The organism is Staphylococcus sp. GDH8C109P (assembly GCF_017893405.1).
In the GTDB taxonomy this organism is placed as follows: Bacteria; Bacillota; Bacilli; order Staphylococcales; family Staphylococcaceae; genus Staphylococcus; species Staphylococcus cohnii.
The window spans coordinates 1-57,671 of the sequence record NZ_JAESMX010000027.1; the positions used below are offsets into that span (position 1 = coordinate 1).

Below are 57,671 nucleotides of genomic sequence, written 5' to 3' on the forward strand. Positions count from 1 at the left end.
GAGAGGTCTCTTTTTTTATGTCAAAAGAAGCTTAACTTCCAGTTCGAAGTGCTGAAACATGAGTTAATACGCATGCATAAGTACCACTAGCTTAATAAATTGAGTTAGTGGTACTTTATTATTCTGAAATTTTAGTCAGTAGTAAACCTAGCAAAGAAATTCATACTAGACCGTTAATGATTTAATCAGTGCATCTGTATGTGTTTTGAGTTGTGATATCGGGATGCCACCGAAGCCTAGTATGAATTTAACTTTGCTTTGATCACTATCATATTTGTTAAAAGGGATTATTTTTAAATCGTTTGCCTTTGCACGTTCTAAGCATTGCTTCATAGTCAAATGATTTTTGACAGTGAGTGTAAAATGCATACCCGCTAAAGCACCATCTATTGTTAATTGTGATTGATAGGGTGCTAATGCATTTAAAATTGTTGTTAATTTATGACGATAAACATTTCTCATTTTATTGAGATGCCTTTCAAAACTACCTGATTTCATAAAGTGCGAAACTATTTTTTGTGTATGCGCAGGTACTGTATTTCCTTCTTTGTTTTCTAACTTGTCATATTTTGATAGTAAATTATTTGGTAAAACTAAATATGCAATTCGACAGCTTGGAAATAAAGATTTGGAAAAGGTACTTATATATATTACTTTGTCTTTAGTATCAAGGCTTTGTAAAGCAGGAATGGGTTTGCCGAAGTAGCGAAATTCAGAATCATAATCATCTTCAATGATATATCTATCAGGGCTTTGTTGTGCCCAAGTGATAAGTTGAGTTCTTTTTTTTAAACTCATGACATAGCCTGTTGGAAATTGGTGTGATGGCGTGACATATGCGATATTATTATTTGATTTCTCAAAGTAATCTATTTCTATACCTGTACTATTTACTGGTACTTGAAGATAAGCAATTTGCTTTTTATCTAATACCTGCTTAATAGGTGGGTAGCTAGGATTTTCTATTAAAAATCGACCATCATTTAAAATGTCAGTTAAAAGGTTTATAAGCTGTTCTGTTGAAGAGCCAATGATAATTTGTTCAGGTCGACAGTTAACGCCACGACTATTAAATAAGTAATGCGCAATTTCTTGTCTTAATGATATTTCTCCCTTTAAATTAGCATGTTGTAGTAAATTAATTTCTTCATCTTCAAAGGCATCTTTTGCATATTTTCTAAATTGTTTCATAGGAAAATATTCAGCATCAATTTCAGATAAATTAAATGCTAATGAATAGTTTGACTGTACTGCATCGTGATTATTTTTTGAGTGATTATGTACATAGAATTGATCTGGGTTTCTTGTGACAATAGGAAGCGTTTCTATATCTGAAACAAAATAACCCGAACGTGGTTTAGAATATATATATCCTTCATCTAATAGTAGCTGATATGCGTGTTCTATTGTCGTGTTACTTACAGATAAATGTTGTCCTAACACACGTTTAGATGGAAATTTGTCTTCAGACTCATATTGTCCTTCAATGATTTGTTGTTTTAAATTTTCGTATAAATTGATATAAAGATGATTTTTAGACAATAAACTGACCTCCTAAATTATTTCAAAAGTGTACCTTTTTAAATACCAGTTTATCTTTTAAAATGAATTTAATCAACTAAGTAAAGGGGTAAATAAAATGTCTAAATTTACTGGATCAGAAAGAGTTAAAAGAGGAATGGCTGAAATGCAAAAAGGCGGCGTCATCATGGACGTTGTCAATGCTGAACAAGCGAAAATCGCGGAAGAAGCAGGAGCAGTTGCTGTAATGGCATTAGAACGTGTTCCTTCAGATATTAGAGCGGCGGGTGGCGTTGCTAGAATGGCCAATCCTAAAATTGTTGAAGAAGTAATGAATGCTGTTTCTATACCTGTAATGGCAAAAGGACGTATTGGTCATATAACAGAAGCACGTGTACTAGAAGCAATGGGTGTTGACTATATTGATGAATCAGAAGTTTTAACGCCTGCTGATGAAGAGTTTCACTTACGCAAAGATACTTTTACAGTACCATTTGTTTGTGGTTGTCGTAATTTAGGTGAAGCAGCACGTCGTATAGGCGAAGGAGCGGCAATGTTACGTACAAAAGGTGAACCTGGGACTGGTAATATTGTTGAAGCTGTTAGACATATTAGACAAGTTAATAGTGAAGTAAGCCGTATAACAGTAATGAATGATGATGAGATTATGACAGAAGCTAAAAATATAGGTGCACCTTTTGATGTATTAAAATCAATTAAAGAAAATGGCAAGTTACCAGTTGTGAATTTTGCAGCGGGTGGTGTAGCAACACCACAAGATGCTGCTTTGATGATGGAATTAGGTGCAGATGGCGTATTTGTTGGTTCTGGTATTTTTAAATCAGAAGATCCTGAAAAATTTGCAAAAGCAATTGTACAGGCTACGACACATTATCAAGATTATGAATTGATTGGTAGATTAGCTAAAGAGTTAGGAACAGCAATGAAAGGTTTAGACATTAATGATTTATCACTAGAAGAACGTATGCAAGAGCGTGGTTGGTAATATGAAAATAGGTGTTTTAGCTTTACAGGGTGCCGTGAGAGAACATTTGAAGCATATTGAATTAAGTGGCCACGAAGGTATTGCCATTAAACATGTGGAACAATTAGACGAAATTGATGGACTTATACTTCCAGGTGGTGAATCGACAACGTTACGCCGTTTAATGCATTTATATGGGTTTAAAGAAGCATTACAACAATCTGAATTACCTATGTTCGGAACTTGCGCAGGACTTATAGTTATGGCAAAGGATATTGTTGAAGAAGAAGGATATCTTAATAAATTAGATATTACAGTTCAACGAAATTCGTTTGGAAGACAAGTGGATAGTTTTGAAAGTCATTTAAATATTTCTGGTATAGCAGATGATATAGAAGGTGTGTTTATCAGAGCACCACATATTGTAGAAGTACATGGCAATGCTACGATATTGAGCACAGTTAGTGAGAAAATTGTAGCAGTTCAAGAAGGCCGTTATTTAGGTGTATCTTTCCATCCGGAATTAACAGAAGATTATCGCGTAACGCAATATTTCATTGAACATATTGTAGCACCTACGAGAATTGAGCAAGTTTAGTACAACGCAAGAAAAACAGGTCAACTCCAAAATGGATTGACCTGTTTTTTCTTATTTTCAATTTAATTAGATAAAGAAACCTGCGATTGCTGCTGAGATAAATGATACAAGTGTTGCACCAAATAAAAGTTTCAAACCAAAGCGAGCTACCATATCACCTTTTTCATTGTTAAGTGATTTGATTGCACCGGATATAATACCAATAGAACTAAAGTTAGCAAAAGAAACCACAAATACAGAGATTACACCTTTAGCGTGGTCACTGATATTTTTAACTTCATTTAAACTTTGCATGGCCACAAATTCATTAGATAGTAATTTTGTTGCCATAATCGAACCAGCTTGAACAGCATCGTCCCAAGGTACTCCAATTAAAAATGCTAATGGTGCAAAAATAAATCCAATCAAAGTTTGGAAATCCCATGTAATACTTCCACCAGAAATTCCAGTGAAAATTGCACTCACAACACCGTTTAACAAAGCGATAATTGCTATATAACCGATAAGCATCGCACCTACAATTACAGCAACTTTAAACCCATCTAAAATATATTCCCCTAACATTTCGAAGAAGGATTGTTTTTCTGTTTCACTTTCTTCAACAATTAATTTATCTTCTTTTGCATCTACTTTATATGGATTGATAATAGAAGCAATGATAAACCCACCAAATAAGTTTAATACTACAGCTGTAACTACATATCTGGGTTCAATTAATGTGAAATAAGCACCTATAATAGAAGCTGATACTGTAGACATCGCGGAAGCAGTTAATGTATAAAGACGTTGTTTAGGGATAAGTGCTAATTCTTTTTTGAGCGAAATGAAAACTTCTGATTGTCCCAAAATTGCCGCTGCCACCGCATTATATGATTCTAAGCGCCCCATACCGTTTACTTTAGAAATAGCTAAACCTAAATAATTAATAATGAACGGCAATATTTTTGTGTACTGTAAGATACCAATTAATGCTGAAATAAAAACAATTGGTAATAATACATTAAAGAAGAATGGGGGATTTTCAGGATCTACAAATTCAAATCCACCAAATACAAAATTGACACCTTCAGCAGCTTTAGCTAATAAATAATTAAAGCCATCTGAAATGCCACCAATGACCGTAATACCAAATTTTGTTTTTAATAATATAAACGCAAATACAAGTTGTATTACGAGTAATAACCCAATGTATTGCCAGCGAATATTTTTTCTGTCAGAACTAAAGAGGAAAGCTAACCCAATAAACACAGCAATACCAATTAAACCGATAATAATATGCATAATAATTCATCCCTTTAAATTTTTTCTTAATTCCTATAATACAATAAACAAGTGCTTACTTACATCTAAAAACGAAAAATTTTAAAACATATTGGTTGAAAAAGGTCAAAGTTGGTCATATAATATAGTCAAAGAAGGTCAAAAGAGGTGATAATCATGCATAACATGTCCGACATCATAGAACAGTACATTAAAAAATTATTTGAAGACACCAATGAAGACGTTGTTGAAATTCAACGTGCCAATATTGCACAGCGATTTGACTGTGTGCCTTCTCAACTAAACTATGTAATCAAAACACGTTTTACAAATGAACATGGTTATGAAATAGAAAGTAAAAGAGGTGGCGGTGGTTATATTCGAATCACTAAAATTGAAAACAAAGATGAAACAGGTTACATTAATCATTTACTTCAACTCATCGGGCCATCTATTTCACAACAGCAAGCATATTACATCATAGATGGTTTGTTAGATAAAGCTTATATTAGTGAGCGCGAAGCAAAAATGATTTACGCTGTAATTGATAGAGAAACTTTGAAAATGGATGTATTATCAAGAGATATTATACGTGCTAATATAGTGAAACGAATATTACATGTAATAAATTATTATTAAAGAAATTAAGAGAGGTGTTTAGTCGTGCTGTGCGAAAATTGTCATTTAAATGAAGCAGAAGTAAAGTTAGCAGTTAAAGGACAAGACGGTGTACATGAAAAATGGGTTTGTGCTACATGCGCACAAGGCGGTAACCCGTGGACCCAAAACCAACAAATGCAGTCACAAGATGACATTGAAGGGGCGTTTGTTGTAAAACAAATATTACAACATTTAGCAGCGAAACACGGTATTGATTTCGATGAAATTGCATTTAAAGAAGAGAAGAGATGTCCTACTTGTCAAATGACTTTAAAAGATATTGCGCATGTTGGTAAATTTGGCTGTGCAGACTGCTACGCAACTTTTAAAGATGACATTGTCGATATTGTACGACGTGTACAAGGTGGTCAAATCGAACACACTGGAAAAACACCGCGCTCTTCACATAGAAAGTTAGCTTTAAAAAAACAAATAGAAGAGAAAACATCTTATTTAAATCAGTTGATTGAAGAACAAAATTTTGAAGAAGCTGCTGTTGTTAGAGATGAAATTAAAGCATTAAAAGAAGACAGCGAGGTGAAACATGATGAGTAAAAATGATATCAGCACGCACATTAGTGAGTGGATGAGAGACGAAGCAGAAAGTCCAATCGTAATGTCTTCGAGATTGCGTTTAGCCAGAAATTTAGAAAATCATGTACACCCTTTGATGTTTGCGTCAGAACAAGATGGTAATAGAGTGATAAACGAAGTTCAAGATGCGCTTCCTAACATGTTTATACAGAGATTAGACACGATGGATCAGCAGAGCAAATATAAACTTGTAGCGAAACATCTTATTAGTCCTGAGTTAATAAAGAGACCTGCTGCTGCAGTACTTTTAAATGAAGATGAATCTTTAAGCGTTATGGTTAATGAAGAGGATCATATACGAATTCAAGCCATGGGTAATGATTTATCATTACAAACACTATACGAAAGAGCCTCAGCATTGGATGACACACTAGACAGTGAATTAGATGTGAGTTTTGATGAAACACTTGGTTATTTAACTACATGTCCGACAAATATTGGTACTGGTATGAGAGCAAGCGTAATGTTACATTTACCTGGACTTACGATTATGAAGCGGATGAATAGAATCGCTCAAACGATAAATCGTTTTGGATTCACGATAAGAGGTATCTATGGTGAAGGTTCTCAAGTATATGGTCACATTTATCAAATTTCCAATCAACTGACGCTTGGAAAAACAGAAGAAGAAATTATTGAAAGTTTAACTGAAGTAGTACAACAAATTATTAATGAAGAGATGCAAATTCGCGAACGACTAAGCAAGCATAATAAAATTGAAACTTTAGATAGAGTATATCGTTCGTTAGGTATCTTAAAATATAGTAGACTAATATCTATGGAAGAAGCATCATTTAGATTAAGTGAAGTAAAATTAGGGATAGACTTAGACTATATTGATTTAGAAGACTTCAAATTTAATGAGTTGATGGTTGCAATTCAATCGCCATTCTTATTAGATGATGAAGATGATAGAACAGTTAACGAAAAAAGAGCAGATATATTAAGAGAACATATAAATTAGGAGGTCATGCTATGTTATTTGGTAGACTGACAGAACGTGCACAACGTGTATTGGCACACGCTCAAGAAGAAGCAATTCGCTTAAATCATTCAAATATAGGAACAGAACACTTACTTTTAGGTTTAATGAAGGAACCAGAAGGTATTGCAGCAAAAGTGTTGGAATCTTTTGATATTACTGAAGAAAAAGTAGTAACAGAAGTTGAAAAATTAATTGGCCACGGTCAAGAACAAATGGGTGCGTTACATTACACACCTCGTGCTAAAAAAGTTATTGAGTTATCAATGGATGAAGCAAGAAAACTACACCATAACTTCGTCGGCACAGAGCATATATTACTTGGCTTAATTAGAGAAAATGAAGGTGTGGCTGCACGTGTTTTTGCTAATTTAGACTTAAACATTACTAAAGCACGCGCTCAAGTAGTGAAAGCTTTAGGAAGTCCTGAAATGAGTAATAAAAATGCGCAGGCAAATAAATCTAATAATACGCCAACATTAGATAGTCTTGCACGTGATTTAACAGTAATTGCTAATGACGGCACACTAGATCCTGTCATTGGTAGAGATAAAGAAATTACGCGTGTAATCGAGGTATTAAGCAGACGTACTAAGAACAACCCAGTATTAATTGGGGAACCGGGTGTAGGTAAAACAGCAATTGCTGAAGGTTTAGCACTTGCAATTGTTAATAATGAAGTACCTGAAACACTTAAAGGTAAACGTGTGATGTCATTAGATATGGGAACAGTCGTTGCTGGTACGAAATATCGTGGTGAATTTGAAGAACGTCTGAAAAAAGTTATGGAAGAAATTCACCAAGCAGGTAACGTCATTCTTTTCATTGATGAGCTACACACATTAGTTGGTGCGGGTGGTGCAGAAGGTGCTATCGATGCATCAAATATCTTAAAACCAGCATTGGCACGTGGTGAACTACAATGTATCGGTGCGACTACATTAGATGAATACCGTAAAAACATTGAAAAAGATGCAGCGTTAGAACGTCGTTTCCAACCTGTTCAAGTAGATGAACCAACTGTTGAAGATACAATTGAAATCTTAAAAGGTTTACGTGATCGCTATGAAGCACATCATCGCATTAACATCTCTGATGAAGCTTTAGAATCAGCAGCGAAATTAAGTCATCGCTATGTGTCTGATCGTTTCTTACCAGATAAAGCTATCGACTTAATTGATGAAGCAAGTTCAAAAGTAAGACTAAAAAGTCATACTACACCACCAAACTTAAAAGAGTTGGAACAAGAAATTGAACAAGTGAAAAATGAAAAAGATGCAGCAGTACACGCACAAGAATTTGAAAATGCAGCTAATTTACGTGATAAACAAACTAAATTAGAAAAACAATACGAAGAAGCAAACAATAATTGGAAAAATAGCCAAAACGGTGCGAACACATCCTTATCTGAAGATGATATTGGTGAAGTGATTGCTGGTTGGACTGGTATTCCGTTAACAAAAATTAATGAAACAGAATCTGATCGCTTGCTTAACTTGGAAGATACCTTGCATAAACGTGTTATTGGTCAAAAAGAAGCAGTGACATCAATCAGTAAAGCAGTGAGACGTGCAAGAGCTGGATTGAAAGATCCTAAGAGACCAATTGGTAGCTTTATATTCTTAGGACCTACAGGTGTCGGTAAAACAGAATTAGCACGTGCATTAGCAGAAACAATGTTTGGTGAAGATGATGCAATGATTCGTGTAGACATGAGTGAGTTCATGGAAAAACATGCTGTCAGCCGTTTAGTAGGAGCACCTCCAGGCTATGTTGGTCATGATGATGGCGGTCAATTAACTGAAAAAGTAAGACGTAAACCATATTCAGTTATATTATTTGATGAAATCGAAAAAGCGCACCCTGATGTATTTAATATCTTGTTACAAGTATTAGATGACGGACATCTAACAGATACAAAAGGTCGTCAAGTAGATTTCCGTAATACTGTGATTATTATGACATCTAACGTTGGTGCTCAAGAATTACAAGATCAACGTTTTGCAGGATTTGGTGGCGCATCTGAAGGACAAGATTATGAATCAATCCGTAAGACAATGATGAAAGAATTGAAAAATGCTTTCCGTCCAGAGTTCTTAAACCGTGTAGATGACATCATTGTATTCCACAAACTTTCTGAAGATGAATTGAAAGAAATTGTGACGATGATGGTAAATAAACTTACAGATCGTTTATCAGAACAAGATATCGATATTATCGTGTCTGATGCAGCTAAAGAACGCATCGCTAAAGAAGGATATGACCCAGAATATGGTGCAAGACCACTGATTCGAGAAATTCAAAAAACAATTGAAGATAACTTGAGTGAGTTAATCTTAGACGGCAACCAAATCGAAGGTAAAAATGTTTATATCGATCATGACGGTAAAGAATATAAATATGATATTAAAGATAGAACAGAAGAGAAAAAAGAAAAAGAAACTTCTGAATCATAAAATTAGATAAATATAGGTAATAGTGCCAAAGCGTTTCTCAAGCATTTATATATAGCTTGAGAAACGCTTTTTTAATTAAGTAAATGTGATACAGTATGATGAAGAAATATGATATTAGCTTGTATCTCGTTTGGCTATCAATAAAGTATATCTTTTTGATGGTGCTATAGACATAATAGTGTTATTTTAAAAAAATAGATTTTTGCAATATATTCATTTATATATTACAATATAAAGCTATTTATTTAGCATATAAAATATCAAAATAAATCATTTGTAAATAAAATTTGTTTTTACATAAACATAGGTATAAAATAGATTTGTTCAATAAAGATGGAGGTGCAGTTTTGGCCAAAAAGAAAGTGGTTTTTGAATGTATGGCATGTGGTTACCAGTCGCCTAAATGGATGGGGAAATGTCCTAACTGTGGTGGATGGAATCAAATGGAAGAAATCATAGAACAGAAAACGACAAGCCCAAAACATGGTGTGCGTAGTCGTGAAAATACTGCCAAAGTACAGAAGTTAAATGATATCAAGCATGAGACAACACCACGTATTAAAACGAATTCAGCAGAATTTAATCGCGTGCTTGGTGGCGGAATTGTAAATGGTTCTCTTGTGTTAATTGGTGGCGATCCAGGTATCGGTAAATCAACACTATTGTTACAAATATGTGCTGCATTATCACAAGATAAAAATGTTTTATATATAACTGGTGAAGAATCATTAAACCAAACAAAATTAAGAGCGGATCGATTAGATGAAGACTCAAGTAATTTAAATGTATTTGCAGAAACAGATTTAGAAGTGATACATGAGACAGTTAAACAGTTGAAGCCTGATTTGCTCGTTGTAGATTCTATACAGACTATTTTTCACCCTGAAATCAGCTCTGCGCCCGGTTCAGTATCTCAGGTGAGGGAGAGTACACAGAGCTTGATGAATATAGCTAAACAACTAAATATTGCCACTTTTATTGTTGGTCATGTAACGAAAGAAGGTCAGATTGCAGGGCCTCGTCTGTTAGAACATATGGTAGATACGGTACTTTATTTTGAAGGTGATGAGCATCATGCTTATCGTATTTTAAGAGCGGTGAAAAACCGTTTTGGCTCTACGAATGAAATGGGTATTTTTGAAATGAAGCAGAGTGGATTGAAAGGTGTTAAAAACCCTTCAGAAATGTTTTTAGAAGAACGTTCTACAAATGTTCCAGGTTCGACTATCGTGTCTACTATGGAAGGTACAAGACCGTTATTAATTGAAGTTCAAGCTTTAGTAACGCCAACAACCTTTAATAACCCTAGACGTATGGCTACAGGAATAGATCACAACCGTTTAAGTTTGTTGATGGCTGTATTAGAAAAAAAAGAGAATTATTTACTGCAACAACAGGATGCTTATATTAAAGTGGCTGGTGGCGTAAGGTTAACAGAACCTGCTGTCGATTTAGGAATCATTGTTGCTACAGCCTCAAGTTTTAAAGATCTAACTGTAGATGGATTAGATTGTTTTATTGGTGAGGTTGGTTTAACTGGAGAAGTGAGACGTGTTTCACGCATTGAACAACGTGTACAAGAAGCGGAAAAACTAGGTTTTAAACGTATTATTATTCCTGAATCTAATATAGGAGGCTGGGAATTTCCTAGCAATATTAAAGTCATTGGTGTGACAAATGTGCACGAGGCATTAAAATATGCCTTAACAAAACATTAATCAACAACATATATTTAAATGATTACATGGCTCATGTAATCAAAATAGCTTTCATGCGAAAGGAGCGTTAGCATTTGAACATGATAAGACTCATTGTAATCTTGTGCTATATTATATTGGGTGCAAGTTTAGGCGTGTATCTTATTCCAGAAATTATTGCAGATGCTGGTTTGAGTCATTTCATGCTACTTACAAATAATTATTTCAATGGGCTATTAGGGATTATACTATTTTTTGTAATCTTTGGATGGTTTATTAAAAAGGTAACTTTAGCAATGAAAGATCTAGAACAAATGATTATGCGTCAAAGTGCGATAGAAATATTGTTTGCTACAATTGGACTCATTATAGGGTTGCTTATTTCCGTAATGATATCATTTATTTTCCAAATTATTGGCAACAATGTGTTAAATCATTTTGTACCAATCATTGTTACAATTATATTGGGATATTTAGGTTTTCAATTTGGTTTACGTAAGCGTGATGAAATGCTTTTGTTTTTGCCAGAAAACATGACGCGTTCTATGGCTATGAACACACGTAATGCGATGCCAAAAGTGATTGATACGAGTGCAATTATAGATGGACGTATTTTAGATGTTTTGGAATGTGGTTTTGTAGATGGAGAAATCCTAATTCCGCAAGGTGTGATTAATGAACTGCAAGTCATTGCAGATGCGAACGATAGCGTGAAGAGAGAAAAAGGGCAAAGAGGTTTAGATATGCTAAATGCATTACATGATGCACAACACCCTACACGTATTATACAACCGACAAAATCACATAGTGATATAGATGCAATGTTAATTAAAATAGCGCTCCATTATAGAGCTCAAATTATTACTACAGATTTTAATTTAAATAAAGTTTGTCATATACAGGGTATTCAAGTACTTAATGTCAATGATTTATCAGAAGCCATTAAGCCAACGGTTCATCAAGGTGATCGACTTAACTTATTGTTAACTAAGATGGGTAAAGAAGCCGGACAAGCAGTGGGTTACTTAGAAGATGGTACTATGGTTGTCGTAGATAATGCTAAAAAACATATTGGTGAGCACGTTGATTTAGAAGTCGTCAGTTTATTACAAACATCTTCTGGACGCATTATTTTCGCGAAAAAAATATATTGATATTGAAGTGAAGGTTTCATTTGAAATGTAGCAACAACAGTTACAGTTTCACATGAAACCTTTTTTAGCGTAAAACACTAAATAGAGAAGATGTAAAAGAATTCTTATATAAGCAATTAAATTTAAGCGCGGTAATATCATAATCAGCTTTAAAGTGCTACAATAGATAGCGAAATTGTATTACTATATTTAGATTATACTGTAGAATTTAAAAACAAAGAAATGTTTGATTTTAATATAGTAATGCTTTAAAAAATGATGAGCTATGATATTATAAGTAAGCGAACAAGCAATATACTTTAAATGCTGAAACCTTATTTTTTAATATGAACTTCATTGGATTCGTGTTGACATAAGCGTTGTTTATTTTATGGGAAAACACAGTTAAGATGAAAAAATAAAATTAAATCGTAAAAATTTTAAACAGGAGTGAACATAATGAGTAATCGTGTAAGAGTTAGATATGCGCCAAGTCCAACAGGCTATTTGCATATTGGTAATGCAAGAACTGCATTATTTAACTATTTATTTGCTAAACATTATGATGGAGATTTTGTAATACGTATAGAAGATACGGATAGCAAACGTAATTTAGAAGACGGAGAATCATCACAATTCGATAACTTAAAATGGTTAGGCATTGATTGGGACGAATCAGTAGATAAGGATAAAGGTTATGGTCCTTATCGTCAGTCAGAACGCGCTGAAATATATAATCCACTTATCCAACAATTATTAGATGAAGATAAAGCATATAAATGTTATATGACAGAAGAAGAGTTAGAAGCAGAACGTGAACAACAAATTGCGCGTGGTGAAATGCCACGTTATGGCGGTAAGCATGCACATTTAACTGAAGAAGAACATCAACAATTTGAAGCAGAAGGACGTAAACCATCGATTCGTTTTCGCGTTCCAAAAGATACAACTTATAAATTCGATGATATGGTTAAAGGTGAAATTTCATTTGACTCAAATAATATGGGAGATTGGGTAATTGTCAAAAAAGACGGTATACCAACATATAACTTTGCTGTAGCTGTTGATGATCATTACATGGAAATTTCAGACGTTATACGTGGTGACGACCATATCTCTAATACACCAAAACAATTAATGATTTATGACACGTTTGGCTGGGAACCACCAAGATTTGCGCATATGTCATTGATTGTAAATGAAGAACGCAAAAAATTAAGTAAACGTGATGGCCAAATACTTCAATTTATTGAACAGTATAGAGACTTAGGCTACTTACCTGAGGCATTATTTAACTTTATTACGTTGTTAGGTTGGTCTCCTGAAGGCGAAGATGAAATCTATTCTAAAGAAGAATTTATCAAAATCTTCGACGAAAAACGTTTATCTAAATCACCTGCATTTTTTGATAAACAAAAATTAGCTTGGATTAACAACCAATATATGAAGCAAAAAGATACTGAAACAGTATTTGAACTTGCTTTTCCACATTTAGTTAAAGCGGAATTATTACCTGAAAACCCTTCTGAAGAAGATAAAGCATGGGGTCGTAAACTGATTGCACTTTATCAGAAAGAAATGAGTTATGCTGGAGAAATTGTTCCGTTATCTGAAATTTTCTTCAGAGATGAACAAACATTAGGTGAAGATGAGCAAGAAGTTGTTGATGGTGAACAAGTTCCTGAACTTATGAACCATTTATATGGCAAATTAGAAGCTTTAGAACCTTTTGAAGCTGCTGAAATTAAAAAAACAATTAAAGAAGTTCAGAAAGAAACAGGCATCAAAGGCAAACAATTGTTTATGCCGATACGTGTAGCTGTAACTGGACAAATGCATGGACCAGAGCTACCAAATACAATTGAAGTTTTAGGTAAAGACAAAGTGTTGAACCGTTTGAAAAAATACCTTTAATGCATAGTGTGAATAAAAAGGCTTAAAGATATAACACTTGAAAAATTACAATTTACCAACTATTATAATATGTGAATTGGCTAAAGGATTAGTATGCAATGGTATGTGTCAAGAGAGTGTGCGGTCGCTGTGAGCACAACACAAACATTGTTGAATGCACCTTTAGTTTGATGAATTAAATAATGTAAATGAGTTAATATAAGTTGTATTGCTACGTGATTGAGGAATCAACTTATTAAAAAAGAGTGGAACCGTGCAAAGCACCTCTAACAATATGATGTTGGAGGTGCTTTTTTAATAAGGAGGTCGCAACCTTGTTTGAAATTTTGAAAAGAATCAAAGATGATGTAAATATGGTGTTTGAGCAAGACCCAGCAGCACGTACGACATTAGAAGTGGTTACATCTTATGCCGGAGTACATGCAGTGTGGAGTCATTTAATTGCACATGCTTTATATAAAAAGAAAAAATATGTGTTAGCAAGATTGATTTCTCAAATTACACGCTTCTTTACAGGGATAGAAATACATCCAGGCGCTCAAATTGGCAAGCGTTTATTTATTGATCACGGTATGGGCGTAGTAATAGGTGAAACATGTAGGATTGGTGATAATGTCACAATTTATCAAGGTGTTACTTTAGGTGGAACTGGTAAAGAAAAAGGAAAGCGTCATCCTGACATTGGAGACAACGTACTAATTGCAGCTGGAGCAAAAGTACTGGGTAATATTAAAATTAATTCAAATGTTAATATTGGTGCGAATTCCGTAGTGTTGAACTCGGTACCTAGCTATTCTACAGTAGTCGGCATACCAGGACATATCGTAAAACAAGACGGAAGAAGAATTGGTAAAACATTTGATCATCGTAATTTACCTGACCCAATTTATGAGCAATTAAAACAATTAGAGAAACAACTTGAGAAAACAAGAAATGGAGAGATTCAAGATGATTACATTATATAATACACTTACGCGTCAAAAAGAAACGTTTAAGTCAATAGAACCAGGTAAGGTTAAGATGTATGTTTGTGGACCAACGGTATATAATTACATTCATATTGGGAACGCAAGACCTGCAATTAACTATGATGTTGTTAGAAGATATCTTGAGTACCAAGGTTATGAAGTGATTTATGTTTCAAACTTTACGGACGTAGATGATAAATTAATAAAACGTTCCAAAGAATTAAATGAACCAGTAAATACAATAGCTAATCGCTATATCGATGCATTTTATGAAGATGTGGGTGCATTAAATGTTAAAAAAGCAACTTCAAATCCAAGAGTCATGAATCATATGGACGATATTATTAAATTTATAAAAGAACTTATAGAAGAAGGCTACGCATATGAAAGTGGTGGCGACGTTTATTTCAGAACACGTAAATTTGAAGATTATGGTAAATTAAGTCATCAGTCGTTGAATGATTTAAAAGTAGGCGCACGTATTGAACAAGGGGAACAAAAAGAAGATGCACTAGATTTTACATTATGGAAACAGGCGAAACCAGATGAAATTAGTTGGGATAGTCCATTTGGCAAAGGTAGACCAGGGTGGCATATTGAGTGTTCAGTGATGGCTTATCACGAGTTAGGTGCAACAATTGATATCCATGCAGGTGGTACAGACTTACAATTTCCACACCATGAAAATGAAATTGCTCAATCAGAAGCACATAACCATGCGCCATTCGCAAACTATTGGATGCACAATGGTTTCATCAATATAGATAATGAAAAAATGAGTAAGTCATTGGGCAACTTTGTCTTAGTGCATGACATTATTAAAGAAATCGACCCAGATGTCTTACGCTTTTTCATGATTAGTGTACATTATAGAAGTCCGATTAACTATAACATGGAGCTTGTTGGGGCAGCTAAAAGTGGATTAGAACGTATTCGTAATAGTTATCAATCCCTTGAAGAGCGAGAAGCAATTGCAACTAATATTGAAGCGCAAGACCAATATATTGATGAAATCAATCAAATATTAGATCAGTTCGAAACAGTCATGAACGATGATTTCAATACTGCTAATGCCATCACAGCTTGGTATGATTTATCAAAACTAGCGAATAAATACGTCTTGGAAAATACGACATCTACCAAAGTGATTGCACGTTTTAAAGAAGTTTATCAAATATTTAGTGATGTTTTAGGTGTTCCTTTAAAAGCATCAAACAATGATGAATTATTAGATGAAGATGTCGAAGCGCTCATTGAAGAACGAAATCATGCGCGAAAAAATAAAGATTTTGCACGTGCAGACGCAATTCGTGACCAGTTAAAAGAACAAAATATTATTTTAGAAGATACGCCACAAGGTGTGAGATTCAAACGTGGGTAACATGAATAATAAGTTATTAAATCCATTAACTTTAGCATATATGGGTGACGCCGTTTTAGATCAATTTGTAAGAGAATACATTATATTGAAGTTAAAAGCGAAACCTAATCGTCTACATCAAGAAGCTAAGCGTTATGTGTCGGCAAAAAGTCAGGCACAATCGCTTGAGTACTTATTAGAAAATAACTGGTTTACAGCTGAAGAATTAGATATCGTGCGTCGAGGTAGAAATGCAAAGAGCTATACTAAGGCCAAAAACACAGATATTCAAACCTATCGAAAAAGTTCAGGTTTAGAAGCAATCCTCGGATTTTTATATCTAGAAAAAAATCAAGAACGACTCAACTCGTTACTTGAATGCATCGTAAAAAATGTAGATGAAAGGTAGTGAGACTTTGGAAGAGATTGTAATCGTAGGTCGTCATGCCGTAAAAGAAGCGATTGTTTCCGGGCATACAATTAATAAGATTTTAATTCAGGATACAGTAAAAAAAGGACAAATCAATGATATTTTAAAAAAGGCAAATAGTAACAAAATCATTGTACAAGCAGTGCCAAAATCAAAATTAGATGGTTTGTCTGATGCACCTCACCAAGGTGTCGCTGCATACATTGCACCATATGAATATGCAGATTTTGATGCGTTTTTAGCACAACAAAAGGAAAACGAAAAACTATCCACTGTTTTAATTTTGGATGGCTTAGAAGATCCCCATAATTTAGGATCGATTTTAAGAACTGCTGACGCTTCAGGTGTGGATGGCATCATTATTCCTAAAAGGCGATCGGTTGCACTCACACAGACAGTTGCAAAAGCATCTACAGGTGCGATTGAACATGTGCCTGTCATGCGTGTTACAAACTTAGCGAATACTATTGAAACATTAAAAGAGCATGGTTACTGGGTAGTTGGTACTGAAGCGGAAAATTCAACAGATTATCGTGAAATGGATGCTGGTATGCCATTAGCAATCGTTATCGGAAGTGAAGGGCAAGGTATGAGCCGACTTACTAAAGATAAATGCGACTTTTATATAAACATTCCGATGGTAGGGCATGTAAATAGTTTAAATGCCTCTGTTGCGGCAAGTTTAATGATGTATGAAGTCTACCGTAAACGTAATCAGATTGGAGAAAAATCATGAAGGATCGTTTCTTGATTATTGACGGTTATAATATGATTGGCCAATCACAAGATTTAAGTCAAATAGCCCAAGAAAATTTGGAAGAAGCACGTGATCAGCTACTAACTGCGATTGCAAATTATAATGCAGTCATAGCTGATGAGGTGGTTTGTGTGTTTGACGCTTACGAACAATCGGGCATGTCGTCAGAATATATGTATCATGGTGTGAAGATTGTCTTTACTAAAGAAAAAGAAACAGCAGACAGTTTTATAGAAAAATATGTGTATGATTTATATGACAAACATACAAGACACATCACAGTGGTAACAAGTGATATGAGTGAACAACATGCCATATTTGGTGCGGGTGCTTATCGTATCTCGTCAAGAGAGATGTGGAGGGATTTGAGAGAAAATGAAGTTTCGGTTTCAAAAAAGCTTGAAGGATTCAATGAGCAGAAACCACGGACGCGTATAGAGCTGTCCAATGAAATTTTGGAAGAATTTGAAAAAATCAGAAGGGGTAACAATCATAAATAAGAAGATTGTCCCCTTGCTTTTTTTACAGAGTACTTTGTATGCTAACTTTAACCTAATGAAAGGATTTTAAAGTATGCTGCAAAGAACAAACCATCAAGAACCAACACCAGTCTCAAAAAGCAAATGGCAAGATATTTATTTCTTAATCGATTTACTAGAGAAATTACAACCTTATATTTTGAAATGTTTGAATCATTTTTCAATACATCCAGATGACAAAGAAGATCTACAACAAGAAATACTTTTTAAATTATTCAAAGCGTTAAGACAATTCGATTTTTCGAAAGAAATCCCATTAGCACATTATGTAAATCGCACTATCAAAAATACCAAAAATGATTATATAAGAAAAAAATTAGCTGATTTAAGGCGTCAAAGATTGTTAGAAAACGAAATGTTAATTAGTGTCCAAATGTTAAGGCAAGCGCGCCAAACGGATGAAATTATTTTAAGAAAAGAAACACTGGCTATGCTGCATCAAAGCATTGAAAAACTAACAGAGCTAGAACAAGGCATTATAAATTATATTTTAAATGACTATAAACCATCTGAAATTGCCTATACCTTAAATCTAAATGTTAAAATCGTTTACAATACGATACATAGATGTAAACTGAAATTGAAGCGTGCACTTAACCCAAAGTGTTCGAATTAAAATCAGTGATAGATAGGTATTAATTGATTTTTGGGTTAATAGAAAGCAATGGTGGAAGATTGACAATTGACAGAGATGTTATGTATAGTAGATTGGTATTATAATGAGTAAGGTGAAGTAAAATGAAAAAAGTGCCATTAAGTTGTGAAACGTGTGGAAATAGAAATTATAATGTTCCTAAGCAAAGTAACCTTACATCAAGATTGACATTGAAGAAGTATTGTCCAAGATGTAACGCACATACAGTTCATAAAGAAGCAAAATAATGTCGGTATATTAGATTAAGTAATTGAGTAAATATAACCTTCCAATTTAGTTGTGAGTATTGTATTTGCTTAATTTGTCGTATGTATAAGCAAATGAGAAAATCGAATTAATACGGAGGTATTGCTAATGGCTAAAAAAGAAAATTTCTTTCAAGGCGTAAAGTCAGAAATGGAAAAGACAAGTTGGCCAACGAAAGAAGAATTATTTAAATATACTGTAATCGTTGTGGCAACGGTAGTATTTTTCTTAGCCTTCTTCTATGTCTTAGATTTAGGTATTGGTAGAGTTATAGAGTTAATTAAATAGATAGGAGTGACGACATGTCTGAGGAAGTTGGCGCAAAGCGTTGGTATGCTGTGCATACTTATTCTGGTTATGAGAACAAAGTTAAAAAGAATTTAGAAAAACGTGTGGAATCTATGAATATGACTGAACTGATATTCAGAGTGGTTATACCTGAAGAGGAAGAAACACAAGTTAAAGATGGCAAAGCTAAAACATTAACTAAAAAAACATTTCCTGGCTATGTATTAGTTGAATTAATCATGACTGATGAATCATGGTACATTGTCAGAAATACACCAGGTGTTACAGGATTTGTTGGTTCAGCAGGTGCTGGATCAAAACCGAATCCATTATTGCCTGAAGAAGCACGTTTCATCTTGAAACAAATGGGCATGAAAGAAAAAACAATTGATGTTGAATTAGATTTAGGTGAACAAGTCAAAATCAAATCAGGTCCATTTGCGAATCAAGTTGGTGAAGTTCAAGAAATTGAAGCGGATAAATTTAAATTGACAGTTCTTGTAGACATGTTTGGTAGAGAAACACCTGTTGAAGTAGAATTCGATCAAATTGAAAAATTATAATCATATGATATAGGTTGAATGGTCCGTGTGTGCATAGACCATTGAGACTGAATGATTTAGTTAGAGGATTATTTGAGTGAATGCAAGTGCATGAGTAAGAAATGTTACTTTATATGCATTAAACGCCCCAATCACTAAAGTAATTTAAATGAAAGAGTAACTGGGGTGAAGCTTATGTATTAAGAACTCCTAATCACTAAAATGATTCAGTGTAAGGAATACCTGAGCTAAGGCTCATGCATTAAGAACCCCTAATCATTAAAATGATAAGGGGTTCTATAAAAAAAGTTACACTTTACTCTTGCTTTATGATTTAAATAGATGTTATAATACTGTGGTCGCGCTCATAGAGCGTTCATTTCGTCACGAAATGTAGAAGAGTGGGAGGACAAAACTGAGTCCTGTGACCACATCACGATATCAAGGAGGTGCACATCGTGGCTAAAAAAGTAGAAAAAGTTGTTAAATTACAAATTCCTGCAGGTAAAGCAAACCCAGCACCACCAGTTGGTCCAGCATTAGGTCAAGCAGGTGTGAACATTATGGGATTCTGTAAGGAATTCAACGCACGTACACAAGAAGATGCAGGTTTAATTATTCCGGTAGAAATCAGTGTTTATGAAGATCGTTCATTTACATTCATTACAAAAACTCCACCGGCTCCAGTATTACTTAAAAAAGCAGCTGGCGTTGAAAAAGGTTCTGGTGAACCTAATAAAAACAAAGTTGCTACAGTAACTAAAGATCAAGTACGTGAAATTGCAAACCAAAAAATGCAAGATTTAAACGCTGCAGACGAAGAAGCAGCTATGCGTATTATCGAAGGTACTGCACGTAGTATGGGTATCACTGTTCAATAATATTAAAATTAACTGAAAACATAGATTGACGATAAAGCAGATGACAGAAATGACAAACAGGATCAAAGTGTTCAATATTGTCGTAATAAGAGGGAAATTGTCATTTATTTAGGAAGTGTTTCCTTGAGATGAAATACGATTAAAACCTCTCTGTTATCTGCTCTTAACTTGCAAATGCGAGTAAATGTGGGAGGAAATTCCGCTAAAACCACTAAAGGAGGACATGAAATGGCTAAGAAAAGTAAAAGATTTCAAGAAGTAGCTAATAAAATTGACCGCCAAAAACACTATAGTGTTGAAGAAGCAGTTGAATTAGCTAAAGAAACAAGTATCGCTAACTTTGACGCATCAGTTGAAGTAGCATTCCGTTTAGGAATTGATACACGTAAAAATGATCAACAAATCCGTGGTGCAGTTGTACTTCCAAATGGTACAGGTAAATCACAACGTGTATTGGTATTCGCAAAAGGAGACAAAGCAGCTGAAGCAGAAGCAGCAGGTGCTGATTTCGTTGGTGAAGGTGAATATGTTCAACAAATTCAACAAGGTTGGTTTGATTTTGACGTAGTAGTAGCTACACCAGATATGATGGGCGAAGTTGGTAAACTTGGTCGTGTATTAGGACCTAAAGGTTTAATGCCAAACCCTAAAACTGGTACTGTGACAATGGATGTTACAAAAGCAGTTGAAGAAATCAAAGCAGGTAAAGTAGAATATCGTGCTGAAAAAGCTGGTATTGTACATGCTTCAATTGGTAAAGTATCATTTGATACTGACAAACTTGTTGAAAACTTCAAAACTTTACAAGATGTGTTAACTAAAGCGAAACCATCTTCAGCTAAAGGTACTTACTTCAAATCTGTTGCTGTTACAACAACAATGGGTCCTGGAGTAAAAGTCGATACTTCTAGCTTCAAACTTTAATCTTAAATATAAATGCTGATAAGACTGAATAGATTGATTCAGTCTTATCTTTAAAAATATATTGACATACTGCATTTAACCAGTTATATTGGTTAATGTATTATTTTACCTAAGACAGTAGGAGTTAGTGATAACTTAAAAATAATCCTACCGAGGCTAAAATTGACTTGAACGTGAAGATTTTTAGATCTTTCAAGCACTTTTTGCCGCGGGTAGAAAGTGCTTTTTTTATTGAGATAAAGTTGTTAATTCATGTAATTAGCAGTTGTAATCAAGATTAAAAGCACCAAATAAAAAACTATGGAGGTGTCTAAATGTCTGCTATCATCGAAGCTAAAAAACAACAAGTTGATGTAATTGCTGAATCATTGAAAAATTCAGTATCTACTGTAATTGTTGACTATCGTGGTCTAACTGTTTCAGAAGTAACTGAATTACGTTCACAATTACGTGAAGCTGGCGTTGAATTCAAAGTATTAAAAAATACAATGGTTCGTCGTGCTGCTGATCAAGTTGGTTTAGAAGGTTTAAATGAACATTTAGTAGGTCCTACTGCAGTTGCTACTTCAACAGAAGATGTTGTTGCTCCAGCAAAAGTATTAGCAGGATTTGCTAAAGAACATAAAGCTTTAGAAATTAAAGTAGGTGTTATGGAAGGCAGTGTTATTTCTGCTGAAGAAGTTAACACAGTTGGTACATTACCATCACACGACGGTCTTGTTTCTATGCTTTTATCAGTACTACAAGCTCCAGTACGCAATTTCGCTTATGCAGTTAAAGCTGTTGGAGAAGATAAAGAACAAAACGAAGAAAGCGCTGAATAATTGCGCATAATAAACTAATAAAAATTAATGGAGGAATATTAAAATGGCTAATCAAGAACAAATCATTGAAGCAATTAAAGAAATGTCAGTTTTAGAATTAAACGACTTAGTAAAAGCAATTGAAGAAGAATTTGGTGTAACTGCAGCAGCTCCAGTAGCAGCAGCAGGTGCAGCAGGTGGCGGAGACGCTGCTGAAGAAAAAACAGAATTTGATGTTGAATTAACATCAGCTGGATCATCTAAAATCAAAGTCGTTAAAGCTGTTAAAGAAGCTACTGGCTTAGGATTAAAAGATGCTAAAGAATTAGTTGACGGAGCTCCTAAAGTAATCAAAGAAGCTTTACCAACTGAAGAAGCTGAAAAACTTAAAGAAGCATTAGAAGAAGTTGGCGCTACAGTAGAATTAAAATAATTCTAGCTGGCTAACAGTTCATAATTATATATTGAAGGTTGTCCAAGCAGCTTAACACATTAGCTATTTCGATACGCTAATCTTAAATGTAATATGGATAGTCTGAAATCTTTGAGAAATGAAAACCCCGTTATCGATATAACGGGGTTTTATCTTATTTGACCTATCCTGAATAAAATTTTTGTTATTGCAAAAATTTGTTGAGGGTATAGTATTAATCTAAGATAAATTAGATTAAAAGAGGTGTAGTCATGAGTCATTATTATGATGAAAATCCTGAAGTAGAAAGCGACGAACTTCCTTTTACGTATTCCTACAAAAACTATGATTTAAAATTAGTTACTGATTCAGGTGTGTTTTCTAAAGGGAAAATAGACTTTGGTTCAGATTTATTAATCAATACTTTTTTAAACGAAAATCCCCCGGGTCCTACTAAAAAAATTATAGATGTTGGTTGTGGTTATGGGCCGATTGGTTTGATGATTGCAAAAGTGTCTCCACACCATGAAATTACAATGGTTGATGTAAATCAGCGTGCACTTTCTTTATCGATTAAAAATAAAAAGCAAAATTATCTAGAGCATGTTGAAATCAAGGAAAGTGATGGATTATCACAGGTAGAGGATGATGCTTTTGATTTTGTGCTAACTAATCCACCGATTAGAGCAGGAAAAAAGGTAGTTCACAGCATCTTAGTTGATGCGTATGATAAATTAAAAGTGAATGGCGCCCTTTATGTTGTTATTCAAAAAAAACAAGGTATGCCATCCGCGAAGAAAAAAATGGAAGATATATTTGGTAACGTAGAAGTATTAGAAAAACGCAAAGGCTATTACATATTAAGAAGTGTAAAAGGTTGATTAAAAACCACTGTTCTGATATAGTAATAGAATGTAAAAAAATTATGTTCAATAAGTGTGTACTTTTACGTATAAATTAACAAAGTATATAAGATGAAATAGAAAATGGTGTCATGAGTTATGCTACCGTTTTCTTTTTGTCTAATTATATTTGCTAGTTTAGTAAAAGTAAACACGCAATTTTTGAGGGGTGAATCTGTTTGGCAGGTCAATTTGTCCAATATGGAAGACATCGTAAACGTAGAAACTATGCGAGAATTTCAGAGGTATTAGAATTACCGAATTTAATTGAGATTCAAACTAAGTCTTACGAGTGGTTCTTAGAAGAAGGTTTATATGAAATGTTTAGAGACATTTCACCGATTGAAGATTTCACAGGTAATCTGTCTTTAGAGTTTGTTGATTACAGACTTGGAGAATCAAAATATGATTTAGAAGAATCGAAAAACCGTGATACGACGTATTCTGCACCTCTACGTGTAAAAGTACATCTAATCATTAAAGAAACAGGCGAAGTGAAAGAGCAAGAAGTGTTTATGGGTGATTTCCCATTAATGACAGATACAGGTACATTTGTGATTAATGGTGCTGAACGTGTTATCGTATCACAATTAGTTCGTTCACCATCCGTTTACTTTAATGAAAAATTAGATAAAAATGGTCGCACAAACTATGATGCAACAATTATTCCTAACCGTGGTGCATGGTTAGAGTATGAAACTGATGCTAAAGATGTAGTTTATGTACGAATTGATAGAACAAGAAAATTACCACTAACAGTATTATTAAGAGCTTTAGGCTTCTCAACGGATCAAGAAATTATTGATCTTTTAGGAGATAATGAGTACTTACGTAATACTTTAGAAAAAGATGGTACAGAAAATACTGATCAAGCATTATTAGAAATTTATGAGCGTTTACGCCCAGGTGAACCGCCTACAGTAGAAAATGCAAAAAGCTTATTATACTCTCGTTTCTTTGATCCGAAACGTTATGACTTAGCGAGTGTAGGTCGTTATAAAGCGAATAAAAAACTTCATTTAAAACACCGTTTATTCAATCAAAAATTAGCAGAACCAATTGTTAATGCTGAAACAGGTGAAATTGTAGCTGAAGAAGGTACTGTCTTAGATCGTCGTAATTTAGATGAAATCATGGATGTATTGGAATCTAATGCTAACAGTGAAGTTTTTGAACTTGAAGGTACTGTGATTGATGAACCAGTAGAAATTCAATCTATTAAAGTATATGTTCCTAATGATGAAGAAGGACGCACAACGACAGTTATTGGTAATGCATTCCCTGATTCAGAAGTGAAATGTATTACACCAGCTGACATCATCGCATCAATGTCATATTTCTTTAATTTACTAAGCGGTATTGGATTCACAGATGATATTGACCATTTAGGTAATCGTCGTCTACGTTCAGTAGGGGAATTACTACAAAACCAATTCCGTATTGGTTTATCAAGAATGGAACGTGTGGTACGTGAAAGAATGTCTATCCAAGATACAGATTCTATTACACCACAACAATTAATCAATATTCGTCCAGTTATTGCGTCAATTAAAGAATTCTTTGGTAGTTCTCAATTGTCACAATTCATGGACCAAGCCAACCCATTAGCAGAGTTGACACATAAACGTCGTCTATCAGCATTAGGACCTGGTGGTTTAACGCGTGAACGTGCTCAAATGGAAGTGCGTGACGTTCACTACTCTCACTATGGTCGTATGTGTCCCATCGAAACACCAGAGGGACCAAACATTGGTTTGATTAACTCATTATCAAGTTATGCACGTGTAAATGAATTTGGTTTCATTGAAACTCCATATCGTAAAGTAGATCTTGAAACAAATAGTATCACAGATCAAATTGATTATTTAACAGCTGACGAAGAAGATAGCTATGTAGTAGCACAAGCAAATTCTAAGTTAGATGAAAATGGTCGCTTCTTAGATGATGAAGTTGTTTGTCGTTTCCGTGGTAATAACACAGTTATGGCAAAAGAAAAAATGGATTACATGGATGTATCTCCTAAACAGGTTGTTTCTGCAGCAACAGCATGTATTCCATTCTTAGAAAACGATGACTCTAACCGTGCATTAATGGGTGCGAACATGCAACGTCAAGCAGTCCCATTGATGAATCCAGAATCACCTTTCGTAGGTACTGGTATGGAACACGTAGCAGCTCGTGACTCTGGTGCAGCAATTGTTGCTAAACACAAAGGCCGTGTTGAACACGTTGAATCTAATGAAATCCTTGTACGTCAACTTATCGAAGAAGATGGACAAGAATACGAAGGCGAAATCGATCGCTATCCATTAGCTAAATTCAAACGTTCAAACACAGGTACTTGTTATAACCAAAGACCAATCGTTGCTACAGGTGATGTCGTAACGAAAGGTGAAATTTTAGCCGATGGTCCTTCAATGGAACTTGGTGAAATGGCGTTAGGTAGAAACGTAGTTGTTGGTTTCATGACATGGGACGGTTACAACTATGAAGATGCTGTAATTATGAGTGAACGCCTAGTGAAAGATGACGTATATACTTCTATTCATATTGAAGAATATGAATCAGAAGCACGTGATACAAAACTAGGACCTGAAGAAATTACACGTGATATTCCTAACGTTTCAGATAGTGCGCTTAAAAACTTAGATGACCGTGGTATTGTATATGTAGGTGCTGAAGTTAATGATGGAGACATTTTAGTAGGTAAAGTAACGCCTAAAGGTGTAACAGAATTAACAGCAGAAGAACGCTTATTACATGCAATATTCGGTGAAAAAGCACGTGAAGTACGTGACACATCATTACGTGTACCTCATGGTGCAGGCGGTATTGTTCTAGACGTTAAAGTCTTCAACCGTGAAGAAGGAGATGACACATTATCTCCAGGTGTAAACCAATTAGTACGTGTTTATATCGTTCAAAAACGTAAAATACATGTTGGTGACAAAATGTGTGGTCGTCACGGTAACAAAGGTGTTATTTCTAAGTTAGTTCCTGAAGAAGATATGCCTTATTTACCAGACGGTACACCAATTGACATCATGTTGAATCCATTAGGTGTTCCATCACGTATGAATATCGGACAAGTATTAGAGTTACATTTAGGTATGGCTGCTAAAAACTTAGGTATTCATGTTGCATCACCAGTATTTGATGGTGCGAGTGACGAAGATGTATGGTCAACAATTGAAGAAGCAGGTATGGCACGTGATGGTAAGACAGTATTATATGATGGACGTACGGGTGAACCATTCGATAATAGAATCTCAGTCGGCGTTATGTATATGCTGAAACTTGCACACATGGTTGATGATAAATTACATGCGCGTTCAACTGGACCATACTCACTTGTTACGCAACAACCACTAGGTGGTAAAGCACAATTTGGTGGACAACGTTTCGGTGAGATGGAGGTATGGGCACTTGAAGCTTATGGTGCTGCCTACACACTTCAAGAAATCTTAACTTATAAATCTGATGACACAGTAGGTCGTGTTAAAACTTACGAATCTATTGTCAAAGGTGAAAATATTACTAAACCTGGCGTTCCTGAATCATTCAGAGTATTGATGAAAGAACTTCAAAGTTTAGGATTAGATGTTAAGATTATGGATGAGCATGACAATGAAATTGACATGCAAGATAACGAAGATGAAGATGCAGTAGAACGTAAAGTGGACCTTCAACAAAAAGAAGCGCCACAATCACAAAAAGAAATTACTGACTAATACAGATCGCATTTAAGTTTATAAAGAGATATACCGTATTGAGGTGGAGTCGTCGTACTTGCCTCATTATGGGTTTATCTAATATTGATAAAGAGCAATCAATCAATTTGCACAGCTAATCTAAATTGAAGGAGGTAGGCTCCTTGATTGATGTAAATAATTTCCATTATATGAAAATAGGACTTGCTTCACCTGAAAAAATCCGTTCATGGTCTTTTGGTGAGGTTAAAAAGCCAGAAACAATTAACTATCGTACTTTAAAACCAGAAAAAGATGGTCTATTCTGTGAGAGAATTTTCGGACCTACAAAAGACTGGGAATGTAGTTGTGGTAAATACAAACGTGTACGCTATAAAGGTATGGTTTGTGATAGATGTGGAGTAGAAGTAACTAAATCTAAAGTGCGCCGTGAAAGAATGGGACACATTGAATTAGCTGCGCCAGTTTCACATATTTGGTACTTCAAAGGTATTCCAAGCCGCATGGGACTATTATTAGACATGTCACCAAGAGCATTAGAAGAAGTGATTTACTTTGCTTCTTATGTTGTTGTAAATCCAGGACCAACTGGTTTAGAGAAAAAGACATTACTATCTGAAGCAGAATTCAGAGAGTACTATGATAAATTCCCTGGTCAATTTACAGCTAAAATGGGTGCTGAAGGTATCAAAGAATTATTAGATGAAATTGATTTGGATACAGAATTAAAAGAATTACGTGATGAGTTAGAGTCTGCAACAGGACAAAGACTTACACGTGCGATTAAACGTTTAGAAGTAGTTGAATCATTCAGACATTCTGGTAACAATCCAGCTTGGATGGTATTAGATGTACTTCCAATTATTCCACCAGAGATCAGACCAATGGTTCAATTAGACGGTGGACGTTTTGCAACAAGTGATTTAAACGACTTATATCGTCGTGTTATCAACCGTAACAACCGTTTAAAACGTTTATTAGATTTAGGTGCGCCTGGCATCATCGTACAAAACGAAAAACGTATGCTACAAGAAGCAGTTGATGCACTCATCGATAATGGTCGTCGTGGTCGTCCAGTAACTGGTCCAGGTAACCGTCCATTAAAATCACTTTCACATATGCTTAAAGGTAAACAAGGTCGTTTCCGTCAAAACTTATTAGGTAAACGTGTTGACTATTCAGGTCGTTCAGTTATCGCTGTTGGACCTAGCTTGAAGATGTATCAATGTGGTCTGCCTAAAGAAATGGCTTTAGAACTATTTAAACCTTTCATCATGAAAGAATTAGTTCAACGTGAAATTGCGACAAACATTAAAAATGCTAAAAGCAAGATTGAACGTATGGATGATGAAGTATGGGATGTCTTAGAAGACGTAATTAAAGAACATCCAGTTCTTTTAAACCGTGCACCAACGCTGCATAGATTAGGTATTCAGGCATTTGAACCTACACTTGTAGAAGGCCGTGCCATTCGTCTACACCCACTTGCAACAACAGCTTATAACGCTGACTTTGATGGTGACCAAATGGCTGTTCACGTACCATTATCTAAAGAAGCACAAGCAGAAGCACGCATGCTCATGCTTGCAGCACAAAACATCTTAAACCCTAAAGATGGTAAACCTGTTGTTACACCATCACAAGATATGGTATTAGGTAACTATTACCTTACTTTAGAACGTAAAGATGCTGTAAATACTGGTACAATTTATAATGATACAAACGAAGTGTTAAAAGCATACGCAAATGGCTATGTACATTTACACACACGTATAGGTGTGCATGCAAGTTCATTTAATAACCCAACATTTACAGAAGCGCAAAATCAAAAAATCTTAACAACATCTGTTGGTAAAGTTATCTTCAATGAAATCATTCCTGATTCATTTGCATACATTAACGAACCAACAAAATATAACCTTGAAAACAGTACGCCAGACAAATACTTTGTTTCTGCTACTGAATTAGGTGAAGGTGGATTAAAAGCATATTTTGATGAGCAACCACTTAGCGAACCATTCAACAAGAATTTCTTAGGAAATATCATTGCAGAAGTCTTCAATCGATTCAGCATCACAGATACATCTATGATGTTAGATAGAATGAAAGACTTAGGCTTCAAATTCTCTTCTAAAGCGGGTATCACTGTTGGTGTATCTGACATTGTGGTTTTACCAGATAAACAACAAATTTTAGATGAGCATGAAAAACTAGTTGATAAAGTTCAAAAACAATTCAACCGTGGTTTAATAACAGAATTTGAACGTTACAATGCAGTTGTTGAAATTTGGACTGATGCTAAAGACCAAATTCAAAACGAATTAATGGGTTCACTTGAAAAAACAAACCCAATCTTTATGATGAGTGACTCTGGTGCCCGTGGTAACGCATCTAACTTTACACAGTTAGCTGGTATGCGTGGACTTATGGCCGCACCATCAGGTAAGATTATTGAATTACCAATCACTTCATCATTCCGTGAAGGTTTAACAGTGTTAGAATACTTTATCTCTACACATGGTGCGCGTAAAGGTCTTGCCGATACAGCACTTAAAACAGCGGACTCTGGTTATCTTACTCGTCGTCTGGTTGATGTGGCACAAGATGTTATCGTTCGTGAAGAAGACTGTGGTACTGACCGTGGTTTACTAGTATCTGATATTAAAGAAGGTACTGAAATGATCGAACCATTTAGCGAACGTATTGAAGGTCGTTATTCTAAAGAAACGATTCGTCACCCAGAAACAGATGAAGTTATCGTTCGTCCAGATGAGTTAGTAACAGCAGAAATTGCTAAGAAAATCACAGACGCTGGCATAGAAGAAATGTATATCCGTTCAGCATTCACATGTAACACACGTCATGGTGTATGTGAAAAATGTTATGGTAAAAACCTTGCTACTGGTGAAAAAGTTGAAGTTGGTGAAGCAGTTGGTACAATTGCTGCCCAATCAATCGGTGAACCAGGTACACAGCTTACAATGCGTACATTCCACACAGGTGGTGTAGCAGGTAGTGACATCACGCAAGGTCTTCCTCGTATCCAAGAGATTTTCGAGGCGCGTAACCCTAAAGGTCAAGCAGTCGTTACCGAAATTGAAGGTGTCGTAGATGACATTAGTGTTGCCAAAGATCGTCAACAAGAAATCGTCATCAAAGGTGCAAATGAAACGAAATCTTACTTGGCTTCAGGTACTTCAAGATTAAAAGTTGAAGTTGGCCAAAGTGTTGAACGTGGTGAAGCACTTACAGAAGGTTCTATTGAACCTAAGAACTTCTTATCTATATCTGGTTTAAATGCTACAGAAAGCTATTTATTAAAAGAAGTTCAAAAAGTTTACCGTATGCAAGGTGTTGAAATTGATGATAAACACGCTGAAGTTATGGTAAGACAAATGTTACGTAAAGTACGTATCATTGAAGCTGGCGATACGAAATTACTTCCAGGTGCACTTGTAGATATTCATAACTTTACAGATGCTAACCGTGAAGCATTCAAAGAACGTAAACGTCCAGCAACATCTAAACCTGTATTGCTAGGTATAACAAAAGCTTCTCTTGAAACAGAAAGCTTCTTATCAGCAGCATCATTCCAAGAAACAACACGTGTTCTTACAGATGCAGCTATCAAAGGTAAACGTGATAACTTACTTGGACTTAAAGAGAATGTTATTATCGGTAAGCTTATTCCAGCTGGTACAGGTATGAGACGTTACAGTGATGTACAGTATGATAAAGCGACACCTGAAACAGTCGTTGAAGAAATTCAACCAACTGAAATCTAGTATAGCTTTTGAAATTTAAAATGGTTTATCATTCATTTGAAGTTGTATAAACATAGAGACATGTGTTGAGGTTGTATGACTTCATCACATGCCATATGTTTTAAGTGATTGACCATTTGAGCTCGAGCGAAATAAAAGATTTGATGGAAACATTTAATCTTTATTTCGCTCTCTTATTTTTTTGTATATTTTCTGCAAAAAATGTTAATTAAAGTTGACTTTGCAGTAATTTTGATGTTATTATTATTAAGGTTGATGCAAGCAGAACTTTGGAGGATATTTAGATGTCTAATGAAAAAGTTGCACGCTTTAACAAACAACACTATGTTATTGGTCTTAAACAAACGCTGAAAGCTTTGAATAAAGATCAAGTGACATCATTGATTATCGCTGAAGACGTTGAAGTTCATCTGATGACTCGCGTGTTAAGTCAAATCAATCACAAAAACATATCTATCTCATTTTTCGAGAGCAAACAAGCTTTAGGAAAGTATGTAGGTATAAACGTTAATGCGACTGTTGTTGCATTATTGAAATGAGATTAGTAAGATTTTTTCTTACTAAATTTTATTTACCTTTAAAATGAACCACCTGGATGTGTGGGATTATAAAAGAAGAGAGGAGGACATATTTCATGCCAACTATTAATCAATTAGTACGTAAACCAAGACAAAGCAAATCAAAAAACTATGATTCACCAGCATTGAACAGAAACTACAACAGTAAAAAGAAAAAGTACACTAGCTTAAACTCACCACAAAAACGTGGTGTTTGTACACGTGTAGGTACTATGACACCTAAAAAACCTAACTCTGCGTTACGTAAATATGCTCGTGTGCGTTTGTCTAACAATATCGAAATCAACGCTTATATTCCTGGTATCGGACACAACTTACAAGAACACAGTGTTGTACTTGTACGTGGTGGACGTGTAAAAGACTTACCTGGTGTGCGTTACCACATCGTACGTGGTGCACTTGATACTTCAGGTGTTGACGGTCGTAGACAAGGTCGTTCATTATACGGAACTAAAAAACCTAAAAAATAAGGTTAAGATTGCGTAAATTTTCGTTATAAATAATGGAAATATATTATAATTAGGAAGGGAGGATTTATATTATGCCTCGTAAAGGATCAGTACCAAAAAGAGACGTATTACCAGATCCAATTCATAACTCAAAATTAGTTACTAAATTGATCAACAAAATTATGTTAGATGGTAAACGTGGAACAGCTCAAAAAATTCTTTATTCTGCATTTGAATTAGTTCAAGAACGCAGTGGTCGTGAAGCTATCGAAGTTTTCGAAGAAGCTATCGACAACATCATGCCAGTATTAGAAGTTAAAGCACGTCGTGTAGGTGGCTCTAACTATCAAGTACCTGTAGAAGTTCGTCCAGAACGTCGTACTACTTTAGGCCTTCGTTGGTTAGTTAACTATTCACGTCTTCGTGGTGAAAAAACGATGGAAGAACGTTTAGCTAACGAAATTTTAGATGCTGCAAACAACACTGGTGGTGCAGTTAAGAAACGTGAAGACGTTCATAAAATGGCTGAAGCTAACAAAGCCTTCGCTCACTATCGTTGGTAGGATAGTAGGTTTTTCCCTGAGCATGTTCCACACGGATAGTTTACTATCTAGGTGCATGCTTAGGGCATCGCCATATTTATAGTATTTATTCGCAGTTATACTGGAAGGAGAAAAATACATGGCTAGAGATTTTAGTTTAGAAAGAACTCGTAATATCGGTATCATGGCTCACATCGATGCTGGTAAAACAACTACGACTGAACGTATTCTTTACTATACTGGACGTATCCATAAAATTGGTGAAACTCATGAAGGAGCTTCACAAATGGACTGGATGGAACAGGAGCAAGACCGCGGTATCACAATCACATCAGCTGCAACAACAGCTTCATGGGATGATCACCGTGTAAACATCATCGATACACCAGGACACGTAGACTTCACTGTTGAAGTTGAACGTTCATTACGTGTACTTGATGGTGCGGTAACAGTACTTGATGCGCAATCAGGTGTTGAACCTCAAACTGAAACAGTTTGGCGTCAAGCAACAACTTACAGCGTTCCTCGTATTGTTTTCGTAAACAAAATGGACAAATTAGGTGCTAACTTTGAATATGCTGTAAGCACAATTCATGATCGCCTACAAGCGAATGCACAACCAATCCAATTACCAATTGGTGCGGAAGATGAATTTGAAGCAATCATCGACTTAGTTGAAATGAAATGTTTCAAATACAACAATGACTTAGGAACTGAAATTGAAGAAATTGAAATTCCTGAAGATCAAAAAGAAAGAGCTGAAGAAGCTCGTGCAACACTTATTGAAGCAGTAGCTGAAACAAGTGATGAATTAATGGAAAAATATCTTGGTGACGAAGAAATTACTGTAGCTGAATTAAAAGACGCTATTCGTGAAGCAACTAATAATATTGAATTCTACCCAGTTCTTGTTGGTACTGCCTTCAAAAACAAAGGTGTTCAATTAATGCTTAACGCAGTAATTGATTATTTACCATCACCATTAGATGTTAAACCAATTGTCGGCCACCGTGCTGACGATCCTGAAGAAGAAGTTATCGCAAAAGCGGATGACAGTGCTGAGTTCGCTGCGTTAGCGTTCAAAGTAATGACTGACCCTTATGTTGGTAAGTTAACATTCTTCCGTGTGTACTCAGGTACATTAACATCAGGTTCTTATGTTAAAAACTCTACGAAGAATAAACGTGAACGTGTAGGTCGTTTACTACAAATGCACGCTAACTCTCGTCAAGAGCTTAACACAGTTTACTCAGGAGATATCGCTGCTGCGGTAGGTCTGAAAGAAACTGGTACTGGTGATACTTTATGTGGTGAGAAAAATGACATTATCTTGGAATCAATGGACTTCCCAGAACCTGTTATTCACCTATCAGTTGAACCAAAATCTAAAGCTGACCAAGACAAAATGACTACAGCTTTAGTTAAGTTACAAGAAGAAGACCCAACATTCCATGCACACACTGACGAAGAAACTGGACAAGTTATCATCGGTGGTATGGGTGAGCTTCACTTAGACATCTTAGTTGACCGTATGAAAAAAGAATTTAACGTTGAATGTAATGTTGGTGCGCCAATGGTTTCATACCGTGAAACATTTAAACAATCAGCACAAGTTCAAGGTAAATTCGCGCGTCAATCTGGTGGTCGTGGACAATACGGTGACGTTAAAATTGAATTTGAACCAAACGAAACAGGTGGCGGTTTCGAATTCGAAAACGCTATCGTTGGTGGTGTAGTTCCTCGTGAATACATTCCATCAGTTGAAGCTGGACTTAAAGATGCTATGGAAAACGGTGTATTAGCTGGTTATCCATTAATTGATGTTAAAGCTAAATTATTTGATGGTTCATACCATGATGTCGATTCATCAGAAATGGCCTTCAAAATTGCTGCATCATTAGCACTTAAAGAAGCTGCTAAAAAATGTGACCCTGTTATCTTAGAACCAATGATGAAAGTAACAATTGAAATGCCTGAAGAATACATGGGCGACATCATGGGTGACGTAACATCTCGTCGTGGACGTGTTGATGGTATGGAACCTCGTGGTAATGCACAAGTTGTAAATGCCTTTGTACCACTTTCAGAAATGTTCGGTTATGCAACATCATTACGTTCTAATACACAAGGTCGTGGAACGTACACTATGTACTTTGACCACTATGCAGAAGTTCCAAAATCAATTTCTGAAGATATTATCAAGAAAAACACTGGTAATAAATCAGCTGAATAATTAGACTTGTATTGTGCAGTGACAGTCTGTACAATACATGTAAAGCATAATTATATGGCTTACAGTTTTATTGATTGATTTTTTAGGGAAAATGCATTATAAAGGTACTGTATGGTCCTTTTAACCTAAATAAATCATCTTCTCATGATGGTGAGAAACTGTCATGAGAGATAAATTTAACAATTAATTTTCTAACGAATAGGAGAGATTTTATAATGGCTAAAGAAAAATTCGATCGCTCAAAAGAACATGCCAATATTGGTACAATCGGACACGTTGACCATGGTAAAACTACTTTAACAGCTGCTATTGCAACTGTTTTAGCAAAAAATGGTGACTCTGTTGCACAATCATACGACATGATTGATAACGCTCCAGAAGAAAAAGAACGTGGTATTACAATCAATACTTCACACATCGAGTATACAACTGAAAAACGTCACTATGCTCACGTTGACTGCCCAGGACACGCTGACTATGTTAAAAACATGATCACTGGTGCTGCTCAAATGGACGGAGCTATCTTAGTAGTATCTGCTGCTGATGGCCCAATGCCACAAACTCGTGAACATATCCTTTTATCACGTAACGTTGGTGTTCCAGCATTAGTTGTATTCTTAAACAAAGTTGACATGGTTGACGATGAAGAATTATTAGAATTAGTAGAAATGGAAGTTCGTGACTTATTAAGCGAATATGACTTCCCAGGTGACGATGTACCTGTAATCTCTGGTTCAGCATTAAAAGCTCTTGAAGGCGACGCTGACTATGAGCAAAAAATCTTAGACTTAATGCAAGCTGTTGATGACTTCATTCCAACACCAGAACGTGATTCTGACAAACCATTCATGATGCCAGTTGAGGACGTATTCTCAATCACTGGTCGTGGTACTGTTGCTACAGGCCGTGTTGAACGTGGTCAAATCAAAGTCGGTGAAGAAGTTGAAATCATCGGTATGCAAGAAGATTCAAGCAAAACAACTGTTACTGGTGTAGAAATGTTCCGTAAATTATTAGACTACGCTGAAGCTGGTGACAACATTGGTGCGTTATTACGTGGTGTTGCACGTGAAGACATCCAACGTGGTCAAGTTTTAGCTGCTCCTGGTTCAATTACACCACATACAAAATTTAAAGCGGAAGTTTACGTTTTATCAAAAGATGAAGGTGGCCGTCATACGCCATTCTTCAGTAACTACCGCCCACAATTCTATTTCCGTACTACTGACGTAACAGGTGTTGTTACTTTACCAGAAGGTACTGAAATGGTTATGCCTGGCGACAACGTAGAAATGGAAGTTGAACTTATTTCTCCAATCGCTATTGAAGACGGTACACGTTTCTCTATCCGTGAAGGTGGACGTACTGTTGGATCAGGCGTTGTAACTGAAATCTACAAATAAGATATTTTATCTTGATATAGATTTGAAGAGTCTCCAATTTTCGGAGACTCTTTTTTATATTCGTATTAACTCTTTTTTTGACTATTTTTTAGTATAAATGAGATAATCGTTCAAAAATTGGAATATTTGGACATAGAAAACGCCTTAGGCATCAAAAGCCTAAGGCGTTATCACATTTTCTAACTCTAATATTTTTAAAAATTGGCTGGCACTATATTTTAACGCTTTTTCATCTAGATTAAAATACGGACTATGATGCGGGTGTGTGGTACCTTTTTCAGGGTTCCCGCAGCCTGTTAAAAAGAATGCGCCAGGACGCACTTTTTGATAATGTGAAAAGTCTTCGCCAATCATCATTAATTCTGATTCGTTAAATCTTAAATTCATATCATTTGTAGCTTGTTTAACAATATCAAAACATTTTGGATTATTATGGACAGGCAAATAGCCTTTGATATAATCAAAATCGTAAGTGATGTCGTTCGCAACCGCTAAGCCCTGTAAGAGCTTATCCATTTTGTGCATCACATGTGCTTGTACTTCTGTATCGAAAGTACGCACTGTGCCTTTGCAAAATGCTGTATCTGGAATGACATTATCTGCTGAACCAGACTGTACCATACCGAAGCTAATAACAGCTTGCTTTACGGGATCAATTGTTCTAGAAACAATCTTTTGCGCACTAATGATAAATTCAGCCATAATGACCACCGGATCGATTGTTTCATGTGGTTTTGCACCATGTCCACCTTGGCCATGAATTGTTACTTTGAATTCATCAGGAGAAGCCATCATTGCACCAGGACGAGAATAAATTGTGCCAGTAGGATAGCCACTCCACAAGTGGTTTCCATATACTCTATCTACATTTTGTAAGCAACCATCATCAATCATTTCTTGAGAGCCACCCGGCATAATTTCCTCACCATATTGGAAAATCAGTACGACATTGCCATTTAATTTGGTTTTATGCGCTTCTATTATTTCAGCAACCGCTAATAATGTTGCTGTATGGCCATCATGCCCACATGCATGCATCGCACCAGGATTTTTAGATTTGTAATCTACTTCTGTTAATTCATTGATCGGTAAAGCATCAAAATCAGCACGCAATGCAATCGTTGGACCGTCTCCTTGTCCACTAAATGTTGCGACGATGCCATTTCGTCCGACGGGTGAACGTACGTCACATGATAGTTGGCTGAGTTGATTTAGGATGTAGTCACGTGTGTGATACTCCTCAAATGATAATTCAGGATATTGATGCAAATAGCGACGTATTTGAATCATTCTATTTTCCTTTTCTCTTGCTAGTTGAAACCAATCAAACAACTTCAACCCTTCTTCCTTAAAATGATTATTCTATTATATCATTTTAAATGACTTTACTGTAGAGACAATTATTATGACTTTAATTAAATTGCAGAAAACGCTTTAGTGATTCGTGTGATTCTACTTTCCTGAAACAAGAAAATGGGTTATGATAAGATTAAATAGTAGATAACTCAAAGGGGGATTTTCAGTGGTACAGTCATTACATGGCTTTTTAGATGAAAACATTCAGTATTTGAAAGATAATGGACTTTATAACGAAATTGATACAATTGAAGGTGCGAATGGACCAGAGATTAAGATTAACGGGAAAAATTATGTCAATTTATCTTCAAATAACTATTTAGGACTTGCAACAGATGAAGATTTAAAACAAGCTGCTAAAGATGCTATTGATACACATGGTGTAGGTGCAGGTGCAGTAAGATCTATTAACGGTACATTAGACCTTCATGATGAATTGGAAGCAACACTAGCGAAATTTAAAGGTACAGAGGCTGCCATTGCATACCAATCAGGTTTTAATTGTAATATGGCGGCAATTTCAGCTGTGATGAATAAAAATGATGCTATCCTATCAGACGAATTAAATCACGCATCAATTATTGATGGATGTCGCTTATCTAAAGCGAAAATCATTCGTGTCAATCATTCAGATATGGATGATTTACGTGCTAAGGCAAAAGAAGCTGTTGAATCTGGACAATACAATAAAGTAATGTATATTACTGACGGTGTATTTAGTATGGATGGCGATGTTGCCAAATTACCAGAAATCGTAGAAATTGCAGAAGAGTTCGGTTTAATCACATATGTTGATGACGCACATGGCTCTGGTGTCATGGGGAATGGTGCAGGTACAGTGAAACATTTTGGCCTTCAAGACAAAATTGACTTCCAAATCGGTACATTATCTAAAGCGATTGGTGTTGTAGGTGGTTATGTAGCTGGTACCCAATCATTGATTGATTGGTTGAAAGCACAATCAAGACCATTCTTATTCTCAACATCACTAGCGCCTGGTGATACAAAAGCTATCACTGAAGCTGTTAAGAAATTAATGGCATCGACAGAATTACACGATAAACTCTGGGAAAATGGTAATTACTTAAAAGATGGACTGAAAAAATTAGGTTTTGACATTGGTAATTCTGAATCACCAATTACACCAGTAATCATAGGTGACGAAAAAGAAACACAAGCATTTAGTAGTCGCTTAAAAGATGAAGGTATCTATGTGAAATCGATCGTCTTTCCAACAGTGCCAAAAGGTACAGGTCGTGTGCGTAATATGCCTACAGCTGCACATACAAAAGAAATGCTTGATCAAGCATTAGCGGCATATGAAAAAGTAGGTAAAGAACTAGGTACAATTTAACGCAAGCTAACTAGATATTAAACGAATATAAATGAAGCAACAAACTGCTAGACTACTTATGTCCTATTTGTATGGGCATGAGTTGTCTAGTTTTTTTGATTTTAATCATATTAATAAGGTATAAGTTTAACACTTATGAAAGCATATACATAAATTACAATTTTTCTTGGATCTAGGGTGATACAATGACAAAACTGATATTATTAAGAGGAAACTCTGGCAGTGGCAAAACGACCATTGCCCATAAATTACAAAACATGTTAGGCAATGGTGTCATGCGCGTGGGTCAAGACGAAATAAGACGCCATATGTTAAATGTTTCTGATAGCCCAGAGAATTTATCAATTGAGCTAATAAAACACATTACTGCATATGGTATCGCGCATTGTGAATATGTTATTTTAGAAGGTATTTTCAATAAAGAAAAATATGGTAATATGTTACAAAGCATTATTTCAAATACGTATATTAAAAGTTATATTTATTATTTTGACTTACCTTATGCAGAAACTGTGAGAAGACATCACGCAAAAGCATATACGGATTTTAGTGTAGAACAACTTGCAAGTTGGTTTGTTGAAAAAGATACATTAAATATAGAAAATGAAAAATTGATTCCTGAAACGATGACACAATATGATATACTCACGATGATCTTGAATGACCTAAATGACGAGTGAAAATCGTCATTAAAATTAGTTCATATTTTTAATAAATTAAAAGGTTGATTTTATGCCAAATGATGTTATAGTTTTGGGTGCTGACGCCTTATGTTAAGGGGTTTTTGAATGAAAAATAATTTAGGGTTGCAATTCACTACACAACGGCTTATCATTAGACCGTTAGAAGAAAATGATTATGAGTCATGGTTGTCAGGATTTGTTAATCGTCATCCTGCGCAATACAAGCATGATAAGGGCCAAGTTGATATGTCAGATGCCACAGAACCATGGTTTGCAGCAATGGTTTCAAAGCATCAACAAGCCATTAAAGATGATGATTTGTATATATTCGGCATCTTTGATAAAACAGGACGTCATCTTGGCATGCTTAACATAAAAAATTTAAGCCGAGATCAATTTCAATGGGCTGAAATCGGTTATTTTATCCATAATCAATACTGGCATCAAGGCTATGCTTATGAAGCGTTAACAGAACTTGTGAAACAAACGAAAGAAACATTAAAGTTTCATAGAATAGAAGCACATATCAATTTGGATAATCAACCTTCTATTCGGTTAATTGAAAAATTAGGCTTTGAGTTTGAATGTATTCGAAAAGGATTTATTTTCGAACAAGGACAATGGACTGACAACTACGTGTATTATCTCAATACACATGACGAACCAATGGGATAGTAAATAAAAGGAAGGAGTGTCAACATGGTTGAATTTAGAGAGTTAACAATGGCTGACGAAACATTATATTGTGATTATATGAAAGAATGGATAGATCACGATGAAAAGGTAGTGCCTGAGATTACGAATATTACCAAGTATAATAATTTTGAAGAAATTGTTCATGCATTAGCAGACAATAAATCTAATGATGAAACAGTAGATAATACGACATTGTTTTTAATTGACGATGATAAGATTATTGGTGCTGCCAATATTCGCCATAATTTGAATGAAAAGCTAAAAATCATTGGCGGCCATGTTGGCTACGGTGTTCGTAAGAGCTACCGGGGTAAAGGCTTTGGTAACAAAATCTTGAAAAAGTCATTAGATTACTTATCACGCATTGGGGTTCAAGAAGCGTTAATCACTTGTGAAAAAGATAATGAAGCCTCTGCAGCCGTTATCTTACACAATGGTGGAGAAGAAATAGAAGCTTCAACATTAGATGATGGCACAATTGTCCGTCGTTTCCAGATAGAAATCGCATAAAAGAACATAATTATTAAAAGTTGCCAAGTAAGAAATTGGCAACTTTTTTTATGCTTATTTATGAAAACGCCAACATGAAATAAAAGACTTCGCAAAAAAATTCAAGTATAATTGTTTTTAATACTAGGTATTAATTTTATAAAAAGAAATGAGGTTATAACATGTCAAAGGTCATTCAAGATATACATACAGCGTTTGAGCATTTAGAAGATGGCATGACAGTGCTCGCCGGTGGTTTTGGGCTATGCGGGATACCTGAGCATGCCATTGAAGCAATTCGTACAAAAGGTACAAAAGAATTAACCGTAGTGAGTAATAACTGTGGTGTAGATGATTTTGGACTAGGTCGCTTACTAGAGAAAAAACAAATAGATAAAATGGTCAGCTCATATGTTGGTGAAAACAAAATATTTGAACAACAGCTGATTAATGGTGAGTTAGATGTAGCACTTACACCTCAAGGTACGTTAGCTGAAAAACTACGTGCAGGAGGTGCGGGTATTCCAGCATTTTACACAAAAACAGGTGTGGGTACTTTAATTGCTGAAGGTAAAGAAACACGTGAATTTGACGGTGAAACGTACATTATGGAACGTGCCATTACAGGTGATTTTGGTATTGTGAAAGCTCAAAAAGCAGATAAATTTGGTAATTTAGTATTTGAAAAAACAGCGCGTAATTTTAATCCTTTATGTGCCATGGCAGCTAAGACTACTGTCGTTGAAGTAGAAGAAATTGTTGAATTAGGTGAAATTGATCCAGATGATGTACATCTATCGGGTGTATATGTGGATTATATCTATCTAGGCAAGCATTTTGAAAAACGTATAGAAAAACGTACAGTGAAGGAGGCATAACATGGATAAACAAACACAGCGTAAGAAGATTATTCAACGTGCAGCACAAGAAATTCAAAGTGATATGGTGATTAATTTAGGTATTGGTATGCCAACGCTTGTAGCAAATGAGCTTAATGATCATGTGGAAAATGTCTTTTTCCAATCTGAAAATGGTTTGCTTGGTATTGGTCCATATCCTACTGAAGATGAGGTTGATCCTGATTTAATTAATGCAGGTAAAGAAACGGTTACTGCTGCTAAAGGCGCATCCTATTTTGACAATGCAGAATCATTTGCCATGATACGCGGCGGGCATATTGATTTAGCAATTCTTGGAGGCATGGAAGTTTCGGAAACAGGAGATTTAGCAAACTATATGATACCGGGCAAGCTTGTAAAAGGTATGGGCGGCGCTATGGATTTAGTGGTTGGTGCTCAGAAAGTAGTCGTTATCATGGATCATATGAATAAGCACGGTGAATCTAAAATAAAAGCAAAATGTGACTTGCCATTAACTGGCACAGGTGTTGTTAACACGTTAATCACAGATTTAGCTGTTTTTAAATTTGAAGATAAAGTTATGAAATTGGTTGAACTTCAAGATGGTGCCACACTTGAACAAGTACAAAAGTATACAGCTGCTTATTTTGAAAATTGTTTGAATCGTTAGGTGCTTTTCGAGTTGTCATATGATGTATTTTTTGATAGGCCATTTGTTATTTTAAAAAATTAATCTTTAACCAAACTTAAAATTCAGCTTAAGTATGTTATTGTAACAATATAGCTTGAATTGATTACAAAGGTGCGGGGATTGATATGAAGCAAAATGCAGAACTGAAAAGTTTTGTTATCGCTATTATATTTGCAGCGGCTGCAGATGTGGTGCCTAATGGAATATTTCATAAAATATTGTTGCTAATGGGTATTTTAGCATTTATTTATAGGTTGATTACACATTTAAAGTTTACGTTATATCATATTAAAACAGAAGATAATCAGCAACAAACATGGTTTAGTGTGAAAATGGATCATTGGTTGCTGTTTATTAAAAATATGGTGGCCATAATGCTATTATTAGCGATATATTGTGTGTCTGTGTATGTCGATAATCATATGGCTTGGATTATCATTCCTTTACTTATCGTTGGATTTATAGGATTAATCCTATTTGAAAATAAAATGGAAAAGAAGAGTGACATTTTAGAGTCAGAAAATGTAGAAGAATAGAGGTGGCTTATGCAATTTATTGATGCACATGAACAAGCAGAATTATTAAACATGGAAGAAGTCGTTGAAGCGGTCGCAGAATCTTTACAGGCCTATTCTGAAGGGAAGACGGATACCCCTTTACGTTATGTACTTCCTTTTAATAAAGATAATCGTTATTTGGTTATGCCGGCCTTATCTGATGAATTGAAAGTTGTGGGTCTTAAAACAGTAACAGTTGCACCTAACAATACAAAGATAGGTAAAAATACAATCGTCGGATCTGTTATATTATCAGATTATGAAACCGGTGAAACATTAGCTGTATTAGAAGGTTCATACTTAACCAAGATTCGTACAGGTGCAATTTCTGGCGTAGCTACAAAATACCTTGCTCGTGAAAATGCAGAAACATTATGTGTCATAGGCACAGGTGACCAAGCACAGGGATTAATTGAGGCTGTACTAGCTGTTAGAGATATCAAGCGTATTCAACTTTATAACAGAACATATCGTAAAGCTGTGACATTTGCAGAAACAGTACAACAGCAATATCAATCCGTTGATGTGACAGTGATGGAAAATGTTGATGATGCTATAGCTAATGCCGATGTTATTGTCACAGCAACCAATGCCACGCAACCCGTTTTTAATAAACTGTTGGATGCTGGGGTGCATGTGAATGCTGTGGGATCTTTTAAACCAGACATGCAAGAGTTACCTTCACACGCGATAGCCAATGCCGATAAAGTAGTTGTAGAAGCATCGGAAGCGGCATTAGAAGAAACAGGGGATTTAATTACCCCTATGGATGAAGGTTTATTTGAAGAAAAAGATTTATATGGAGAATTAGGTGAAATCGTCGGCTCTCATTTAGCTGGACGCGAAAGTGACGATGAAATTACCGTTTTTAAATCTGTAGGTGTAGCCATTGTAGATATTATTGTTGCTAATTATTTTTATCAAAAAGCACAGGAAAACAATGATGCACTTTAAGTTATATATAACCGAGATAGAGTAAAATTTTGATAGTTTATAGTAAAATTCTTAAGCGTTTCGCCATATCGCTTTATAGTATAATGTAGGTATTATTTTGTACTATAAGGGGAACTATGGTGGAACGTTTTTTTGGTTATTTTCATAATCAAAATTTTCAAACTATACCTAGGTAAAAAGTAAAACATATTATAAATAATTTCACTTACTGATGAACCAAAAAAATTTTTGCAAAGTGAAAAGTGTTATTATTCAATTATTATTAAGTTTTTACCTCGATTTCTTTTGATTTGGTCGTCAAAATTGTTAAGATTATACTAATATATAGAAAGTGTAAATTAACTAAATATATAATTTCGTTTGTAATACTATTGTATTTTTATAATAAAAGGCAGTTGTTTAACGTTATATATTATATTAATAAAATTGACGATAAGTATATTATGACTTGAGTATATAGGAGGATGAATTAATGAAGATACTAATTACAGGCGGTGCTGGATTTATTGGCTCACATTTAGCAGAACATTTTAATAAAGCTAATGAGGTGTTTATATTAGACAATTTAAGCACAGGTCATCGTTCGAATGTTGAATTTATAGATGATGCACATTTCATTGAAAATGATGTGGTTAATACATCTTTTGTGACATCATTAGTAGAGCAAGAACAATTTGATATTGTCATTCATTTAGCAGCTATAGTTAGCGTTGTAGAAACAATAAATGATCCTATAAAGTCTCAGTCTGTTAATATAAGTGGCACACTGAATCTCTTAGAAGCCAATCGTCAATATAATCATAATTTGAAGAAATTTATTTTTGCTTCATCAGCAGCAATATATGGTAATACAGATGGATTACCAAAGCAAGTTGAAACATTTATCGACCCAGAATCCCCTTATGCTGTCGAAAAATACGCAGGGGAACAATATACAAAAATTTACAATACACTATATAATCTGCCAACAACTGCATTAAGATTCTTTAATATTTATGGACCGAGACAAGACCCTCATTCACCATACTCTGGTGTGTTATCCATTATAGATAAAAAATTTAAAAATAATGAGACATTCACATTTTTTGGTGATGGAGAACAAACAAGAGATTTTGTATACGTAAAAGATTTAGTGCAAGCGATTTCAATCGTGATGGATAATGTAGAGACGAATGGCCAAATATACAATTTAGCTACTGGTAAACAAATATCGCTATTAGAAATTTTCGATAAGTTCAAAATGGTTTATAATAAATCTATAGACTATCAGTTTGCTAACTCAAGAAGTGGGGACATCAAACATTCTTGTGCTGATATCAAAGGTTTGGAAGCACTAGGATTTAAGCCACAATATGATATTGTGTCAGGTTTAACAGAATATATTAAATACTCGAATACAGATAAGATAAACTAAGAGGTGGAAGAATGATTGGTAAAACGAAAAAGTTTGTATTAAATCAAACGAAAAGAAAATTAAAATTCATTTCGGAACCATTGAAATTACAACTAAGAAGTAAATACACAAGAAATATTATGCATTATGCAAATCTTTATAAAACGAATGAAGTAGATAACAAACATATTTTGTATCAAGTTAGAGATGGACAAAGCATGACAGATAGTCCTTATGCGATATTTAAATATTTAATGAACCACCCTGATTATCAAAAATATATACATATTTGGGTTGTGGCATCTCAAAAAATGCAAAAAGCATTTTCTAAAAAATATAGTAAATATAAAAATGTAAAATTTATTGTAAAAGAAAGTGAAGACTATTTACATTATTTAACAAAGTGTAAATATCTCATTAATAATGCGACATTTCCAACGTATTTTACGAAAAAGCCGAATCAGATATATGTAAACACTTGGCATGGTACGCCATTAAAGGCAATGGGTTTAGATATCAATGATAATTTATTAGAATCACAAAATACAATTCGTAATTTTTTAAGTTCTGATTATATCATTTCACCTAACCAACATACGACAGATATTTTTAAAAAAGCATTTAAATTAGATGGTTTAAACGACGAAGCAATTTTAGAAATTGGTTATCCTAGAATAGATGCTACGTTAAATGCACAGTCAAAAGAAGTGATACAAAAATTAAAAAAACAGGGCATTAAATTAACAGATGCACCTATTTTACTCTTTTCACCCACGTGGCGTGGCCAAACGGTGAGTTCACCAGAGGATAATATTGAAGAAATTGAAGCGCTGATTGAAGCATTAAATAAACGAACAAGTTACCAAGTATTATTAAAAGTGCATCCGTTTATTTATAAAAAAGCAGTAGGTAATAAAAAATTAAAGAAATATTTAGTAGAGGATACGTTTGATACAAATGAATTACTCAGTATTGTTGATTTGCTCGTAACTGATTATTCAAGCATCTTTTTTGATTATTTAGTTACAGATAAACCTATTATTTTTTATACACCTGATTATAAAGCCTATGAAGAAGACAGAGGATTTTATCTTTCTGTGGATAGTCTCCCAGGACCAAGTGTACACTCAATTGAAGCATTGGTAGCTACTGTCAAAGAATCACAAAATATGTTAGCGCAATATCAGGGAAACTATCAAAAATATAAACAAAAATTTGTGAATTATGATGATGGTCAAGTCACAGAAAGAGTCGTCAACCAAGTGTTTCATCACGACGCGCCTAAAAATGGTGATCAAAACAATAGAAAAGAACGTATTTTAATATATCCGGGTGGTATGAAACCAAATGGCATAACAACATCGATTCTAAATTTATTAGAAAATGTTGATTATGATAGATATGATATTACAATTTACCTTGGATTTAATAGAAATAAAGACGTCATAGATAATCTATATAGCTTAAATGACAATGTGAGAGTTATTTTGAGAAAAGGTCCATTGTTAGCCAATACTTCAGAATACTATCGTAATCTATTGGTTCGCAATAGAGGCATCAAATCGAAAATTGAAGAAAAAATTTATCCTGAAGCAATGTATCAACGCGAATTTAGAAAAGTGTTTGGTAATTCAGAGTTTGATGTAGTTATGGATTTTAGTGGTTATGCGATGTTTTGGTCTGAAATCTTGTTAGCAAGTAATGCTAAAAGAAAATTAATCTACTTACACAGTGATATGAAAATGGATATGGAGCGTAAAGTGAACGGTGTGAGACCACATTATGCCAATTTAAAAGGTGTAATGTCCTTGTATCCTTATTATGATAAGCTCGTAAGTGTTTCTGAAGTGACTAAGCAAGAAAATGTTAAAAAAATAGCAAATAGAAAAACAAAAGATAAATTTAAATCATCGATGAATACAATTAATTTAGATAGAATTTATAATTTAGTGGATGAAGATAATGATATCTTTATGAAACATGGTGAACGTGTCATCGTTAGAGAACAGGATAAGCAAATTACAAGCGTGCCATTCCATAAAGCTGATTTTAAAGTGATGACTATGGGAAGATTATCACCTGAAAAAGGATTTGATAATTTAATTCAAGCGTTTAGCGGTGTCGTGGAAGCAAATCCTAACGTGAAATTATATATTTTAGGTGATGGTCCACTCAAAAACCAATTAAGTAAATTAATCGACTCATTAGATTTATCAGAACATGTATTTTTAATGGGGCAAAAAAGAAATCCATTTAATATTATGAGAGACTGTGATTTATTTGTTTTACCATCTTATTACGAAGGGCAATCAATGGTCTTATTAGAGGCGTTGACCGTAGGCATAGATATTTTGGCATCAGATATACCAGCCAATCAATATGTCCTTGACTATGGTAAGTACGGTATGTTGAGTTTTAACGATGCTGAATCATTACAAACAAGCATACAACAGTTTATTAATAAGGAAACACCTGCTTATGCTAAATTTGATCCGGAGTTATATAATAAAGAAGCGATTGAACAATTTTATCATTTATTAGATGATTAAAATATCAAATAACTAAGGATGAGCAATAACGCTCACGCCTAAAATTAATGAGGCATCCATATGAAATGGATGCCTCATTTTTATTTTTAAAATATTTCAATTTATCCTGTGCCAATTTAGTTGAAATGCTACGTTTATACTGCAACTTTTGCACATTAACTATGATGTTTATAATTATTAATAACCATAGGATGTAGCGTATTTCTTCCTACTATAATTCTTACATATGGAATAAAAGATAGCATTATTGCTAACCCAATACAAAATCCAAGTGTGAAAATAGTACTTAGAATTAAAAATAGTGTTGGGAATGTAACAAATGATGCCAACGATCTAGAAATAAAGTCTACAATAATCTGATGTGCTAAATAAATGAAAAATGATATTTCACTAATTAAAAACACAAACACTAAATTAAAACGAGTTAAAAATTTCGATAAATAAACGATAAATACAAAACTGATTGCAGAAAATAAGACTAAGTCGAATCGATTAGATTCATTAAGATGCACATCTAAATAAGAAAAGTTAAATGCCATATAGCATAAAGCCAATAGCCAGATCAATAGCAGCCAAACTAAATGACTTTTTAAAAATTGAATAACAGTATCATAATATTTACCGAAATAGAAACCGACAACAAAGTAAAATAACCAATATAAAATAATCGTTCGACTAAACAAAGGATAAAAATCCCAGAATGCAAGATAATCATTACTGTAATACATTAAATAAGAATGTCCAAAACTAATGATAAAAGTAATGACAAGTACAATTATAGGATTGGCTTTACTCAATAATTTATAAAATAAGCGATGTAATATGTAAAACTGAAAAATAACGAGTACAAACCAACCGAAAAATTTACCTTCTAAGACGATATTTAAAAAGATTTCCCAAAATGATTTATCTGAACTATCACCAAGAAATAGCCTGAAAGTGATAAATAAGCCAAATAAAGCATAAGGAATTAAAATAAATTTCATGCGTTTCAGTAAAAAGTTTTGTGGAATTTTATTTGAATACCGCATGCCTAATAAAGTTTCCGACAAAATAATAAAACACGGTGTTGCAAATAATAAAATAACTTGTAAAAAACTAAAAAGTGATTTTTCAAATTGTGAAATATGATAATCGTTTACTAAACCGGTTAAACAATGGACGATGACTATTGCGATACAAAATATCGCCCTAGCATAGGTGAGCTCCATTTTCCTCTCCAAAATAAAAACTCCTCTCAAAATCCATTCCATAATATGATAATTAGTGTTAAAAGTAAAGTTTATATGAATTCATTTTTATAATTATTATATATAAAGCGTGGCAACTCATAATATAGTAATTGAGTAAAATTAATAAAGAATGATATGATTACATATATTTAAAATAATCATTAAAAACCTTAATAGTGAAAGGAATCGGTTTATGAAATCAATCTTACTTATTGGTCAATCAAATATGGCAGGACGAGGGTTTTTAGATAGTGTAAAGCCAATCATTGATGAACGTATTTTTATGTTTAGAAATGGTAGATGGCAAATGATGGAAGAACCGATACATAGTGATCGTTCTGTGGCAGGTATTGGACCAGCTGCGTCGTTTGCAAAGCGATGGCTAGATGATCATCCAGATGAAACAATCGGATTAATTCCATGTGCTGATGGAGGTACTTCCATTGAAGAATGGTCGGATAAAAGCATGTTGACACGGCATGCCTTAAGTGAAGCTAGATTTGCCATGGAAACTTCTGAATTGATTGGTGTTTTATGGCACCAAGGTGAAAATGATAGTCAAAATAATAAATATCAAACATATGAGACAAAATTATCACATTTAATTCAATTTTTCAGAACAGAACTGGAATTGCCTAAACTTCCCTTTGTCATTGGATTGTTAGGAATGTTTTTAGGAAAAGAAGGATTTGGCGCTAGTGCTACAGAGTATCAAAAAATTAATAAAATAATAAAAAATGTAGCGCAAAAAGAGCAATATTGTTACTTTGTTACAGCAGAAGGCTTAACAGCAAATCCAGATGGTATTCATATAGATGGTTTCTCTCAACGATTGTTTGGGATTAGATATTATGAAGCATTTTCCACCGCAAAGAACGTCGTAAACAGTTTAGAGAATGAGAGCGAAATTGAAAAAGATTTATATAAAAGTGAATTTACAAAAAATGAACAAGTATATATGCTTGTTGCTAGGTTATCTAAAAATAAAATAACGTATCAAGATTTTATCGATGAAATGTCTCAGCTGAATTCGTAATCACCTGAGAAGTCATCATCTTAAAACGTATTCATTTTATCCGCTTAACAAATACTTAAAAAGCCTTTCAAAACACACTTCTTTTGTGTGCATTGGAAGGCTAGTTGTATTTTATCGTTTGAATTCGGTTATGTTAACCGTCCATGTGTAATTTTAGTAAGTGTGTCATTCGTAGCAAATATTTTTGCATTTACACTGGGGACACCCATGGATTTAAGTCGTTCACTATGCATATTTAAATAGTTTTCAGCATTTTCGTAGCTATCAAATGCATAAATGCCACCCGCTTCTTTTTCATCAGCATTTTCTGTCCATATCTTCCATAAAAAACCTGGTTCTTCATTTATAGATTTTGCTAAATCAGCGAATTGTGTGGACATCTCTTGGCCAAAAGGACCATCGATTGGAAAATTAACTTGTAAAATATAAATCATGATAAACCATTCCTTTTAAATTATTTATTATGCTTACTATACCAATTTATGTTAAATCGCATAAACTTTTGGCTCAATCGTTTTCTGATAGGTATGATCACAACTTTTTTCATGATCTTATTGGTATATCAATAAAGTATTTTCATATATAATTTCCACTATTTTGTAAAAAAAGTGTAAATTTACTTGCAAATAAAAGAGAGAGGTGTATGATGAAAGTGAATAATTACACTTTGTATATAGGAGACTACAAATAAGGAGTGATTTATTATGCGTAAAGTCGGAAAGTTAATTTCAGCAACTGTCGTCGTATCTACACTGGTCGTTGGTTCTTCAGCAGCATATATCTCAACAAGTAGTCCAACAGCGCAAGCAGCAGAGCAAGTCCAAAAATGGGGACACGGTGAAGGTGGTGCAAGTGGTGCAAACAGTGAAAATGGTGTTCGTTCACAAGCACAAACAACACCTTGGTATAATTACGAAGGTTATACAACATATGACCCGTCATTTACACAAGATTATAACTTCGTACGCGCTTTGAAATATGACAATGTCACAATCGATGGTTATAAAGTTGACACTGATGCCAAAAAAGAATTTGATCATTCTAAGAAAATTTATGATACAAGCGTAGAATTTAATAGTGACAATGAAGTGGTGCAAATCACTTTCTTCACGAAACCTGATTCAGTATCCAAGTCAACGTTTAAAAAGGCGCATACTTCAAATGAAATCATAGAAGATGGAAAATTAGGCAATAACGATGGCACTTATGTGAAATACGTGACAAATAATGGCTTTTATACTGCATTCTTTGATCAAAATGATAATTTGATGGAAATAACAATTGGTCAGTAATTAGAATAATGTTTATAAAAATAGGATACAACTAAGAGATGATTTGAAATGCTATGTTTTTGATTGTAGTAACATTCAATTTAAATGAAAGTATACTCTAGGCTGGGACATATTAAATGTCCCAGCTTATCTTGATGTATAGGCATTAAAAAGTAGTTTTCATTTAGCAAATGTATCAGCATTTTTGCTGAATAAATGCTTAATTGCAGTATTTTATTGTGCTTATTGTCACTGAAGATATAAAGTCATTTTGAATTATATTTATAACTAAATACCTATGCTTAATAAAGATAATTGTGTTTTGCTATATTTATGATTATAGTTAAATGTAAGTATAGCGCGTTTTATTCACATATGAATAGGGGGAGAAATATGAAAAAATTATATTTCAGTGTTTTGGTTGGTCTTATTTTGTTAGCAGTCACGGGGAACGTTGCTGCGGCAAAAAGTTTTGATCAAATTGAACAAGATAATGATACAATTGTAGGGGTCTATGGCATCAATACAGCTAATGGCAAAGTGATACAGCACAGATCAGATGAACGGTTTGCATTTGCATCTACATATAAGGCAATTTCAAGTGGCATATTATTACAAAATACGTCAACATCAGAACTAAATAAGAAAGTAACTATATCAAAAGATGACATTGTCGCTTATTCACCTGTTACTGAAAAATATGTCGGCAAGCAAATGACGTTAAGAGCATTAATTAAAGCTTCTATGTTGCAAAGTGATAATACTGCCAATAATAAAATCATCGAAGAAATAGGTGGTATTAAAGGATTTCAACAAGCACTAAAACAACGCGGAGACAACATCTCAAACCCACAAAGATTTGAACCAGACTTAAATTTATATGATCCGCAAAGTACAGCTGATACAACCACACCTAAAAGGGCTGCAACAACGTTGAACCATCTTTTAGCGAGTGAGAATATGAGTAGACCCAATCTTGAGCTACTAAAACATACAATGATCCATAATGAAACTGGAGATACATTAATTAAAGCAAGTATGTCAAAAGATGATGTTGTGGGTGATAAGAGCGGTCAGGGATTAACATATGGTAGTCGAAATGATTTGGCTTTTGTTTATCCAAAAAACCAAAGTAAGCCAATTATTCTTGCTATTTACACGAAAAAAACAGATAAAGATGCGAAACCAGATGATAAAGTGATTCAAACAGCAGCGGAAACAGCTATCAAGTCATTGAAATAGATTCAAACAAATGAAATTTAGATTGGTGCAGAGGGGATTAACATGGAAATAAAGCAAATGAAATATTTTGTAGAAGTCGTAAAAAATGGTGGGATGACACAAGCATCCGAACATTTATATATTGCGCAATCTACAATAAGTAAAAATATTAAAAGTATTGAAGACGAATTTAATATTACTTTATTTGATAGACGAAAAAAGCATATTATTTTAACAGATATCGGTCAGATTTTTTATGATAAATGTGTGGAAGCATTAGCGGTCCTAGATGATTTATCATTAGAAATGGGAGATGTCACAAATTTAGAAAAAGGTCATATTAGAGTAGGTATATCTGCGATTATGAATGTGAGACTTTTTACAGAAAGTTTAAATCATTTTCATAGTAAATATCCAAAGGTGACTTACGAAGTGATTGAAGGTGGCGGGAAAGCTGTAGAGTCTTATTTAAATAATGATGAAATTGATGTGGGTATTACGACGTTGCCTGTAGACAATGATATTTACCATGCCATTCCACTATATAATGAGAAATTATTGTTAGTCGTAAATAGAGATGCGATGCTTGCTAAACAAGCATCGGTCTATCTAGGCGATTTGAAAAATGAGCGCTTTATTATGTTTCATGATGATTATTATTTAAAAGATCAAATTATTGAAAGTTGTAGAAAAGTTGGCTTTCATCCAAAAACAGTTGCAAAAATGTCCCAAATTACATTTATTGAAAATATGATCCGAGATGGTATCGGTGTGAGTATATTACCAGAGAGTATCGTAGATATTTTAAATGATGACCTCATAGGTATAGAAATTTCTGGCGCAGATGTATCGTGGAATTTGGGAGTTATTTGGAAAAAAGATAGTTATATGAATTATGTAACACACGAATGGATTAAATTTTTAAAAGATACACAGTAATAATGAGTTAACAAGGAACTCATGGTTATGAAAAATGTATTCCATAACAGAATATTATATATTCCAACTATGTATTTTAATCATATTTCAGTGCGTAATATAATAGAGATATAGAGGTAGTAAGTACTGATTATTAATAGAAGAGTAAAAGTTAAAACATTTATGATAATCCCTAGCGCCAAAATATTAACGATATATGCGTTTCATAATTTAAAGCTCATAACAAATTTATCTAGAATTTAACTAATATAATAACTCTCCCCATTCATTCACCAAAATAAGGACACCCTATTCTTATTCATTATTATATTATTGAGCAATGATATTTAAAAACTAAGCTTATCTTCTAAATCAGTACAGTTAATATAAACGACCCTCTTGTCAAACATCAAACAAACATATAAACATGCCCAAGCCTTAGAAATAGGTTTGGGCATGTTTATTTTAAATGTTTTTTTGAATTTTAGGATGAAGATGATATGCAGATTCGGTAGCTTCATTTTTAATTACTTTATCTAAAGTAGCTACAATCGTTTGAGCAATTTCAGCGGTTGGCACGCCAATCGCGTTGACAGGATAATCTAATTTTTTAATTTGTGGAATATTGTCATATGAATATAGGATAGGGCGATCATGTGGTCCAAGTGCATTAATGGTACCGACTGTAATATCATAGCTACCACAGATAACCCCTGGTGCAAGTGCATGTGCTTGTAAGAATTGTTTGACGGAAGATTCTGTTTCAATTGCATTCAAGCTTGTAGAATCAATGATACGATAATCTATTTTGTGTTCGTTACAATATTGAGCAATCGCCTCTTTTTTGGCGATTTGTCGTGTATCGTTTGTATGTATATCACCAATATAATCAATATGGTCTATGCCTTGATCGACCAAAGCTTTAATTGCCATAATCATCGCTTCAGAATGATTGACATTTATAATCGGATAAGGAATATCACGATTGACACCATAGGCAACGACAGGAACGTTATTATAAATTTCTGAAGATAAATTTGTTGCATCACCTTCATCAAAAATGACGATACCATCACAACCGAATTCAACAAATTTTTTTGAAGCGGCAGCGACATCGTCGATAGACACAAACATGACATATCCTAAATCTTTAATGGCATGATTGATTTCTGAAATAAGATGTGTAACGGCTACACGATCTACAGAAGGCCAGATTAATCCTATTGTACCACTTTTCTTTGAGACAAGTGCTCTAGCGGAGTGATTAGGTATATAATTCATTTCTAGAGCTTTTTGTTGAATCATATTTTTTGTTTTTGGTTTGACGAGTTGAGAATTTTTAAGTGCTTTACTAACTGTGGAATAGCTGACACCACAGGCTTCAGCAACATCTTTTAAAGTTACAGCCATAAAATTTCTCCTTGAAATTGATTGATTTAAATGCAAATTAATTATACCATAGAGATAAGCATTACAATATTTTTTTGTACAAAAATAACAACGTTGTTATTTTAAGGGATATTGTAATTGATATCATATTTGAGGGGTTGAAGACATGGATTCAATGAATACAATGCAAGAGATTCAACAAGGAAAACACATTGCTGTCATGCGCACAGAAGATGCAAAATCATTTTTAGATATTGCACATACCATTATTGATAAGGGCCTTCAGACGATTGAGGTAACTTTAACTACGCCGAACGCTATAGAAATTATAGCTGAACTATCAAAAAGAGAGGACGCATTGATTGGGGCAGGAACAGTCTTAGATAGCATTTCTGCACGTACTGCCATTTTAAATGGCGCAAAATTTATCGTTAGCCCATCCTTTGATAAAGAAACAGCAAAAATTGCTAACTTATATGATGTGCCATATATTCCAGGCTGTATGACAGTTAAAGAAATGGTTGAGTCATTACGTTATGGTTGTAAAGTCCTTAAATTATTCCCAGCGACACAATTCACACCTAAATCAATTAAAGATTTCAAAGGGCCATTACCACAAATTGAAATTGTGCCTACGGGTGGTGTTGGTAAAGCAAACCATAAAGAATGGTTAGATGCAGGAAGTTTTGCAGTTGGCATTGGAAGCGAAATCACAAAAATTTATCAACAAGAAGGAAAAGATGCTTTAGAAAGATATATTTCAAAAATAAAAAGCGAGGTATAACAATGACGGTCTATGGTTTTGGTGAAGTATTATTACGTTACACACCACCAAATTACGAACAGTTGAAAGATGCCAATATGTTTAAAGTTAATGTTGGTGGTGCAGAATTGAACGCACTTGTGACACTAGCACAATTTGGGCACGAGACTGAAATGTTGACGGTATTACCTAATCACGCGCTTGGTCATTTAGCATTGCAAAAAATGTTTCAAACACGTGTAGGTACTGCTTCAGTGAAATATAATAACGGCAGAATTGGCACGTATTATATGGAAGAAAGTTTCGGATTTCGTAGTGGCAAAGTCATTTATGATCGTGAACATTCAACGTTTGCTAATCACGGTGAAGATGTAATGGAAGGAATCAATGCTCATAGGGGTGATTTCTTTGTATTTACAGGTATTACGTTAGCTGTAAATAAAATGATTCGTCATCAAATTGTCGATGTACTAAAGAAACTAAAGCAACAAGGCGTTAAGATAGTGTTCGATATTAATTTTAGAAGTAATTTATGGTCAAAAGAAACAGCAGTACCAATAATCAAGTCAATTTTACCATTTGTCGATGTGCTATTTTTTGGAAAAAAAGATGCTACACATTTACTTGAAACGAATGATTTAGAAGATGACATTCAGACATGTGCAAAAACAATTCAATCTGAATACGACATCGCATTGATGGCTTCAAGTAATAGAAATATAGAACAAAGTACATTACAAGGTATCATGCTGACAAAAGAAAAATATATTGAAGGCCAAGCATATACTTACACCGTTTTAAACAGAATTGGTGCTGGTGATGCATTTATGGCAGGTGTATTACATGGACTGAATAAAGAATGGCAACCAGAAGATACAGTGGATTTTGCAACAAAATGTTCTGTTCTACAACATACAACAAATGAAGATGCACTAAGTGTACAAGAAAGTGATGTTTTGAATTTATCAACACATTTTGGAGAACTGAAGCGATAAAAACTGTAATACAAGGGGATTAATGTTTATGAGGAAATTTATACTCCTTCTTGTAAGCGCATTCTTTACGATGGGGATGGTATCGATGATGCTTACAAATGAGGAGACGATTGCTAAAACAAAGACAAAAGAAATCATGTTAGCGCATAATCAGCCAACAGAACATCCTGTTCATAAATCATTAAAAATTTTTAAAGATAGATTAGAAAAAGAATCACATGGTCAACTAAAGGTGAATATTTATCCGAATGGTCAGCTCGGTAGTGAGCGTGAAGCGATAGAAATGACACAGACGAATGCAATTCAAATGACTAAAGTTTCGGCCGGCGCGCTGGAAAGTTTTTCGCCAACGTATTCATTATTTAATATGCCATATTTATTTGAATCAGAAGATAATTATCGACACGTAATGAAACGTAAAAACGTACAAGATGCTTTCTTTAAATCGACAGACGACCAAGGGTTTTTAGGTATTACTTACTATGATGCTGGTATGCGTAATATCTACACGAAAGATAAAAAGATTAAAGACAACAAAGATTTGAAAGGCTTGAAGATTCGTGTTCAACCAGGAAAAACAAGCGTAGATTTAATTAAATCGTTAGGTGGTACGCCAACACCGATGGATTATGGTGAAGTGTATACTGCAATGCAATCAGGTGTTATTGATGCAGCAGAAAATAATGAAACTTCTTTAACAACGAATAACCATGGTGAAGTTGCTAAAAATTATTACTACACAGAACACGCAACCGTGCCCGATATTTTAATTATGAACAAAGAAACCTATGACAGCTTGACGAAACAACAACAAAAATGGTTAGAAGATGCTGCGGATTATTCCACAAAAAAACATGAAGTTATTTGGGATAAAGCAGTGAGCGATGCTAAAAAAACAGCGACAGAAAAAATGGGTGTGAAGTTCCATGATGTAGACAAGTCTACATTTAAAGCGACTTCTAAACCTCTTCAAGATGAATTTAAAAATAATCCGGATACGAAAGAGGATTATAAACTAATCGAGAAGGAGGAACAGCGCTATGAAAAAAGCAAAGCA

General features: G+C 34.4%; 54 protein-coding genes and 1 other annotated feature (2 of these 55 only partly in view). Of the genes, 48 read left to right on the forward strand and 6 right to left on the reverse strand.

Annotation, left to right across the window (positions count from 1 at the left end):
* Nucleotides 1-165 precede the first annotated feature (165 nt).
* Nucleotides 166-1,542 carry a MocR-like pyridoxine biosynthesis transcription factor PdxR gene (gene pdxR / locus KA867_RS12585; protein ID WP_210138247.1) on the reverse strand — a complete coding sequence of 459 codons (1,377 nt, stop codon included), beginning with the start codon at nucleotides 1,540-1,542 and terminating at the stop codon, nucleotides 166-168.
* Nucleotides 1,543-1,639: 97 nt separating this feature from the next.
* Here pdxR and pdxS point away from each other — a divergent pair, with 97 nt between their 5' ends.
* Nucleotides 1,640-2,527 (forward strand): pyridoxal 5'-phosphate synthase lyase subunit PdxS, encoded by an 888-nt coding sequence (pdxS, locus tag KA867_RS12590; RefSeq protein WP_210138248.1) that lies wholly within the window; start codon nucleotides 1,640-1,642, stop codon nucleotides 2,525-2,527.
* A 1-nt stretch (nucleotide 2,528) separates the two neighbouring features.
* Nucleotides 2,529-3,104, forward strand: coding sequence for a pyridoxal 5'-phosphate synthase glutaminase subunit PdxT (pdxT, locus tag KA867_RS12595; protein WP_210138249.1), 576 nt, complete (start codon nucleotides 2,529-2,531; stop codon nucleotides 3,102-3,104).
* A gap of 66 nt (nucleotides 3,105-3,170) precedes the next feature.
* Here pdxT and KA867_RS12600 read toward each other — a convergent pair whose 3' ends face one another.
* A complete protein-coding gene (locus KA867_RS12600) occupies nucleotides 3,171-4,385 on the reverse strand; it encodes a NupC/NupG family nucleoside CNT transporter (RefSeq protein ID WP_210138250.1) in 1,215 nt (404 codons plus the stop codon).
* 156 nt (nucleotides 4,386-4,541) lie between these two features.
* Here KA867_RS12600 and KA867_RS12605 point away from each other — a divergent pair, with 156 nt between their 5' ends.
* The 28 genes from KA867_RS12605 (at nucleotide 4,542) to tuf (ending at nucleotide 36,207) form a co-directional block, all read left to right on the forward strand.
* The gene (locus tag KA867_RS12605; protein WP_019468588.1) at nucleotides 4,542-5,003 is read left to right on the forward strand and encodes a CtsR family transcriptional regulator; all 462 of its coding nucleotides are present in this window, start codon (nucleotides 4,542-4,544) and stop codon (nucleotides 5,001-5,003) included.
* Nucleotides 5,004-5,027: 24 nt separating this feature from the next.
* The gene (locus KA867_RS12610; RefSeq protein WP_019468587.1) at nucleotides 5,028-5,579 is read left to right on the forward strand and encodes a UvrB/UvrC motif-containing protein; all 552 of its coding nucleotides are present in this window, start codon (nucleotides 5,028-5,030) and stop codon (nucleotides 5,577-5,579) included.
* Nucleotides 5,572-6,582, forward strand: a complete 1,011-nt coding sequence (locus KA867_RS12615) for a protein arginine kinase (RefSeq protein ID WP_210138251.1) — start codon at nucleotides 5,572-5,574, stop codon at nucleotides 6,580-6,582. Before KA867_RS12610 ends, KA867_RS12615 begins: the two co-directional genes overlap by 8 nt.
* A gap of 11 nt (nucleotides 6,583-6,593) precedes the next feature.
* The gene (locus KA867_RS12620) at nucleotides 6,594-9,056 is read left to right on the forward strand and encodes an ATP-dependent Clp protease ATP-binding subunit (protein ID WP_210138252.1); all 2,463 of its coding nucleotides are present in this window, start codon (nucleotides 6,594-6,596) and stop codon (nucleotides 9,054-9,056) included.
* 347 nt (nucleotides 9,057-9,403) lie between these two features.
* Nucleotides 9,404-10,774 (forward strand): DNA repair protein RadA, encoded by a 1,371-nt coding sequence (gene radA / locus KA867_RS12625; RefSeq protein ID WP_019468584.1) that lies wholly within the window; start codon nucleotides 9,404-9,406, stop codon nucleotides 10,772-10,774.
* A 74-nt stretch (nucleotides 10,775-10,848) separates the two neighbouring features.
* Entirely contained in the window at nucleotides 10,849-11,907 is a 1,059-nt protein-coding gene (locus KA867_RS12630; RefSeq protein ID WP_210138253.1) for a PIN/TRAM domain-containing protein, read from the forward strand.
* A gap of 438 nt (nucleotides 11,908-12,345) precedes the next feature.
* A complete protein-coding gene (gene gltX / locus KA867_RS12635; protein WP_210138254.1) occupies nucleotides 12,346-13,800 on the forward strand; it encodes a glutamate--tRNA ligase in 1,455 nt (484 codons plus the stop codon).
* Between the two features lie 323 nt (nucleotides 13,801-14,123).
* Complete coding sequence (cysE, locus tag KA867_RS12640; RefSeq protein WP_037539884.1) at nucleotides 14,124-14,765, forward strand: serine O-acetyltransferase; 642 nt, start codon at nucleotides 14,124-14,126, stop codon at nucleotides 14,763-14,765.
* The gene (cysS, locus tag KA867_RS12645) at nucleotides 14,749-16,149 is read left to right on the forward strand and encodes a cysteine--tRNA ligase (protein WP_210138255.1); all 1,401 of its coding nucleotides are present in this window, start codon (nucleotides 14,749-14,751) and stop codon (nucleotides 16,147-16,149) included. Before cysE ends, cysS begins: the two co-directional genes overlap by 17 nt.
* A 1-nt stretch (nucleotide 16,150) precedes the next feature.
* On the forward strand, nucleotides 16,151-16,537 hold the full coding sequence (locus KA867_RS12650) for a Mini-ribonuclease 3 (protein ID WP_210138324.1): 387 nt from the start codon (nucleotides 16,151-16,153) through the stop codon (nucleotides 16,535-16,537).
* A 7-nt stretch (nucleotides 16,538-16,544) separates the two neighbouring features.
* Nucleotides 16,545-17,294 (forward strand): 23S rRNA (guanosine(2251)-2'-O)-methyltransferase RlmB, encoded by a 750-nt coding sequence (rlmB, locus tag KA867_RS12655; protein ID WP_210138256.1) that lies wholly within the window; start codon nucleotides 16,545-16,547, stop codon nucleotides 17,292-17,294.
* Nucleotides 17,291-17,815 (forward strand): NYN domain-containing protein, encoded by a 525-nt coding sequence (locus KA867_RS12660; protein WP_019468577.1) that lies wholly within the window; start codon nucleotides 17,291-17,293, stop codon nucleotides 17,813-17,815. The genes rlmB and KA867_RS12660 overlap by 4 nt, the downstream gene beginning before the upstream one ends.
* 73 nt (nucleotides 17,816-17,888) lie before the next feature.
* Nucleotides 17,889-18,470, forward strand: coding sequence for a sigma-70 family RNA polymerase sigma factor (locus tag KA867_RS12665; protein WP_210138257.1), 582 nt, complete (start codon nucleotides 17,889-17,891; stop codon nucleotides 18,468-18,470).
* 122 nt (nucleotides 18,471-18,592) lie between these two features.
* Nucleotides 18,593-18,736, forward strand: a complete 144-nt coding sequence (rpmG, locus tag KA867_RS12670; protein ID WP_071560108.1) for a 50S ribosomal protein L33 — start codon at nucleotides 18,593-18,595, stop codon at nucleotides 18,734-18,736.
* 127 nt (nucleotides 18,737-18,863) lie between these two features.
* Nucleotides 18,864-19,043, forward strand: a complete 180-nt coding sequence (secE, locus tag KA867_RS12675; RefSeq protein WP_019468575.1) for a preprotein translocase subunit SecE — start codon at nucleotides 18,864-18,866, stop codon at nucleotides 19,041-19,043.
* Nucleotides 19,044-19,057: 14 nt separating this feature from the next.
* On the forward strand, nucleotides 19,058-19,606 hold the full coding sequence (gene nusG, locus KA867_RS12680; RefSeq protein WP_107384250.1) for a transcription termination/antitermination protein NusG: 549 nt from the start codon (nucleotides 19,058-19,060) through the stop codon (nucleotides 19,604-19,606).
* A 437-nt stretch (nucleotides 19,607-20,043) separates the two neighbouring features.
* Nucleotides 20,044-20,466 (forward strand): 50S ribosomal protein L11, encoded by a 423-nt coding sequence (gene rplK, locus KA867_RS12685; protein WP_019468573.1) that lies wholly within the window; start codon nucleotides 20,044-20,046, stop codon nucleotides 20,464-20,466.
* Between the two features lie 228 nt (nucleotides 20,467-20,694).
* On the forward strand, nucleotides 20,695-21,390 hold the full coding sequence (gene rplA / locus KA867_RS12690) for a 50S ribosomal protein L1 (protein WP_210138258.1): 696 nt from the start codon (nucleotides 20,695-20,697) through the stop codon (nucleotides 21,388-21,390).
* 90 nt (nucleotides 21,391-21,480) lie between these two features.
* Nucleotides 21,481-21,628 (forward strand) — a sequence feature (ribosomal protein L10 leader region).
* Nucleotides 21,629-21,704: 76 nt separating this feature from the next.
* Nucleotides 21,705-22,214 carry a 50S ribosomal protein L10 gene (gene rplJ / locus KA867_RS12695; RefSeq protein ID WP_019468571.1) on the forward strand — a complete coding sequence of 170 codons (510 nt, stop codon included), beginning with the start codon at nucleotides 21,705-21,707 and terminating at the stop codon, nucleotides 22,212-22,214.
* Between the two features lie 43 nt (nucleotides 22,215-22,257).
* The gene (gene rplL / locus KA867_RS12700) at nucleotides 22,258-22,626 is read left to right on the forward strand and encodes a 50S ribosomal protein L7/L12 (RefSeq protein WP_046207683.1); all 369 of its coding nucleotides are present in this window, start codon (nucleotides 22,258-22,260) and stop codon (nucleotides 22,624-22,626) included.
* A gap of 251 nt (nucleotides 22,627-22,877) precedes the next feature.
* The gene (locus KA867_RS12705; RefSeq protein ID WP_210138259.1) at nucleotides 22,878-23,486 is read left to right on the forward strand and encodes a class I SAM-dependent methyltransferase; all 609 of its coding nucleotides are present in this window, start codon (nucleotides 22,878-22,880) and stop codon (nucleotides 23,484-23,486) included.
* Nucleotides 23,487-23,686: 200 nt separating this feature from the next.
* Nucleotides 23,687-27,238 carry a DNA-directed RNA polymerase subunit beta gene (gene rpoB, locus KA867_RS12710; RefSeq protein WP_210138260.1) on the forward strand — a complete coding sequence of 1,184 codons (3,552 nt, stop codon included), beginning with the start codon at nucleotides 23,687-23,689 and terminating at the stop codon, nucleotides 27,236-27,238.
* Between the two features lie 170 nt (nucleotides 27,239-27,408).
* Complete coding sequence (gene rpoC, locus KA867_RS12715; protein ID WP_210138325.1) at nucleotides 27,409-31,002, forward strand: DNA-directed RNA polymerase subunit beta'; 3,594 nt, start codon at nucleotides 27,409-27,411, stop codon at nucleotides 31,000-31,002.
* A gap of 284 nt (nucleotides 31,003-31,286) precedes the next feature.
* Entirely contained in the window at nucleotides 31,287-31,541 is a 255-nt protein-coding gene (locus KA867_RS12720) for a ribosomal L7Ae/L30e/S12e/Gadd45 family protein (protein WP_064209889.1), read from the forward strand.
* A gap of 95 nt (nucleotides 31,542-31,636) precedes the next feature.
* Nucleotides 31,637-32,050: a 30S ribosomal protein S12 gene (gene rpsL / locus KA867_RS12725; protein WP_019468565.1), complete on the forward strand. Its 414-nt coding sequence runs from the start codon at nucleotides 31,637-31,639 to the stop codon at nucleotides 32,048-32,050.
* 71 nt (nucleotides 32,051-32,121) lie between these two features.
* Nucleotides 32,122-32,592, forward strand: a complete 471-nt coding sequence (gene rpsG / locus KA867_RS12730; protein ID WP_019468564.1) for a 30S ribosomal protein S7 — start codon at nucleotides 32,122-32,124, stop codon at nucleotides 32,590-32,592.
* Nucleotides 32,593-32,710: 118 nt separating this feature from the next.
* Nucleotides 32,711-34,804 carry an elongation factor G gene (gene fusA, locus KA867_RS12735; protein WP_210138261.1) on the forward strand — a complete coding sequence of 698 codons (2,094 nt, stop codon included), beginning with the start codon at nucleotides 32,711-32,713 and terminating at the stop codon, nucleotides 34,802-34,804.
* A 215-nt stretch (nucleotides 34,805-35,019) separates the two neighbouring features.
* Nucleotides 35,020-36,207, forward strand: coding sequence for an elongation factor Tu (gene tuf, locus KA867_RS12740; RefSeq protein WP_210138262.1), 1,188 nt, complete (start codon nucleotides 35,020-35,022; stop codon nucleotides 36,205-36,207).
* A 159-nt stretch (nucleotides 36,208-36,366) separates the two neighbouring features.
* Here tuf and KA867_RS12745 read toward each other — a convergent pair whose 3' ends face one another.
* Nucleotides 36,367-37,539, reverse strand: a complete 1,173-nt coding sequence (locus tag KA867_RS12745; RefSeq protein WP_210138263.1) for a M20 family metallopeptidase — start codon at nucleotides 37,537-37,539, stop codon at nucleotides 36,367-36,369.
* Nucleotides 37,540-37,729: 190 nt separating this feature from the next.
* Here KA867_RS12745 and KA867_RS12750 point away from each other — a divergent pair, with 190 nt between their 5' ends.
* From KA867_RS12750 to KA867_RS12795, 10 genes are all read left to right on the forward strand, one after another.
* Entirely contained in the window at nucleotides 37,730-38,917 is a 1,188-nt protein-coding gene (locus KA867_RS12750; protein WP_210138264.1) for a glycine C-acetyltransferase, read from the forward strand.
* Nucleotides 38,918-39,102: 185 nt separating this feature from the next.
* The gene (locus KA867_RS12755) at nucleotides 39,103-39,597 is read left to right on the forward strand and encodes an AAA family ATPase (protein WP_210138265.1); all 495 of its coding nucleotides are present in this window, start codon (nucleotides 39,103-39,105) and stop codon (nucleotides 39,595-39,597) included.
* 108 nt (nucleotides 39,598-39,705) lie between these two features.
* Nucleotides 39,706-40,275: a GNAT family N-acetyltransferase gene (locus KA867_RS12760; RefSeq protein WP_210138266.1), complete on the forward strand. Its 570-nt coding sequence runs from the start codon at nucleotides 39,706-39,708 to the stop codon at nucleotides 40,273-40,275.
* Between the two features lie 24 nt (nucleotides 40,276-40,299).
* A complete protein-coding gene (locus tag KA867_RS12765) occupies nucleotides 40,300-40,806 on the forward strand; it encodes a GNAT family N-acetyltransferase (RefSeq protein ID WP_210138267.1) in 507 nt (168 codons plus the stop codon).
* 161 nt (nucleotides 40,807-40,967) lie between these two features.
* A complete protein-coding gene (locus KA867_RS12770) occupies nucleotides 40,968-41,663 on the forward strand; it encodes a CoA transferase subunit A (RefSeq protein ID WP_210138268.1) in 696 nt (231 codons plus the stop codon).
* Between the two features lies 1 nt (nucleotide 41,664).
* Nucleotides 41,665-42,315 carry a 3-oxoacid CoA-transferase subunit B gene (locus KA867_RS12775; protein WP_210138269.1) on the forward strand — a complete coding sequence of 217 codons (651 nt, stop codon included), beginning with the start codon at nucleotides 41,665-41,667 and terminating at the stop codon, nucleotides 42,313-42,315.
* Nucleotides 42,316-42,461: 146 nt separating this feature from the next.
* On the forward strand, nucleotides 42,462-42,872 hold the full coding sequence (locus KA867_RS12780) for a hypothetical protein (RefSeq protein WP_210138270.1): 411 nt from the start codon (nucleotides 42,462-42,464) through the stop codon (nucleotides 42,870-42,872).
* A 9-nt stretch (nucleotides 42,873-42,881) separates the two neighbouring features.
* Nucleotides 42,882-43,847, forward strand: coding sequence for an ornithine cyclodeaminase family protein (locus KA867_RS12785; protein ID WP_210138271.1), 966 nt, complete (start codon nucleotides 42,882-42,884; stop codon nucleotides 43,845-43,847).
* Nucleotides 43,848-44,319: 472 nt separating this feature from the next.
* On the forward strand, nucleotides 44,320-45,261 hold the full coding sequence (locus tag KA867_RS12790; protein WP_210138272.1) for an NAD-dependent epimerase/dehydratase family protein: 942 nt from the start codon (nucleotides 44,320-44,322) through the stop codon (nucleotides 45,259-45,261).
* An 11-nt stretch (nucleotides 45,262-45,272) separates the two neighbouring features.
* Nucleotides 45,273-47,789, forward strand: a complete 2,517-nt coding sequence (locus tag KA867_RS12795) for a glycosyltransferase (RefSeq protein WP_210138273.1) — start codon at nucleotides 45,273-45,275, stop codon at nucleotides 47,787-47,789.
* A gap of 155 nt (nucleotides 47,790-47,944) precedes the next feature.
* On the opposite strand, the gene KA867_RS12800 is transcribed toward KA867_RS12795, so the two are convergent.
* Nucleotides 47,945-49,012 carry an acyltransferase family protein gene (locus KA867_RS12800; protein WP_210138274.1) on the reverse strand — a complete coding sequence of 356 codons (1,068 nt, stop codon included), beginning with the start codon at nucleotides 49,010-49,012 and terminating at the stop codon, nucleotides 47,945-47,947.
* 202 nt (nucleotides 49,013-49,214) lie between these two features.
* Between KA867_RS12800 and KA867_RS12805 the strand changes: the two genes are divergently transcribed.
* Nucleotides 49,215-50,057, forward strand: coding sequence for a sialate O-acetylesterase (locus KA867_RS12805; protein ID WP_210138275.1), 843 nt, complete (start codon nucleotides 49,215-49,217; stop codon nucleotides 50,055-50,057).
* 128 nt (nucleotides 50,058-50,185) lie between these two features.
* Here KA867_RS12805 and KA867_RS12810 read toward each other — a convergent pair whose 3' ends face one another.
* Nucleotides 50,186-50,491, reverse strand: a complete 306-nt coding sequence (locus KA867_RS12810; RefSeq protein WP_210138276.1) for a monooxygenase — start codon at nucleotides 50,489-50,491, stop codon at nucleotides 50,186-50,188.
* 270 nt (nucleotides 50,492-50,761) lie between these two features.
* Here KA867_RS12810 and isaB point away from each other — a divergent pair, with 270 nt between their 5' ends.
* The 3 genes from isaB (at nucleotide 50,762) to cidR (ending at nucleotide 53,488) form a co-directional block, all read left to right on the forward strand.
* Nucleotides 50,762-51,349 (forward strand): immunodominant staphylococcal antigen IsaB family protein, encoded by a 588-nt coding sequence (gene isaB, locus KA867_RS12815; protein WP_210138277.1) that lies wholly within the window; start codon nucleotides 50,762-50,764, stop codon nucleotides 51,347-51,349.
* A gap of 372 nt (nucleotides 51,350-51,721) precedes the next feature.
* Complete coding sequence (gene bla / locus KA867_RS12820) at nucleotides 51,722-52,570, forward strand: class A beta-lactamase (protein WP_210138278.1); 849 nt, start codon at nucleotides 51,722-51,724, stop codon at nucleotides 52,568-52,570.
* 42 nt (nucleotides 52,571-52,612) lie between these two features.
* Nucleotides 52,613-53,488 carry a cidABC operon transcriptional activator CidR gene (gene cidR, locus KA867_RS12825; RefSeq protein ID WP_107385840.1) on the forward strand — a complete coding sequence of 292 codons (876 nt, stop codon included), beginning with the start codon at nucleotides 52,613-52,615 and terminating at the stop codon, nucleotides 53,486-53,488.
* Between the two features lie 444 nt (nucleotides 53,489-53,932).
* On the opposite strand, the gene KA867_RS12830 is transcribed toward cidR, so the two are convergent.
* Nucleotides 53,933-54,877, reverse strand: a complete 945-nt coding sequence (locus KA867_RS12830) for a LacI family DNA-binding transcriptional regulator (RefSeq protein WP_210138279.1) — start codon at nucleotides 54,875-54,877, stop codon at nucleotides 53,933-53,935.
* Nucleotides 54,878-55,022: 145 nt separating this feature from the next.
* On the opposite strand from KA867_RS12830, the gene eda reads away from it, so the two are divergent.
* Nucleotides 55,023-55,640, forward strand: coding sequence for a bifunctional 4-hydroxy-2-oxoglutarate aldolase/2-dehydro-3-deoxy-phosphogluconate aldolase (gene eda, locus KA867_RS12835; protein WP_210138280.1), 618 nt, complete (start codon nucleotides 55,023-55,025; stop codon nucleotides 55,638-55,640).
* 2 nt (nucleotides 55,641-55,642) lie between these two features.
* Nucleotides 55,643-56,614, forward strand: a complete 972-nt coding sequence (locus KA867_RS12840) for a sugar kinase (protein WP_210138281.1) — start codon at nucleotides 55,643-55,645, stop codon at nucleotides 56,612-56,614.
* Between the two features lie 28 nt (nucleotides 56,615-56,642).
* Nucleotides 56,643-57,671, forward strand: partial view of a TRAP transporter substrate-binding protein gene (locus KA867_RS12845; protein ID WP_210138282.1) — the 5' portion only. The gene runs 9 nt beyond the window's last position; 1,029 of the gene's 1,038 nt are visible here — the first part of the coding sequence; it begins with the start codon at nucleotides 56,643-56,645; its stop codon lies beyond the right edge, outside the window.
* A protein-coding gene (locus KA867_RS12850) for a TRAP transporter small permease (protein WP_210138283.1) crosses the window boundary here: on the forward strand, nucleotides 57,655-57,671 show its 5' portion. The gene runs 493 nt beyond the window's last position; the window shows 17 of its 510 coding nt (coding positions 1-17); its start codon is at nucleotides 57,655-57,657; its stop codon lies off the right edge, out of view. Before KA867_RS12845 ends, KA867_RS12850 begins: the two co-directional genes overlap by 26 nt.

Bases quoted from the DNA above. Each gene is read 5' to 3' on its own strand.
- nusG (WP_107384250.1), top strand. From the start codon at position 19,058: ATGTCTGAGGAAGTTGGCGCAAAGCGTTGGTATGCTGTGCATACTTAT.
- rplJ (WP_019468571.1), top strand. From the start codon at position 21,705: ATGTCTGCTATCATCGAAGCTAAAAAACAACAAGTTGATGTAATTGCT.
- KA867_RS12760 (WP_210138266.1), top strand. From the start codon at position 39,706: ATGAAAAATAATTTAGGGTTGCAATTCACTACACAACGGCTTATCATT.
- KA867_RS12830 (WP_210138279.1), bottom strand. From the start codon at position 54,877: ATGGCTGTAACTTTAAAAGATGTTGCTGAAGCCTGTGGTGTCAGCTAT.
- KA867_RS12810 (WP_210138276.1), bottom strand. From the start codon at position 50,491: ATGATTTATATTTTACAAGTTAATTTTCCAATCGATGGTCCTTTTGGC.
- rplA (WP_210138258.1), top strand. From the start codon at position 20,695: ATGGCTAAGAAAAGTAAAAGATTTCAAGAAGTAGCTAATAAAATTGAC.
- KA867_RS12755 (WP_210138265.1), top strand. From the start codon at position 39,103: ATGACAAAACTGATATTATTAAGAGGAAACTCTGGCAGTGGCAAAACG.
- KA867_RS12770 (WP_210138268.1), top strand. From the start codon at position 40,968: ATGTCAAAGGTCATTCAAGATATACATACAGCGTTTGAGCATTTAGAA.
- KA867_RS12600 (WP_210138250.1), bottom strand. From the start codon at position 4,385: ATGCATATTATTATCGGTTTAATTGGTATTGCTGTGTTTATTGGGTTA.
- KA867_RS12650 (WP_210138324.1), top strand. From the start codon at position 16,151: ATGAATAATAAGTTATTAAATCCATTAACTTTAGCATATATGGGTGAC.
- tuf (WP_210138262.1), top strand. From the start codon at position 35,020: ATGGCTAAAGAAAAATTCGATCGCTCAAAAGAACATGCCAATATTGGT.
- KA867_RS12785 (WP_210138271.1), top strand. From the start codon at position 42,882: ATGCAATTTATTGATGCACATGAACAAGCAGAATTATTAAACATGGAA.
- rpoC (WP_210138325.1), top strand. From the start codon at position 27,409: ATGAAAATAGGACTTGCTTCACCTGAAAAAATCCGTTCATGGTCTTTT.
- bla (WP_210138278.1), top strand. From the start codon at position 51,722: ATGAAAAAATTATATTTCAGTGTTTTGGTTGGTCTTATTTTGTTAGCA.
- rplL (WP_046207683.1), top strand. From the start codon at position 22,258: ATGGCTAATCAAGAACAAATCATTGAAGCAATTAAAGAAATGTCAGTT.
- KA867_RS12620 (WP_210138252.1), top strand. From the start codon at position 6,594: ATGTTATTTGGTAGACTGACAGAACGTGCACAACGTGTATTGGCACAC.
- KA867_RS12605 (WP_019468588.1), top strand. From the start codon at position 4,542: ATGCATAACATGTCCGACATCATAGAACAGTACATTAAAAAATTATTT.
- KA867_RS12790 (WP_210138272.1), top strand. From the start codon at position 44,320: ATGAAGATACTAATTACAGGCGGTGCTGGATTTATTGGCTCACATTTA.
- KA867_RS12765 (WP_210138267.1), top strand. From the start codon at position 40,300: ATGGTTGAATTTAGAGAGTTAACAATGGCTGACGAAACATTATATTGT.
- KA867_RS12795 (WP_210138273.1), top strand. From the start codon at position 45,273: ATGATTGGTAAAACGAAAAAGTTTGTATTAAATCAAACGAAAAGAAAA.
- rpsL (WP_019468565.1), top strand. From the start codon at position 31,637: ATGCCAACTATTAATCAATTAGTACGTAAACCAAGACAAAGCAAATCA.
- KA867_RS12840 (WP_210138281.1), top strand. From the start codon at position 55,643: ATGACGGTCTATGGTTTTGGTGAAGTATTATTACGTTACACACCACCA.
- cidR (WP_107385840.1), top strand. From the start codon at position 52,613: ATGGAAATAAAGCAAATGAAATATTTTGTAGAAGTCGTAAAAAATGGT.
- KA867_RS12615 (WP_210138251.1), top strand. From the start codon at position 5,572: ATGAGTAAAAATGATATCAGCACGCACATTAGTGAGTGGATGAGAGAC.
- KA867_RS12665 (WP_210138257.1), top strand. From the start codon at position 17,889: ATGCTGCAAAGAACAAACCATCAAGAACCAACACCAGTCTCAAAAAGC.
- secE (WP_019468575.1), top strand. From the start codon at position 18,864: ATGGCTAAAAAAGAAAATTTCTTTCAAGGCGTAAAGTCAGAAATGGAA.
- KA867_RS12775 (WP_210138269.1), top strand. From the start codon at position 41,665: ATGGATAAACAAACACAGCGTAAGAAGATTATTCAACGTGCAGCACAA.
- cysS (WP_210138255.1), top strand. From the start codon at position 14,749: ATGATTACATTATATAATACACTTACGCGTCAAAAAGAAACGTTTAAG.
- pdxS (WP_210138248.1), top strand. From the start codon at position 1,640: ATGTCTAAATTTACTGGATCAGAAAGAGTTAAAAGAGGAATGGCTGAA.
- KA867_RS12705 (WP_210138259.1), top strand. From the start codon at position 22,878: ATGAGTCATTATTATGATGAAAATCCTGAAGTAGAAAGCGACGAACTT.
- KA867_RS12720 (WP_064209889.1), top strand. From the start codon at position 31,287: ATGTCTAATGAAAAAGTTGCACGCTTTAACAAACAACACTATGTTATT.
- KA867_RS12805 (WP_210138275.1), top strand. From the start codon at position 49,215: ATGAAATCAATCTTACTTATTGGTCAATCAAATATGGCAGGACGAGGG.
- KA867_RS12660 (WP_019468577.1), top strand. From the start codon at position 17,291: ATGAAGGATCGTTTCTTGATTATTGACGGTTATAATATGATTGGCCAA.
- gltX (WP_210138254.1), top strand. From the start codon at position 12,346: ATGAGTAATCGTGTAAGAGTTAGATATGCGCCAAGTCCAACAGGCTAT.
- fusA (WP_210138261.1), top strand. From the start codon at position 32,711: ATGGCTAGAGATTTTAGTTTAGAAAGAACTCGTAATATCGGTATCATG.
- eda (WP_210138280.1), top strand. From the start codon at position 55,023: ATGGATTCAATGAATACAATGCAAGAGATTCAACAAGGAAAACACATT.
- isaB (WP_210138277.1), top strand. From the start codon at position 50,762: ATGCGTAAAGTCGGAAAGTTAATTTCAGCAACTGTCGTCGTATCTACA.
- rpmG (WP_071560108.1), top strand. From the start codon at position 18,593: ATGAAAAAAGTGCCATTAAGTTGTGAAACGTGTGGAAATAGAAATTAT.
- pdxT (WP_210138249.1), top strand. From the start codon at position 2,529: ATGAAAATAGGTGTTTTAGCTTTACAGGGTGCCGTGAGAGAACATTTG.
- KA867_RS12780 (WP_210138270.1), top strand. From the start codon at position 42,462: ATGAAGCAAAATGCAGAACTGAAAAGTTTTGTTATCGCTATTATATTT.
- rpsG (WP_019468564.1), top strand. From the start codon at position 32,122: ATGCCTCGTAAAGGATCAGTACCAAAAAGAGACGTATTACCAGATCCA.